The sequence below is a fragment of the Collinsella aerofaciens genome, from assembly GCF_040926265.1.
Classification (GTDB): domain Bacteria; phylum Actinomycetota; class Coriobacteriia; order Coriobacteriales; family Coriobacteriaceae; genus Collinsella; species Collinsella aerofaciens_BB.
Genome location: NZ_JBCOIL010000025.1, coordinates 1 through 41,689 on the forward strand (window position 1 = coordinate 1; position 41,689 = coordinate 41,689).

The following is a 41,689-nucleotide window of genomic DNA, read 5'->3' on the forward strand; positions in this document are numbered from 1 at the left end:
CGATTGGGACAGGCAGGCCTTCGAGGCCGAGCGCAAAATGGATTCTAAAAAACACCTTGCCAAATAGGAGCGTCAGGACGCAAGAAACCCCCGCCGCACGAAGTGCGCAGCGGGGGTTTCTTGCATGTCCGAGGACGTTCTGAAAAATAACTTCAGGGCGGGCCCGGACAATAACAACCGACTACAGGTCGATGTGCGATTCCTTGATCGGGAACGGCTCCGCGAAGTGGCACGCGCAGCAGTGGCCCGGTGCGACTTCCTTAAACTCGGGAAGCTTCTCAGAGCAGATGCCCTGCGCGATCGGGCAGCGCGTGTGGAAACGGCAGCCGGTCGGCGGATCCAGCGGCGACGGCGGGTCGCCAGCGAGGATGATGCGCTTGCGGGTCTTCTGGATATCAGGATCGGGAACCGGCACGGCAGACAGCAGCGACTGCGTGTACGGATGGTGAGGCTCGCTGTAGAGCGTCTTCCAGTCCGAAACCTCGACCATCTTACCCAGATACATAACGGCAACGCGATCGGAGATGTGCTGCACGACGGACAAGTCGTGGGCGATAAACAGATATGCGGTACCGAACTTGTCCTGGAGCTCCTTCAGTAGGTTCAGAACCTGGGCCTGAATGGACACATCCAGAGCGGAAACCGGCTCGTCGCAGATAATCAGCTTGGGCTTCAGCGCAAAAGCGCGGGCAATGCCGACACGCTGACGCTGACCGCCGGAGAACTCATGCGGATAGCGGTTGATGTGCTCGGGATTCAGTCCAACGACGTCGAGAAGCTCGCGGACGCGCTCAATGCGCTCCTCCTTGGTACCCACGCCATGAATGGTCATGGGCTCAGAGACAATCTCGCCGATGGTCATACGAGGGTTGAGCGAAGCATAAGGATCCTGGAAGATAAACTGCATCTCGCGACGCATGTCCTTGATCTCATGCTTGCTCATCTCGGCAACATCTTTGCCCTGGAAGAACACCTTACCGGCGGTCGGCTTGGTCAGACGCATGATGGTGCGGCCCGTCGTGGACTTGCCGCAACCAGACTCGCCAACCAGACCAAAGGTCTCGCCAGGATAAATCTCAAAAGAGATGTCATTTACAGCAGAGACGACACGCTTGGAGAAGCGCTTGGCGAACATGCCGGACTCAGCGGGAAACTCCTTAGAGAGGTGCTCGACCTTCAGCAGCGGAGTGCGCTCGTTGGTATCTGCCATTACGCCTCGCCTCCCTTCTTGGAATCCTTGCGCGTACGGGACGTCTCAGGAGCGTTCTTGAGGAACTCGGGGTCACCGGAGTAGTGGCACGCAGAGTAATGACCAGACTCGGTGACAACGCGCTCGGGGCGCTGCTTGCGGCACTTGTCCGTCGCATAGGGACAACGAGGCGAGAAGACGCAGCCCTCAGGCAGGTTCATGAGCGAAGGCGGGTTGCCGTGAATCGGCGTAAGCGGCTTCTTCTCTTCGATGGCCTGCTCCGGGATGGAGCGGATAAGGCCCCAGGTGTAGGGGTGGCGGCTCTCGTAGAAGATTTCCTCAGCAGTACCGAACTCGACGGGACGGCCTGCGTACATAACCATGATCTTATCGGCCATATCGGCAACGACGCCCAGGTCATGGGTAATCATGATAATGGCGTTGCCGTTCTTCTCCTGCATCTCCTGCATGAGCTCGATAATCTGAGCCTGAATGGTAACGTCCAGAGCCGTCGTGGGCTCGTCGGCAATCAGGATATCGGGATCGCAGGCAAGAGCCATAGCGATCATGACACGCTGACGCATACCGCCCGAGAACTGGTGCGGATACTCATTGACGCGCTTCTCGGGCTCGGGGATACCCACGAGGTCCAAAAGCTCGGTGGCACGCTTGAGCGCCTCCTGCTTGGAGTAGCCACGGTGCAGACGAAGGCCCTCGCCCACCTGCTTGCCGATCTTATAGACCGGGTTCAAGGAGGTCATAGGATCCTGGAAGATCATCGCGATATCGTTACCGCGAATGTGCTGCATCTCTTCCTCAGTCATTTCGAGGATAGAACGACCGCGATAGCGAACGTCGCCGCCCTCGATCTTTCCCGGAGGCATCGAGATAAGACCCATGATGGTCATGGCGGTCACGGACTTACCGGAGCCGGACTCACCGACGACGCCCAAGGTCTCGCCGCGATCGAGCGTGTAGGACACACCGTCGACAGCGCGAACGACGCCGTCCTCGGTATGGAAATACATCTTAAGGTCATCGACCTCGAGCAGATGCTGGCCCTCGGGAACAGGCTGGTCCTTCAGGTCCACATAGTTCTTGTTCTTCTTCATCCTTATGCGTCCTTCATCTTGACGTCGAGGGCGTCGCGCAGACCGTCACCCAGCAGGGTGAAGGCGAGCACCGTCGAGAGAATTGCCAGACCGGGCATGATCATCATCCAGGGAGCAGTCAGAAGATACTGCTGACCGTCCTGAATCATGGAGCCCCACGAAGGCGTAGGCGGAATAACGCCCATGCCGAGGAAGGACAGAGCGGACTCGGTCAGAATGGCGCCACCAATGTTCATGGTCGCGTAGACCACGATGGAAGCGACGGAGTTCGGGAAGATGTGACGTACGACGATACGAGCATCAGATGCACCCATCGCGCGCGCAGCATCAACATAGTCGTTTTCCTTGACGGTCAAGATCGCAGAGCGGAAGACGCGCGCAATCGAAGGCCAGCCGAGAATACCGATGGCGATAAAGACGTTCTGAAGACCACGGCCGATAACGGCGATCATGGCGACAACGAACAGCACGTACGGGAACGCCAGGAAGATGTCCGCACAGCGCATGATGATCGTATCCCAGATGCCGCCGTAGAAACCGGCCAGAGCACCCATGACCAGACCGATCAGCGTGGAGATCGCGGTGGCCATAATTCCGACAGACAGCGAAACGCGCGCACCGTAGATAACGCGGACGAGAATGTCACGACCAAGGGCGTCGGTGCCAAACGGGTGCTCGGCACACGGAGCCAGCAGCGACGTCTCGGCCATGGTGGTCGAGTCGGAAGCCGTCGGAGAACCGAGCCAGGGCTTAGCCCACAGATCTGCGGTCAGGGCAACCACAACGACGATGATGATCCAACAGACACCGATAACGGCGAGTTTGTTCTTACGAAGACGCTTAAAAGCGTCGCCCCACAGCGTGCGGGACTTGGCGGGAGCAGATGCGGCCTTGGTGGCGGTAGCCTGCTCCTGAGACTGAGAATCAGTTTCCTGCATGAGACGTACCTCCCTTAGGCCTTATCCGACGGACCGCCAAGGCGGATGCGCGGGTCGAGGAATGCATAGCTAATGTCGACGAGCAGGTTGATCACCATGACGACGACAACGATGAGCGTAACGCCGCCCATAACGATGGGCCAGTCACGCATGCTAATGGCGCGATAGACCTCATAGCCGATACCGGGCCAGTTAAAGACCGTCTCGGTCAGGATGGCGCCCGAAAGCATGCCGCCAAAGTCGACACCAATATAGGTAACGACGGGGATGAGTGCATTCTTAAGCGCATGCTTGACGATGATCGCGCGATTGGAGAGACCCTTGGCCTTTGCCGTACGGATGTAATCCTGGTTCATGACGTCAAGCAGCTGCGAGCGCATAATGCGGGCGGCGTAAGCGGTCGAAACCGAAGCCAGCGTAATGGTCGGAAGCACATAGTGCATCCAATCCTGATACTGAGAGCTGGAACCGCCGGCACCCGAGATCGGCATGGAGATTGCACCGCCCGTGGCGTCCTTGAGGATGACGCCAAAGAACAGCTGCAGCAACATACCGAGCCAGAAGGCCGGGACCGCAACGAGGATCGACGTGGTAAGCGTTACCAAAATATCCCAGAAGGAATACCGCTTTACCGCCGAAATGATACCCGCACCGATACCCATAATTGCCTCGAGCACGATGGCGCACGCGGCAAGTTTGACCGTATACGGATACTTCTGGGCAAAGATTTCCGTAACCGGCAGCTTGCGCTGATACGAATTGCCCAGATCGCCATGAAGCAGGCCGTTCATGTAATACAAGTAACGGTCCACGAGCGACGTTTGAACGGGATCGCCGTTCTCGTCAAGGATCGCGTTGCCGTCCTCGTCCGACTGGACCAGGTGATAGCGGACGCGAAGCTGAAGCTCCACCTCGGGGGACAGAGCCTTGTCTCCACCGATCAGCTTGATCGGATCTCCCGGCACGATATTCTGGAGGGCGAACAGAATCAGCGTAACGCCCAAAAACACCGGGATGAACTGAAGCACACGTTTAACGATGTACTTACCCATACCACTCCCCTATCTAGGGATTAACCTAAATGGGATGCCGATCGCCAGATCGGCATCCCAAAATTACCATCAGCCAGTTTACCCCAGGTTAGGGAGAACTGTATGTTTCCCATGAGGTCTACGTAAATACTTGAACCTCACGGAAGCTGCAAACTCTTAGGCGAGCTCAGCGGTACCCAGCTCGGCATGCTTCTGCGGATCGACATAGAGGTGCTTGATGCGATCGGAGCCGACGATGGTGTGCGTGTAGAACATAATCGGGATGACCGGGCAGTCGGCAGCGACCATTGCGTCGGCCTCCTGCATCTTAGCGACGCGCTCCTCGTCGTCAACAATAGTACGAGCCTCGTCGACCTTGGCGTCGAACTCGGGGTTGTTGTAACCGGAGCGGTTGTCGCCACCGAGGGAGTCGGAGTGGAACAGCGGATACAGGAAGTTGTCCATGATCGGGTAGTCGGCAATCCAACCCAGACGACCGAACTGATAGTTAAAGTTCTGATACTGCTCGAGCAGGGCAGACCACTCAGGGGTATCGGAGACAGCGGTAACGCCAACCTTGGCGAGGTCGCCGATGATGGACTCCATGATCTCCTTGTGACCGCCGTCCTGGTTGTAGGAAAGGGTCACGCTAATGCCACGATCCCCGTTAGCGCCAGCGGGAGCAACCTTGTCGAGGTACTCGTTAGCCTTGTCGACATCGTAGGCGCAGAACTCCCATGCGCCCTCCTTGTAGCCATCGATGCCCGGAGGAACAATGCCGTCGGCGGGGGTACGGGTACCCTTGTAGATGGTCTTGCAGATGGCCTCACGGTTGATGGCCAGGGAGATGCCCCTACGCAGGTCGGCGTTGTTGAACGGCTCGGCCGTGGTGTTGCAGGTCAGATAGTACGTGGAAGGCTCGGCGCCGAGCAGCATGCGCTCGCCGTCACCCATGGTGTAGCCGTCCTTGGACACGCCGCGGTCCTTCTTGGCGGCATCGATCTGAGCAACGGGAACGTCGCAGACATCGAGGTTACCGGCCTGGAACTCCTTGTAAGCAGTCTCCATGTCCTTGATGACCTGGAAGTGGATGCCATCGATCTTGGCCTTGTCGCCATAGTAATCGTCGAACTTCTTGAGGTTGATCTCCTGACCATCCTCCCACTTGCCGTCCATCATGAACGGGCCGTTACCGACCGGTGCAAGATAGAAGCTCTTGACATCGGACTCGGCGCACTCGGGAACCGGGGCCAGAGCCGGGTGAGAGGCGACGAAGGGGAAGTCGGCGTAAGCGGAAGACAGCTTGACGACGAGGGTCTCATCGTCGGGGCAAGTAACACCGCTGAGCTCGGTAGCGTTACCGGCAAGCAGGTCGTCATAGCCCTCGACCATGGAAAGGTGATAGGAGACCTCGGAAGGGCCGTACTCGGTAGCGATGGCCGACTTGGTGTTGACCAGACGCTCCCAACCGAGCTTGAAGGACTTGGAGGTAACGTCGTCACCGTTGTGGAACTTGGCCTTCTTGATCTTGAAGGTGAACTCGGTGGCGTCGTCGTTGGCCTCGAAGGACTCGCAAGCCAGCGGAACGATCTCGCCCTTCTCGGCGTCATAAGAGGTCAGAGCATCAAAGAGCTGGTACTCGACCTGAGTGCCCTGGTCCTCCTGGACATTGTAGGGGTCGATGCAGACCGGGTTGTTGATGTAGAAGTTCAGCGTCGAACCGGAGTCAGAACCGGAAGCGTCGCCGCCCTTCTTGCCGCATGCGGCAAGAAAAGCCATGGAGCTCGCAGCGAGGGTGCCGCCAACAAAGGCGCGACGACCCATAACGGGCTGGTGGAACATAGAATCAGCCATGCCATCCTCCTTATGAGATAGGACAAAGTAAGTTCGGTCGGGCAACGTCAAGACAGCCCAATCGAACCATTCAAACGCGGTCCGCCGTTTTGGCTGGTTATACAAAGCGGACCAACGTATTGCAATACAGTAGCGCATTTTATGCACGATTTGGGGCTAATTCCGGTTAACGGTCGAGATTTTCTTTAGTTGGGCGAAGTATATGAGGATATTTTGACTCTGTTACAAATATGTAAACAAAAAGGGCCCCGCACTTGCGGAACCCTTTTCAAGTACTTATGCAGATCGTGATTAATAGCCCACGATGCCCTGCGGGAAGAAGAACATACATAGCACGACGCACACGGCAAACACGACAGCCATGATGACGGTCAGGCGGTCGAGGTTCTGCTCCATAACGCCTGTGGCAGAGCTGGAGTTATACAGCGAGCTAGCGATCATATCCGAAACGCCGGTACCCTTACCGGAATGCATCAGGACGAGAATCGTCAGCGCCACGGCAGAAACAGCCCAAACGACAAACAGAAGAATCTGGAACGGACCCATAGATAAGCTCCTTAATAGAACAATTCAAACTCCAGTACTGTACCACAATCCCCCGCTCTCCCCTACCTGCCACTCGGGGACGGTGCGGAAATGGCAGAAATACCAAAAAGGGGGTTGCCCAAATATGGGCAACCCCCTGCAAGAAAACGCTTGGAGTTTTCTCTTAGGCCTCGGTGGCGAGCACGCGACCCGTCATCTCGGCGGAAGGCTCAATACCAGCCATGGTGAGCATGGTCGGAGCGATATCGGAAAGACGGCCGTCCTCGATACCGGTGAGCTGTGCCTTCTCATCAACAATGATGAACGGCACGCGGTTGGTGGTGTGCGCCGTAAACGGATGCTTGGAACCGTCGGAAGCAACGTCAAACATGTGATCGGCGTTGCCGTGGTCGGCGGTAATCAGCGCAAAGCCGCCCTTAGCGAGAATCGCCGGGACAACCTTGGACAGGGCATCGTCAACAGCCTCGACGGCCTTAACGGCGGCGTCGAAGACACCGGTGTGGCCAACCATGTCGCAGTTCGCGAAGTTCACGATGTAGAAATCAGCGCGATCCTCGTTGATAGCGGCGACAAGCTTCTCGGTAACCTCGGGAGCGCTCATCTCGGGCTGCAGATCGTAGGTAGCGACCTTGGGGGAAGCGACGAGCACGCGCTCCTCGCCCTCCTTGGGCTCCTCGATGCCGCCGTTGAGGAAGAACGTCACGTGGGCGTACTTCTCGGTCTCGGCGGTGTGCAGCTGCTTCAGGCCATTGGCGGCGATGACGTCGGCCAGGACGTTCTCGGGGAACGTCTTGGGGAAGGCGACCTCGACGTCAAACGTCGGATCGTACTCGGTCATCGTCACAAAGTGCGAAAGCTTGATCTGCTCGCGCTCAAAGCCGTCGAACTCCTTGTCCGTGAACACGCGGGTCATCTGACGAGCGCGGTCGGGACGGAAGTTGAAGAAGATGGCCGCGTCGCCCTCGTGGATGCCCTCGTTGTGGGCAGCGAAGGGTTCGACGAACTCGTCGCCGCGCGGGTCCTTCTCGTAGTAGGCCTTGATACCGGCAACGGGGTCGGTATCGGCATCGGACGCGTTGACCATGACATCGTAGGCGCGCTGGATGCGCTCCCAACGATTATCGCGGTCCATGGCCCAATAACGGCCCGAGACGGTGGCAACGCGAGCGTCGCAACCGGTCTCCTCGGAGATCTTAGCCAGGAAGGCGCAGAACTCACTCATGTAACCGGCACCGGACTGCGGGTCAACGTCGCGGCCATCCATGAAGGCGTGGACGCGAACGGTCTTGACACCATGCTCGGCAGCCATCTTGACCAGAGCCTCGACGTGGTTCATGTGAGAATGAACACCGCCAGGGCTCATAAGGCCCATGAGGTGGAGAGTCTTGCCGTCAGCCTTGACGTCGTCCATAGCCTTGACGAAGACCTCGTTCTTGGCGATGGAGCCGTCCTTGATGGCGTTGTTGATGCGCGAAAGCTCCTGGAACACGATGCGGCCGGCACCGATGTTGAGGTGACCCACCTCGGAGTTACCCATCTGGCCATCGGGAAGGCCCACGTCCTCGCCCGAAGCGCCGAGCGTGGTGTGGGGGTACTTCTCGTACAGGCTATCAAGGAAGGGCGTCTTGGCAGCGGCGACGGCGTTCTCGCCATCGGCCGGAGCCAGGCCGCAGCCGTCCATGATGATCAGGAGTGCAGGAAGATGACGCTGTGCCATATGTCCTACTCGCCTGCCTTGACGACCATAGAGGCGAAGTCGGCAGCCTTGAGCGAAGCGCCGCCCACGAGGGCGCCGTCAACGTCGGGCTTGGCGACGAGCTCGGCAATGTTGCCGGGCTTGGCGGAACCACCGTACAGGACGCGGATGCCGTCGGCGAGCTCCTCGCCGAACATCTCCTTGAGGGTCTCACGGATAGCGCCGCAGACCTCCTGAGCGTCCTCGGCGGTAGCGGTCTTGCCGGTGCCGATGGCCCAGATGGGCTCGTAGGCGACGACGACCTGCTTGGGGCAGGTGATCTCAAGACCAGCAAGGCCGGCCTTGACCTGGTTCACGACGTGCTCGACATAGGTGCCAGCCTCGCGGACCTCGAGGGACTCGCCGCAGCAGAAGACGGGAACAAGACCGGCGGCAACGAGAGCCTTGGCCTTCTTGTTCTGATCCTCGTCGGTCTCGTGGAAGTAGTCGCGACGCTCGGAGTGACCGATGATGCAGTAGGTGCAGCCAGCGGACTTGAGCATGTCGCAAGAGGACTCACCGGTGAAGGCACCCTTGGCCTCCCAGTACACGTTCTGTGCACCGAGGGCGATGGGGGCAGCCTGAATGCGGTCATGAACCGTGGTGATGTCAATGGTCGGAGGGCAGACGAGCACCTCGACGCCAGCCGGAACCTCGGGCAGAGCCTGAGCCAGCTCGTCGGCGAGCTTAGCGGCCTCGGCGACGTCGTTGTTCATCTTCCAGTTACCAGCGATAAGAAGGGTGCGATTAGGCATCGAGAAGCGCCTCCACTCCGGGCAGGGCCTTACCCTCGACGAGCTCCATGGAAGCGCCACCACCGGTGGAGATCCAGCTCATCTTGTCGGCCAGGTTGAACTTGTTGACGGCTGCGACAGAGTCGCCACCGCCGATGATCGAGGTGCAGTCGGCCTCGGCGACAGCCTCGGCGATAGCCTGGGTGCCGTGAGCGAAGTTGTCGAACTCGAAGACGCCCATGGGGCCATTCCAGAACACGGTCTTGGCGCCCTTGACAGCCTCGGCATAGAGCTCCTCGGTCTTGGGACCGATGTCCATACCCTCACGATCGTCGGGGATAGCGTCGGAAGCGACAACCTCGGGGACAGCGTCCTCGCCAAAGTGATCTGCAACACGGTTGTCGATGGGGAGCAGGATCTTGACACCCTTCTCCTCAGCCTTCTTGAGCATCTCGCCGGCGCGCTCGACCCAGTCCTCTTCCTTGAGGGACTGACCAACGGACAGGCCCTGAGCCAGGAAGAAGGTGTAGGCCATGCCGCCACCGATGATCAGGGTGTCAGCGGAGTCGATGAGGTGATCGAGAACGCCGATCTTGGAGGAAACCTTGGAACCGCCGACGATGGCGACGAAGGGGCGCTCGGGCTCGGCGAAGATGCCGGTCAGCGTGTCGACCTCCTTCTCGAGCAAGAAGCCAGCGACGGCAGGCAGGTAAGCGGCGGGGCCCACGACGGAACCCTGGGCGCGGTGAGCGGTGCCGAAGGCATCGAGAACGAAGACGTCACCATAGGAAGCGAGCTTCTTGGCGATCTCGGGATCGTTCTTCTTCTCACGCTTGTCAAAACGGACGTTCTCGAGAACGAGGACCTTGCCCGGCTCGACGGCGGCGACAGCCTCAGCAGCCTTCTCGCCGTAGGTGTCGGCGACAAAGGCAACGTCGAGACCAGAGAGCTCAGCGAGCTTCTTGGCGACGGGCTCAAGGGAGAGCTCGGGCTGGAAGCCGGTGCCCTCGGGACGGCCGAGGTGGCTCATGAGGATGACGCGAGCGTTGTGCTCAACGAGGTAGTTGATGGTGGGCAGGGCAGCCTTGATACGGGTGGTGTCGCCAACGACGCCATCCTTGATAGGCACGTTAAAGTCAACGCGGACGAGAACGCGCTTTCCGTCGACATCGATGTCGCGGACGGTCTTCTTGGTAAAGGCCATGTTTGCTTCTACCTTTCGTACGTGTCTGCCTCCCATTACGGCAGACGATTTCTTATAAAAAGGGCGCGACCCTAGGGTGTAAGCCCTATAAGGCCGCGCCCTTCTTTAGACGCTCAACGAGCTATTCGCTAAAAGCTAAATTAAGCAACGAACTTCTCGAAGTACTTGATGGTGCGGACCATCTGAGAGGTGTAGGAGTTCTCGTTGTCGTACCAAGAGGTGACCTGAACGAGGGTCTGGCCGTTGCCAAGGTCAGAGCACATGGTCTGAGTGGCGTCGAAGATGGAGCCGTGGGTCTCGCCGATGATGTCGGTGGAGACGATGTCGTCCTCGTTGTAACCGAAGGTCTCGGAGATGGTGGCAGCGTAGGCCTTCATAGCAGCGTTGACCTCGTCGACGGTGACCTTCTTGTCAACGACAGCGTAGAGGTTGGTGATGGAGCCGGTCGGCGTCGGGACGCGCTGGGCGGCACCGATGAGCTTACCGTTGAGCTCGGGGAGAACCAGGCCGATAGCCTTGGCAGCACCGGTGGTGTTGGGGACGATGTTAACGGCGCAGGCGCGGCTACGACGCTTGTTGCCCTTGCGCTGCGGGCCGTCGAGCGGCATCTGGTCGCCAGTCCAAGCGTGAATGGTGGTCATGATGCCGGACACGATGGGAGCGAAGTCGTTCAGACCCTTGGCCATCGGGGCGAGGCAGTTGGTGGTGCAGGAAGCAGCGGAGATGATGTTGTCCTCAGCGGTCAGCGTCTCATGGTTGACGTTGTACACGATGGTGGGCAGATCGCTGCCGGCCGGAGCGGAGATGACGACCTTCTTGGCGCCAGCGTTGATGTGGGCCTGAGCCTTAGCCTTGCTGGTGTAGAAGCCGGTGCACTCGAGAACGACGTCGACGTCGAGGTCGCCCCAAGGCAGGTTGTTGGCGTCGGCCTCCTTGTAGATCTTGATCTCCTTGCCGTCAACGGTGATGGAATCCTCGCCAGCAACGACCTCGTGATCGCGAGCGTAGTTGCCCTGCGTGGAGTCGTACTTCAGCAGGTAAGCGAGCATATCGGGAGAGGTGAGGTCGTTGATAGCGACGATCTCGGAGCCCTCATGACCGAACATCTGACGGAAAGCCAGACGACCGATGCGACCGAAGCCGTTAATAGCAACCTTTACTGCCATTGTGTCTCCTTTCGTAAGGCCCCCGCGAGCTACAGCGCCCGCCGTTGAGGCCCACAAACTAACCACTCGCCTAATATACCTTTTTTTTGACTTGAATTTCACGAGAATGCTCGAAATTGAAAATCAAATTTACGTTAAAACGTTTTAAAGAATAAAATAGCAGCTAAATCCGTATATAAGTCGATACTTCAAACTACCTGTTTGCTTCAATGAGCTTTTCAAGCCGTAAAACACGATGGTAGAGAGCCGACTTCGACAAGGGAGGGTCAGCCATCTCCCCTAAATCACGCAGCGACAGATCGGGATAGCGCTCGCGCAGGTCGCAAAAGACCGCCAAGGCATCCGGAAGCGCATCGCGAAGGCCGCGCTGCTCGAGCTCATCGATAAGCGCAAGCTGATGCTGGGCGGCACCCGCACTTCTGGTCTGATTGGCCAGTTCGGCATTCACGCGACGGTTTACGTCGTTCTTAACCAATTTGACCGCGCGCGCTTCCTCGATCTCGGCAACGCTGCGCTTGGCGCCGACCAGCTTTAGGAGCTGCTCGATCTCCTCGGCGCTCTTAATGTAGACAGCAAAGGATCCGCGCCGCGCGTTAACGCGCGCATGGACCCCAATCTGTTCCAATAGATCGCAAAGCCCCCGGGCATACTGCTCGCCCTGCACCGCGATCTCCAAATGAAAGTCGCCGCGGGGATCGGCCACGAAACCGCCGGCGATGAGCGCTCCGCGGATGTAGGCAAGCCTGCAGCAGGGACGGGCAACGATGTGCCGGGGAACACCAGCGACGAGCCCTCCCCTGCGGTCGAGAATGCCCAGCAGCACCAGAGCCTTGTCCAGGTCGGGTTGATCGGGCAGGGTAATGAGATAGTTACGGACCTTATGCAAGACCGATTTACGAACGGTGAATTCCGTTTTGAGCTTAAGGATGCGATGCGTCAGTGTGATCATCGTACGCGCGACGGCACCCGTCTCGGTCGCGACCGTCAAACGATACCGCCCGGAGCCGGCCAGCGAAAGCGTACCGCTCACACGTGTCAGGGCGGCAAGCGTCGACAAATCGCAGTATTCACATTCGGGTTCGCAGCGCGCGAGCTCGTCACGCACCTCAGCGGTAAACGACATGCAGGCCTATGCTTTCGTGTTGGCGCGCGACAGGTCGCGATGGGAAATGCTCACGTGATATTGGGCGCCTTCCAAATAACGTGCCGTGGCCTCGGCGATGGCAACGCTGCGGTGTTGACCGCCCGTGCAACCGATGGCAATAGAAAGCTGCGGCTTGCCCTCCGCGATATAGCCGGGCATGACCGTATCGAGCAGCTGCGTCCAGGCCTTCCAGAACTCCTGGGTCTTGGGATGATCCAGAACAAAGTCGGAGACCTTCTTATCGAGACCGGTCATGGTGCGCATCTCGGGATCGTAGAACGGATTGGGCAGGAAGCGAACGTCGATCATAATGTCCGCCTCGACGGGCATACCGTGCTTAAAGCCAAACGAGAACACGTGAACGTCCATGAGCTGCTGGTCGGACAACTCGGAGAACGCCATGCGCAATTTGTTGCGTAGGGCAGAGGTGCGCAGGCGGCTCGTATCGATAATCATGTCAGCTCGGTCGCGAACGCCCTGCAGCTGCAGGCGCTCGCGCTGAATCGCATCGGCCGTAGTCTCCCCCGGCTTGGCAATGGGATGGCGGCGGCGGTTTTCGCTATAACGACGGATCAGCACCTCGTCAGAGGCCTCAAGAAACACGATGTCACAGCTCATCTCGCGCTCCTCGAGCGCGGCAACGGCATCGAGCAGCTCATCGAACAAGCCCTGGCTGCGCAGGTCGCAGGTGACGGCAAGATGCCTGCCCACGCCCGTATTGATGCCGACGAGTTCGGCAAGCTGGGCGATCAGACGCGGAGGCAAGTTGTCGATGCAAAAGTAGCCCATGTCCTCGAACACATGCATGGCCTGCGTTCGGCCCGATCCGGACATTCCGGTGATGATGACGATATCGGGGATGCGCTCCGAGCGCTCCGCCGCATCCATGGCATCTCCCTTTTGCATGTGTGCCTCCTAAAACAAGCGCGGGACCCGGCCAGCGGATCCCGCGCGATCAATTGCCTTTATTGAGTATACCGCCCCAAGCGGATACGAGGCCTGTCTTACGCCTCAAGCGCAGCCTTGAACCAACTCGTAATACTCGTGGGGTGCGTAATGGCAGTGCCTACGACAACGGCCCAGGCGCCCGCATCAATCGCGGCGCGGGCCTCCTCGGGCGTGTGCACGCGGCCCTCGCAGATGATGGGAAGACCGGGGAATTCCTCGGTCGCCTGACGCAGGAGCGGCAGATCAGGGCCATCGGCCATGGTGCAGTCGATGGCGGCGACACCGTGAGAAAGCGTAGTGGATACCAGGTCAAAGCCCATATCAACCGCACGGCGAATGTCCTCGATGGTGGCACAATCCGCCATCAGGAGCACGCCCTCCTCGTGCAGCGGACGGAAGGTGTCCTCGACGGTCTTGCCATCGGGACGTGGGCGATCAGTGGCATCAATTGCCACGATGTCGGCACCGGCAGCAACGCAGGCACGAGCGTGACGCAGCGTCGGCGTGATGTAAACGCCCTCGTGTCCATCCTTCCACAGGCCGATGACGGGAACCTCACAGCGACCCTTAATGGCGGCAATGTCGGCAAGACCCTGGCAGCGAATGGCGGCGGCGCCGCCGAGTTCGCAAGCGCGAGACATTTGAGCCATGGTCTCGGGCGTACGAAGCGGCTCGCCCATATACGCCTGAACGCTCACGACGAGCTTACCCTTCAGGGATTGAATCAAAGGATCAACGGTCATGTGCGACTCAACCTTTCTCAAAACGGCCTTCTGAGACACCGCACCTTGACGTTCAAACCGTCGCTCGCGTACCGAAGTACGCTTCGCTCCTCTTTCACGTCAATCTGCGGCACCTCAGAAGGCGCACTTGGTAGTTATGTTTACTTCAACGACGCAAGAAGGTGTTCGGCGGCACCAATAAGCGGCGCGTCGCCCTCCAGAGAACCGATGAGGATCGGCGTGTCCTGAAGCGGGTCGAGCGCCTGGCTGGCATAGCCCTCGTGCACCGAGTCCTTCCACGTCTGCGAGCGCCAATCGGGACCCTGGTGAATCACACCTCCCGAAAGCACGATGACCTCGGGATCCAAGATGTTGGCAAGCGAGCCCAAGCTAGCGCCCAGCGCAAAGCCGGCGTCATGGATGACCTCAGTCGCCTTTGCGTCGCCCGCGCGGCACAGGTCGTTCACATCGCGACCGACCGAAGGACGGGTGGGGTCGACGCGGCCAAAGCGCTCATCGTACATACGACCAATGGAGGTGCCCGAAGCAACCGACTCCAGATGGCCGGAACGCCCGCAGGCGCAGGGAATGCCGGCAGCAGCCGAGCACTCGATGTGGCCCATATGACCGGCAGCACCATGGAATCCCTGCATCACACGGCCGTTCTCGACATATGCGCCGCCGATGCCCGTACCGATGCCCAGGCACAAGACGGAGAACTTGCCCTTGCCGACGCCCCAGTGGGCCTCGCCCAGAGCATGAGCCTGCACGTCGCCCACGACGGCAACGGGAAGACCAAGGTCCTCGCGCAGACGCGGCCCCAACTGAACGCCGGACCAGCCGGGCATGATCTCGTTGGCATACGCGATGGCGCCCGTCTTGGGATCGACGACGCCTGCGGCACCGATGCCGACACCGAGGACCTCGACATCGGGATTCGCCTCGAGAGCGGCCTTGATGGACGCCTCGATACGCTGGAAGACGGCCTCGCCGCCCTCCTGGGCCTCGGTGGGAACCTCAGCTTCAAAGACCGGATGGGGCACGCTGCCATCAGCCGGATACTCCATGATGGCAGTCGCAATCTTGGTGCCGCCGATATCGACGGAGCAAACGTACTTGTTCTCCATGTCGCTCTCCTTAGGAGATAAAAACAACTACAGGAAATGCGCCGTCAGACTAGCCGCCACAGCGCGGTAAAGGTTTTCCAGGTGCCCGAGGTTGGGGTGAAAGTGGTCAGGCGTTGACCTAATGGGTCACGCCCGACCACTTGAGCCCCAAGATCGGGTGCCTGGGGAAGCTTTACAGGAGACCGTTGTCCTGGAGGACCTTCTTAATCGCCTCGACGTTCTCGCCGGTCATGGCCTTCACCGGGCGCGGCATGGTCGGGCTGTCGAAGATGCCCATGAGATTCATAGCGGTCTTGAAGGCACCAACGCCGCCGGCATAGCCCTGAACGCCCGAGGTGACATCCCAGATGTGGGAGATCTCGTTGAGGCGATCCTGCTCGGCCTTGACGGTAGCCCAGTCGCCGGCCTGAGCGGCCTTCCACTGACGCACGTAGCCCTCGGGCTCAACGTTGGCGAGACCCGGGACGGAACCGTCGGCGCCACCGAGGTAGGCGCCGTCGACAACAACCTCGTGACCGGTGAGGATGCTCATCGGGTGGCCGTTCTTCTCGTTCTCCTGAACGAGATAGCGGAACGAGATGTCATCGCCCGAGGAATCCTTGACGCCGGCCAGGACGCCCTCGGCGCCGAGCTTGGCAAGGAGCTTCCAGGGGAGCTTGGTGTGGACGCACACGGGGATGTCGTAGGCAAAGATGGGCAGGTCGAGTTCCTCGTGCAGGATGCGGAAGTGCTCCTCGACCTCGGTCATGCCCTGCAGGGCATAGAACGGGCAGGTGGCGACGAGGGCATCGGCGCCCAGCTCCTGGGCGACCTTGCCGTGCTCGATCATGCGCTCGGTCTCGGTGTCGATGATGCCGACCAGAACAGGCACGCGGTGATCGACGATGCGCACGGCCTCGGCGATGATCTGACGACGACGCTCGTCGGTGGAGAAGACGACCTCGCCCGAGGAGCCCAGGAAGAACAGGCCATCGACGCCGGCATCGATCATGCGGTTGATGCTGCGCTCAAAGGAAGCAACGTCGAGCTGGTGGTCTTCGGTATCGGGAACAACAACGGGAGGGATAACGCCGGTGAATTTCTGAGTTGCCACAAGAATCTCCTTAGTTGTCTGGCGGGCGACCCTATGCCACCCACTCTTGTTGGCAGTGTCCAGGCCGTCTAGGCCAAAGAACACGGGTAGAACGTTTGGTTAAAGAAGTCGACGACTTCGTTTTCGAACGCATTGATGCGCTCGTGAGCGTATTTGGCATAGATGATATGCCTCCGGTCACACTCAAGACCGTTGAACACGGCAAACTGGCCCTTGGGGTCGCTCACGGTATCCATGAGCGAAGTGCCCATGAGCACCGAGCCGCGCACCCGAGACGACAGCGCCTCGAGGCCACCGGGAATTGGATTGGCAACCGCCGTACAGGCAAGGCCCCGCTCGTCCAGAGCAGAAACCGCCAGCGCGACTCCGCCGCCAAGGCCCTCGCCCCATGCAAAGATGCGGTCGGGGTCCATGCCATCAAGATTGCGCGCAACCTTCGCCAACGCGCAGCCCCAACGGACGCGCTCGACAAAAGCGCGCGAAGCAATTCCCCGCTGCAGGTCGTCCGCACCAGCCACATCGTCATCCAGCGCGAGGACGGCATACCCCATGGCGGCAAATCTCGTCATGTGATGCCAGCCGCGCACAGGCCGATCGATGTCGTGGAACATCAGGCACAGCGGCACACGCTCAGATACTCGGGCACGACCAACTGGCTCAATCAAACGAGCGTGGACCGCATCGTCACCGAGCTCAAAGGAAATCTCCGAGTAGCGGGCGCAGGGGTTAACAAAGTCAATCGCCGTAATGGCCAGGCCTTGAATCTCAAGATTCGAAGCGCATGCCTCTAAATCAGAAACATCTGCTTGGACGTCACCGTGCCAGCCCCGATATTCTGCGAGCCTTGACGAAATCGTTCCAGGAATTCCCACGAGCCCGGGGACTATCAGCTCGTCAACATTGCTCTCGCACTTAGACATGAGCCTCCCCTCCCTTGCAGAAAAACGGAATGATCAGATCATCAAAGTCCTGAATCTCCTCGTGGCCAAAGCCCTCAAAGAACTCATGACGCTTGTCGCAGGACAGGTTGTTGTACACCGCAAACTGCGTCACCGGCGGACAGACGATATCGGCTGTGCCCGTGCCAAACAGAACGGGGCATTTGACCATGGGGGCAAAGTTCTTGGAATCGAAGTACGCCAGTTTGGCATAGGCTTCCTCGATACGAGTCGAGTCCTCGTCAAACCAACGCGACCAATAGCGCAGACCCTCGTAGGCAATATCGTCGGCGTCCAGATCCCAAACCAGGCGGAAGTCCGATAAGAAGGGATAGAGGATGGCCGCGCGATTGATAAGCTCGCTGTTAAGCGCGCAGGTCGCAATACCCAAACCGCCACCCTGCGATGCGCCGTTCACATACACGCGGGTAAGATCGATGCCCTCGAGCTCGCGAACGATGCGGCACAGAATGCGGATATCCTGATGTAGGCGGACATAGTAGAGGTTGGCCGGATCGCCGTCGATACCGGCGACGATATGGCCCGCGACCGTCGTGCCCTCAAATCCACCAATGTCCTCGGAGGGGCCTCCTTGGCCGGGACAATCGAGAGCAATGAGCGCCATGCCCATGCCCGAAAACGACGCCTGCTCAAACCAGCTGCGGCTCGCACCCGGATATCCATGGAACTGAAGCACCAGCGGCATGGGCTCCTCCGAGACCGGCTTGAGGTACTTGGCATGCAGGCGTGCACCACACATGCCGGCATACCAGAGGTCGAAAAACCGACAGGTCGCGGAATCCGCAACCGAAGCCGCCTCAATCGCGTAGTCGAGCTCGACGGCGTCGGCCTCGACCATGCGGTCCTTCCAAAAGAGATCGAAATCCGATGGACGGGGCATAGCGCCTCGATATTCACCAAATTGCTGTTGTAGCTCCTGAGCACTTGGCATGGCTCGTGAACCCAACCTTTCGAAATCGCAACGGAGGTGCGCCCGGCAAGGGAACCGGGCGCACGGGAGGGAAAGCGAGGCTACTCGCCGAGCTTGGGATGCAGCAGCGACGGCGCAGCGCCGAGCAGCATCTTGGTGTAGGGGTCCTGAGGGTGCTGGAAGACCTGCTTGGCCTCGCCATGCTCGACGATCTTGCCGCCATTCATAACGATGATGTCGTCAGAGATATAGCGGACCGTCTGGATGTCATGGCTGATGAAGACCATGGCCAGGCCGAGCTCCTTCTTAAGGTCGGTCAGCAGGTTCAGAATCTGCGCGCGGACCGAAACGTCCAGAGCCGAGGTGGGCTCGTCGGCGATGATGGCATCGGGGTTCAGCGACAGGGCACGGGCAATTGCGACGCGCTGGCGCTGGCCGCCCGAAAGCTGGCCGGGAAGAACCTCGGCGGCGGAGCTGGGCAGACCGGTGAGCTCCAAGAGCTCCTTGACGCGTTTCTCCTGCTCGGCCTCGGTACCCAGGTTGTGGACGCGCATGGGGTCGAGCAGTTGCTCGCGAACGACCATGCGGGGGTTGAGCGCCGTGGCCGGGTTCTGGAACACGACCGAGATGACGCGACCCATGTGGCGACGGTCCTCGGCGGTACGTTTGGTAACGTCCTTGCCCTTAAAGTAGACCTTGCCGCTCGTGGGGGCCTGCAGGCCGCACATGACGTTGGCGGTGGTGGACTTTCCGCAACCGGACTCGCCGACGATGCCGATGGTCTGTCCGGGCATGAGCTTAATCGTTACACCCTGGACGGCGTGAACCAGGTTGGGGTGCAGAATCGAGCCGGTACGGGTCCTAAAGGTGACGTGGACGTCATCAAGGAAGATGATCGGCTCGACGCCGTTGACTGCGGTCTCGCTCATCTACATCACCTCCGCGTGAGGGGTCAAACCATTTGCCTTGAGCACCTCGTCGGGGAGCTCGGAATAGAAGTGCTCGGTGCCGGGCACGCGCTTGAAGACCGGACGGGTGTCCAGGCCAATGCGCGGATGGCTCGAGCGGGGTGCGAAGCGATCGCCCTTGGGGAAATCGCGCGGGCTCGGAACGGCGCCGGGCACCTGGTGCAGGCGGCCCGAACCGCTCTCGATGGACAGGACGGAACCCAGAAGACCGCGAGTGTACTCGTGGATCGGGTTGGTGAGCAGCTCCTTGGTGGGCGCCTGCTCGATAACCTGGCCGGCGTACATAACCGTGATGTTATGAGCGACCTCGGCGACCAGTGCCAGGTCGTGCGAAACGAAGATCATGGCAAAGCCGAGCTTGGCCTGAAGGTCGTTAAGCAGCTTGATGACCTGCTTCTGGACGGTAACGTCCAGAGCGGTCGTGGGCTCGTCGCAGATGACCAGCTTGGGGTCGCGGGTAAGGGCCATAGCGATCAGAACGCGCTGACGCTGACCACCGGAAAGCTCATGCGGATAGCTCTCGAGCGTGCGCTTGGGATCGAGGCCGACGAGCTCCAGGAGCTCCTCGGCGCTGCGGGTTCCGCCGCGCTTGGTGAGCTGCTTCATCTGGGCAGAGATGAGCATGGAAGGGTTGAGCGAGGACAGGGCGTCCTGATAGACCATAGCGATATCGGTACCGCGCAGGCCGAACCACTCCTTCTTGCTCATCTTGAGCAGGTCACGGCCCTCCCAGAGGACCTCGCCGGAAAGGTGCTCGTCCTCATCGGTCAGGCCCATGATGGCCAGCGTGGTGATGGACTTACCGCAACCGGACTCGCCCACCAGGCCCATGGTCTGACCAGGACGGACGTCAAAGTTGACATGGTCGACGACGTTGATATCACCGTGATGCTCAAACTGGATGCAGAAGTCACGGACCGAGAGAATCGGTTCGACAGACTCGTCGGGCACATGGCGATCGTCACGCTTGAGCTCAACATCGCGCAGGGCGCCAAGGCGAGCGGAGAGGGACTGGGCCTGCTCCTTGTAGGCGCGAACGGGGTCGGAGACCAGCAGGTCGGCCTCGCGACGCTTGGAGGAATCGGTCGGATCCAGGGCGGCGGAGGGAGCAGCGGCCATGGCGTCGGTAATGCCCTCGGAGAGGATGTTGAGCGCCAGGCAGGTGATCATGATGGCCAGGCCCGGGAACAGCGCCTGCCACCAACGGCCAGCGAGCACGCCGCCGCGGGCGTCGGCGAGGATGTTGCCCCAGGTAGCGGTGGGCTCCTGGATACCAGCGCCGATGAAGGTCAGCGAGGCCTCGAAGATGATGGCGTCGGCGACCAGGGTAACGGTAAAGACCATGATCGGGGCGATGCAGTTACGCAGAACATGCTTGATCAAAATCCACGGAGCCTTGGCGCCGGAAACGATGACCGCGCGGACATAGTCCTCGCCGTACTCGGACACGATGTTGGCGCGCACGATACGGGCAATCTGCGGAGTGTACATAAAGCCGATGGCGAAGATGATCGACGGCACGGAGTTGCCCAGGATGGAGACGAAGACGGCCGCGAGGGCGATGCCCGGGATGGACATGATGATGTCCAAGATACGCATGATCGTCTCGGAGACGGCCTTGCGCGAAACCGCTGCAAGGGCGCCCACGACTGAGCCGCAGACCAGAGCCATGGCAGTGGCGCCAAAGCCGATAATCAGCGAGTAACGACCACCGTAGAGCATACGCGACAGAATGTCGCGACCCTTATCGTCGGTACCGAAGATAAATCCGTTGCCGGGAGCCTGGCGAGCCGTAAAGATCTCGACCGGGCTATAGGGGGCAAGAAGGGGCGCCAGGATCGCAGTCAGGGCGACCAGCACCAGCACGACGGCGGCAATCTTAGAAGACAGCGTCATCTTCTTCCAGCCACCGAGCTTGAGCCCCTTGGAGGCAGCCTTCTCGAGCTGCTCGGTTTGCTTCTCTCGAATCTTTACCATAATCTACACCGTCCTGATGCGCGGGTTGATGAGCAGGTAGAGCATGTCAACCACGATGTTGATGATGATGAAGGCAAGAGCAACGACGATAACGACGCCCTGAACCAGGTTCGCCTCGTTGCCCTGAACGCCCTGCAGAATCGCGGTGCCCATGCCGGGGAGGTTGAAGATAACCTCGATGACGACAGCGCCGCCCATGAGGTAACCGATCTTAAGACCGAGGGTGGTGACCGGGGTGATCAGCGCATTGCGAAGAACGTTGATGCCGACGACGACCTTCTCGGGAACGCCGGCGCCGCGAGCCATACGGACATAATCCTTGTCGAGCTCCTCGACCATGGCGGTACGCACGATACGAGTCATCTGGCCCGTCAGCGGAAATGCCAAGGCGATGGCGGGCATGATCATACGTCCCAGATAGCCAACCGGATTCGTGGTGAAGTGAGGCAGAGCACCCGATGCCGGGAGCACCTTAAGGTAGGAAGAGAACAGCAGGATCAACAGAACGGCAAGCCAGAACGACGGGGTTGCCAAGCCGGCGATGGAAAAGACGCGGATCACTTGGTCCGGCCATTTGTCGCGATACAGTGCCGCGATGACGCCGAGCAAAAACGAAACGACCGCACCGATGGCAAGACCGATGAAGGTCAGCTGCATCGTGACGGGCAGGGCCGTGGAGATGCGCTTGGCAACGGAGTTGCGAGCAGCACCATAGGTGCCCATGTCGCCATGGATCAAATCGCCCATATAGCGCACGTAGCGCACGGGCCAGGGGTCGTCCAGACCATACTTCTCATGGTACTCGGCAACCGCCTCGGGCGAGGCGCCGTCACCCAACGCCGTGTAGGCGGGGTCGGTCTTGGAGAACGACATAAGGAAGAACACCAGGACGGTGACGCCCAATGCCATGATCGGCAGCGCCACAAGACGCCTTCCAATCAAACGTAGCAAGTTGTTCACGTTCTCTCCCCTTTCTTTTGTCGGTAGGACCAACTGGTATATGAGTACGGATACTCATTACAAGACCCGAGCGACATCGTTGCCGCCCGGGTCTTCGTTTCAACTATGAGGATACGGTCCCAACGACCGACATCCTGCATACAGACTCAAGCGAGTCTTACGCCTTGACGGTCGCAACGCCCCTGAAGGACATGCTCGTCGTGCCGATGCCCTTGAAGCCATCGAGGGCCTCGCCGTTGGGCGCAGTGGACGGATCGTCCCAGGAAGCGGAGACGGTCTTGACGTGGACAACGGGGTACAGAACGGCGTTGTCGGCAATGATGTCGAAGCACTCGTTCCACTTCTTCTGCTGCTCGTCGCCCTCGGCGGCAAGAGCCTCGTCCATGAGACCGTGGAGCTTCTGCCACTCAGCGGACTCCTTCCACGGGCAACGGGTCTGCATCCAGACGTTGTCGCCGTACCACCAGTTGAGCAGCAGGTCGGGGTCGGCGCCGAAGCAGGAAGGATCGCCAGGAGCAAGGAGGATATCGTAGGCCTCGCCGCCGTCGATGGCAGCGTAGGTGGCCGGCGAGGTATCGGTCTGGATGGTCACATCGAAGCCGAGAGCGTCGAGATCGTTCTTGACCTGGGCAGCCATGCCCTTAATCTGCTCGTTGTCGGTGGTGCGCAGGGTGATGGCACCCGGGGTGATGCCAGACTCCTCGATGAGCTTCTTAGCCTTCTTGGCGTCGGTCTTGTACACCGTGGAAGCCTCATGATAGTTGGTGAAGCTCTTGGGCAGGTAGCAGCTGGCAGCGGTGGCAAGGCCGGCGAAGGTGTTGCTGACCATCTTCTCGGTGTCGAGCGCATACATGACGGCCTGACGGACCTTGACGTTGTTCCAAGGCTCCTTGGCGACGTTGAACATGATGAAGCGGGTGCCGAAACCCTGAACGTTATCGATCTTGCAGCCGGCGCTCTCGAGCTGGTCGACGGCATCAGCGGTAACGAGCTCCATAACGAGCGTGGAGCCCTCCTGCTGAGCGGTAACGCGAGCGGTGGGGTCGGTCAAGATGCTGTACTGGATCTTCTTATCCTCGGCAGCATACTCACCGTTGTACTCGGGGTTGGGAACCAGGGTGATCTCGGTATCGGAGATAGAGTCGTACATCCAGGGGCCGGAGCCGATCGGCTGCTTGGCGCGATCCTCCTCGGTCTGGGTGGCCGGGGTAACACGGACGATGGCCAGACGATCCTTGAGCAGGGAGAAGTTGGGGACCTTGGTCTTGACCGTCACGGTGCTGGCGTCCTTAGCCTCGATGGACTCGAAGGGCTGGAAGAACGGAGCATAGGTAGCGGAAGCGGCGCAAGCGGTGTAGGAGGCAACGACATCGTCAGCGGTGACCTCGGTGCCATCGGAGAACTTGGCGCCCTTGCGGATGGTGACCTCGAAAGTGGTGTCGTCCACGGACTTAGGATCGTCGGTGGCGAGCTCGTTGAAGGTGCTGTAGTCGTGGTAATCGATGCCGTAGAGGCCCTCGACGACGTGCCAGTTAGCACCCAGGCCCACAGCGGAGCCGGTGCTGGCGGGATCGAAGCTGGACGGAGCGTAAGCGGAACCAGCGGTGATCACGCCGCCGCCACGGTTGGCGGAATCGGTGGAACCGGAAGCGGAACCCTCGTCGCTAGAGCTGCCACCGCAGCCGGTGAGACCAAGCCCTGCGACAGCAGCGACGCTGCCGGTGAGGCCGAGGAACGAACGCCTGGACATACCCTTGTTGATGATGGCCATGTCTTCTCCTATCAATAGAGAATCTTACTCGGGAGCACCTAGACTTGCCCCCGCGCAACTTGCGGACGATATATACCTTACCTACCGACGAACCCAACTGAGGTGCCGCGCTCGGCGACCGATACATACATACGCTTGAACGGTATTTACTACCGTTCACCGAATTCGTTGACAAACGATTCGCCAGACAGTATGTATCGGCGAGGTGAGATATCAGTCTTCGTCAACCCGCAGGATAGCAGGGTTTTCGCTTGGGTTAGTCAAACGTTTTAGCGTTAATAAAACCCGAAACCAGCAGGCAATCATGGCGAAATAAATGGTTGAAAATCGCGCAATCATGTATATCAGTTGTTTGGCTCGTGTTTAGCTATCGGAATGGCCAGCCGCCGCCTCGGCGCGCTCGGCATTCCATGCAACGAGCGCCTCGTGGACCGCCTTGGCAACATCGGCAGGTATGCCGCGAACTTCCGCGATCTCTTGCTCGCTCGCCGCGCGCAAAAGCTTCATCGAGCCAAAATGGCGCATAAGGGCACGTTTTCTGGTGGGTCCCACGCCTGGAACGTCATCGAGTACCGAAACCGTCATGGCTTTATCGCGCAACTCGCGATGGAACGTGATGGCAAAACGGTGCGATTCATCGCGAACCTGTTTAATTAGATAGAGCGAAGCAGACCCGGTCGGCAGCACGACGGGAGTCTCGTCCCAAGGCACGAAAACTTCCTCATCGGCCTTCGCCAAGCCACAAACCGGTATATCGAGCCCAAGAGCCTCAAGTTGCTTGATCGCAGCGGTCAATTGCGGCTTACCGCCATCGACAACGAGCAAATCGGGGCGCGAGCCAAAGCGCTCGTCGACCATGCGCTCGGGAGCATAGCGTCGTCCCAAAACCTCGGACATCGACACGAAGTCGTTTGCCTCGTCCAATTCGGCCTGAATTTTAAAACGACGGTACTGGCTCTTGTCGGCGCGTCCGTTGGTAAACACCACCATCGAGGCGACCGTAAAGGTTCCATGCAGCGTCGAGATATCGAAGCACTCGATACGCATCGGCGGCGCCGGCAGCGCCAGCGCGCTTTCGAGCTCCAGGAGCGCTTGATTGGTGCGGTCGTCAGCGTACCCCGTTCGCATCATGTAGCGCATGAGGGCATGGCGCGCATTTTTGGATGCCATATCGAGCAAACGGTGCTTTTCGCCACGCTGCGGCCTATGGAGATGGCAGGAACGCTCGCGCTTGCCTGCAAGCCACTCCCCCAGCGCCTCCGCATCCTCAAGCTCGACAGAGAGGTTTATCTCAGCTGGAATATCAGCCGTCTCGTCGTAATAGCGCTTAAGAAAGCCCGATTGAAGTTCCTCTTCGTCGACATCCAAACCCTTATCGAGAATAAACTCGCAGGTTCGAACCGTTCGACCCTCACGCACGACAAAGACGCAAGCGGCGGAGATGGTCTCCTCGCGATAGAAACCGATGACATCGATATCGACACTGGAGGGAAAAACGACTTGCTGACGGTCGTCCAGACCCCTGATGACCTCCAAACGACGTTTGACGCGTGCCGCGCGCTCAAAGTCGAGCGCCTCGGCGGCATCCGTCATCTCGGAGGTCAGCTCATCGACGACATCCTTGCGATGGCCCGACAAAAAGCGCTCGACACGCTTGACGTTCTTGGCATAGTCCGTAGGAGAAATCGCGCCGACACACGCACCTGGGCCGCGCCCGACATGGTAGTCGAAGCAGGGACGCCCGTTTTGCGCGCAAATCATATTGACGATGTCTTCCTCGCCCTTGTGGGACTCGATGATACGGCGACAACGACGCCACTCCGCACAGGATGCAGAGCAGATGGGGATAACCTTGCGCAGCGTATCTATCGTCTCACGTGCCGCACGGCTATCGGTATAGGGTCCAAAATAGCGCGTTCCCGGCTTATGACGCTCGCGCGTGTATTTGATAGCGGGATACAGGTCGCCCTTTGTAATGGCGATAAAGGGGTAGCTCTTGTCATCCTTGAGGTCGACGTTAAAGTACGGATGGTACTGGCCGATCAGGTTGCGCTCGAGTACAAGCGCCTCATGCTCGGTTTCGACAACGATGTAGTCAAAGCTCGCAACCAATTGCATCATGAGCGGTATTTTTTGGCGCTCATCCTGCAGCGTCACGTACTGGCGCATACGGGAACGCAGGTTTTTCGCCTTGCCAACGTAGATGACATCGCCCTTGGCATCTTTCCAAAGGTAACATCCGGGCTGCGTGGGAACGCGCGAAACCTGCTCGGCGAGTGTTGGAATGTTGTCGTGACCGGCCACACGCACCTACTTGCGACGAAGCAGCGCCGAGACCTCGGGCATCTTAAGAACGACGGCAAGGCCAAAGGTAACAGCAAGCGAGACGACACCCGCAACGCAAACATAGCCAAGAGTAATCAGAATCGAGCCGCCAAGTACCCCGACAAAGTGTTCAAGCGCCCACATGACGCCGGCGCCTGCGGCAGCCCCTAGGCCGCCGAGCAAAAGGCCAAAGAAACCGCCATGCAGGATAGATTTGACCTGAAGGCCACGCAGGCGACGACGCAGCCACCACAGCGAACAGCCGACCAAGATCACGTAGTCGACAACATACGAAAGCGCGATTGCCGGCATACCGAAGCCCAGCACAACGCCAAACAGCAGAACCGAGCCAGCCTGGCCGATGGCGGAATACAGGCAATAGCGGCTATAGGGCTTCATGTCGAGCAAGGCAGAGAAGCTCTTCTGCATCAACACGACCACGCCGTAGAGCGGCAGCGAGAGCGCCAGGTAGACAAGGTACTCGGACACCAGCGCCACGCCGGATTCATCGAACTTGCCGGCACAGTAAATCATGTTGAGCGGACGTGCGAAGACAATCAGGTACAGTGCGAACGGAATCAGGAAGAACAGCATCTGGGCGACGCCACGCGAAATGCCCGTGCGAACGCTGTCGTAATCCTTCTCCTGTGCGTCATGAGAGAGCTCGGTATAGAGCGCCGTCGAAAGCGAGGCGGCAATCAGCGCGTAGGGCAGCGTGTACCACAGGCGCGCATAGGCGATGACGGAAGGACCCGTCTCGGGCTGGACCACCAGCGCGGCAGCGTTGGTGATAGAAGTCGAGACAAACATGCACACCGTGGCGAGCAGCGTCGGGATACCGAGCGCAATCGTCTGGCGCAGCGCGGGGTCCTTAAAGTCGATATGGATATGGGGATGCACGCCGTGCTTGCCAAGCGCGGGAATCTGACATGCCATCTGAACAAAGACACCGAGGGTCGTACCGGCCGCAATCAAGATGATGCCGGCACGTTCGCCAAACTGTGCGGACACGGGCGCAAAACCCATAAAGCTCGCAATGACGATCACATTGTTGAGGACCGGGGCAAACGTCGACCAGAAGTAGTCGCGGTGTGCGTTGAGAACGCCCGAGAACACCGAGCCCAAACCATAAAAGAGAATCTGGATGGCAAAGAAACGGAACATGAACGCAGCGGTATCCATGCTGCCGCCGTCACCCGAAAGGAACGATTGCGTCCAGATAAAGCCCGGGGCGAACACGGTCCCCAGCAACGAAATGCCACCCAGCACCAAAAGCAGAATGCCAAGCAGGTTGCCCACGTACTCGTTCGAGGCCTCGCGACCCTGCTCACGCCTCACGCCCATGTACACGGGCAAAAACGCCGTCACGAGCATGCCGCCCATCACGAGTTCGTAGAGCATATTGGGCAGGTTGTTGGCGACCTGATAGGAGGACGAGAGTAGCGACATGCCAATAGCGGCCGCCATTGCCCACGTTCGGATAAAACCGGTGACGCGAGACACGATGGTCAGGATGGTCATAAGCCCGGCGGAACGACCAACCGTGGAGTAGTCCGACGAGCCCATGTCGTCAGTGTCATCTCGCGACGAAGGAGCTTCGGACGAGGGTGTCTGAGGCGCAGATTCTCTTGCAAAATGAGCTCCGCGCTTCAATTCTTCCTGCGGCATCGCTCAGTCCTCTCTCGTAATCGCGGCAACCGTCGCCCCGCAAAATGCAATTAAATCATCGGGTGCAAGCTCGAGCTGATAACCACGCTTGCCTCCCGAAATAAAAATGGTATCCCAAAGGACACACGTCTCATCAATGAGCGTCCGGTAGCGTTTTTTCATACCGACCGGGCTGCAGCCGCCGCGAACGTAGCCAGTCGCCGCAAGCAAATCCTTCACATGCATCATGACCAAGGACTTCTCCCCCGCGGCACGCGCGGCGGACTTTAGATCGAGCTCATCGGCAACAGGGATGCAGCACACGACATGGTCGTTGGACGGCGTCACGCAGACCAAGGTCTTAAATCCTTGACCGGGCTCCTCGCCAAGCTGCTCCGAAATCGCGACCCCCAGGCCCACCGACTCATCACCATCGTCTTCGTACGTATGTAGAACATAGGAAATGCCGGCACTTTCCAGCTCGCGCATCGCATTGGTTTTTGGCGTCTTTACAGCCTTTGCCATGACATATCCTTTCCCTCGCATTCGGACGCAAGGATTAAGTATATGTCCAATTCGGCTGCATACGTCACTTCGGCACAGCAAGCGCCATCGAATCACAAGGAGTCGATGGCGCCCAGAAACTGAATCGCCTATTTATTGAGCATCAAGTTGAGCCTGACGCTCCCGGTCACGCCTGAGCAACGGCGCCAAAAACTTGCCCGTATAACTCTGCGGACAGTCCGCAACCTGCTCCGGTGTGCCCGAAACCACGACGGTTCCGCCGCCGTTACCGCCCTCGGGACCCATATCGATCAGGCGGTCGGCAACCTTGATGACATCAAGGTTGTGCTCAATCACCAGCACCGTGTTGCCCGCATCGACCAAGCGCTGCAGTACATCGAGCAGCTGGCGGACATCCTCAAAATGAAGGCCGGTCGTCGGCTCGTCCAAAATATAGAACGTCTTGCCCGTCTGGCGTCGATGAAGCTCCTTGGCGAGCTTCACACGCTGCGCCTCGCCGCCCGAGAGCGTCGTGGCGGGCTGGCCCAGGCTCACGTAGCCTAAGCCTACATCGTACAGCGTCTGGAGCTTGCGCTTAATCTGCGGGATATTCCCAAAGAAGGCCAGCGCCTCGGTGACACTCATGTCGAGCACGTCCGAGATGGTCTTGCCACGGTAGGTGACCTCGAGTGTCTCGCGGTTGTAGCGTTTACCGCCGCAAACTTCGCAGGGAACGTAGATATCGGGAAGGAAGTGCATCTCGATCTTGATCTGCCCGTCGCCCTTGCACGCCTCACAGCGCCCGCCACTCACATTAAAGGAGAAACGACCCGGCGAGTAGCCGCGCGCCTTCGACTCCGGCGTACTCGCAAACAGTGCGCGAAGATCATCCCACAGGCCGATATAGGTAGCAGGGTTGGAACGCGGCGTACGGCCAATCGGCGACTGGTCGATATCGATAACCTTATCGATACACTCGATGCCCTCGATTTTCTTATACGGACCCACAGGGCGCGTCGAACGGTGAATGGCATTCGTAAGGGCAGGCGCAATGGTGTCGGTAACCAGGGAGCTCTTGCCCGATCCCGACACGCCGGTAACAACCGTAAGCGTACCAAACTCGATCTTGGCAGTAACGTTTTTGAGGTTGTTGGCTCGAGCGCCCGTAATTTTAAGGCAGCCGCGACCGGGCTTGCGCCGTTCATCAGGCACCCGGATCATTCGTTTGCCGGTCAGATAAGCGCCCGTCATCGACTCAGGACACGCCATGATATCGGCAGGCGTTCCCGCCGCGACTACGTGTCCGCCGTTGACGCCGGCGCCGGGCCCCATGTCGATCACGTAGTCGGCGGCACGGATTGTATCCTCGTCGTGTTCGACGACGATAACGGTATTGCCGATATCGCGCAGGCGCTCGAGCGTCTTGATCAGGCGCTCGTTGTCACGCTGATGAAGACCGATCGAGGGCTCGTCCAGAATATAGAGCACGCCCATGAGACCCGCGCCGATCTGCGTTGCCAGTCGAATACGCTGTGCCTCGCCACCGGAAAGCGTCGCCGAGGCACGATCGAGTGTCAGATAGTCGAGTCCAACATCGACCAGAAAACGCAAGCGCTCCAGGATTTCCTTGACGATACGGCCGCCGATAAACTGTTGGCGCTCGGTGAGTTCCAGGCCCTCAAAAAACTCGAGCGATTCACGGCACGACAGGCAACAAACCTCGTAAATGGACTTGCCGCCCACGGTGACGGCGAGCATCTCGGGGCGCAAACGAGCGCCGTGGCAGCTCGAGCACGGCTCCTCGCGAATGTACTTCTCCAGGCGCGCCTTGGTGTTCTCATTCGTCGTCTCGGTATAGCGCTCGTACAGGATATTGCGCACGCCCGAAAACTTGGTATCCCACTGGCTGCGACGTCCGTCGAGCTTTTGGTAGTCGACCGAGATCTTCGTATCGCCCAGGCCATCCAAAAATGCACGACGCACGCGAGGAGGCAAGTCCTCCCACGGCGTATCGGTGCTCACCTTAAAGTGTTTGCAGACCGCAGCAAAAATCTGCGGATAGTAGTTCGAATTGCCAAACAGGCTACCAAAGACTCCGTCGGCAATGGACTTCGAGGGATCCTCAATCAGCGCCTCGGCATCAACGGTTTTCTTAAAGCCCAGGCCGTCGCACTCAGGACATGCGCCGTAGGGAGCGTTGAACGAAAAATCACGCGGCTGAAGATCGTCAATGGAGTGTCCATGCTCCGGGCACGCCAAGGCCAACGAATACTCCAGAAGCTCGCCCTCGGTCCCCTCGGGAGCATCACGATCGGGCAGCATGTACACGTTTACATTGCCGTGAGCCAGCGCGGTCGCCTGCTCAACAGACTCGGCGATACGGCCCAGAGAATTCTCACGGATCACGATGCGATCGACCACGACCTCAATGTCGTGCTTGAACTTCTTGTCCAGATCGATCGGATCATCGAGCGAGCGCACTTCGCCGTCGACACGCACGCGGCTAAAGCCCTCGGCGCGAAGGTCCTCAAACAGTTTGGTGTACTCGCCTTTTCGCCCGCGCACCACCGGTGCCAGCACAAACGCGCGGCGGCCCTCCCCCGCCGCCAAGACCTTGTCGGCAACCTGGTCGGTCGTCTGGCGCTCAATGACGCGGCCGCATTCGGGACAGTGCGGGGTACCCACACGAGCGAACAGCAGGCGCAGATAGTCATAAATCTCGGTTACGGTGCCAACCGTCGAGCGAGGGTTTTTAGACGTCGTCTTTTGGTCGATCGACACCGCCGGCGAAAGGCCGTCAATTGAATCCAAGTCGGGTTTGTCCATCTGGCCCAAGAACTGGCGCGCGTAGCTTGAAAGGCTCTCGACGTATCGACGCTGGCCCTCGGCATAGATAGTGTCAAATGCCAGCGAACTCTTGCCCGAGCCAGAAAGGCCGGTAATGACCACGAGTTGGTCACGCGGAATGGAAACATCGATATCACGGAGGTTGTGCTCACGAGCGCCGCGAATAACGATAGAAGAATCAGACATGGAAGCTCCTTGCCTCCTATTGCATCGAATCATACTGCCGATGAGTTTAGCGCACTCGACGCGCACAGATGTTCGTAATACAAGATTCGCAGACCTTTAGCGTTGCGTATCGGGTGCTTTGTTTCTCGAAATGCCGTGGAAAGGTTACAGTAATCTAATACTGAACTTAATTTGCCGTAACAGAGGAACGTCCATGACCGAAGATATCCCCCTTGAAATCACTTCGAGCGACATGGCCAATCTGCCCATATTCATCGCCGTCCTTATCGTGGCCATCGTCGTGGTGCGCGTATATTTTTCAATCAAACACAATGAAAAGCCGCCCATTGCCCGCGTCTTTTGGTGCGCGACGCTCCTCATCCCGCTCGGCATGGTAGCTGCATGGATTACGAATCAATTGCTCGTAAATGAGGACAATTCCCTATGGGTCCTTTCTTATTCGGCGCTCGGTGCTACCGCCGTCATACTTCTTGTCGAGCCCTTGGTTTCGGGACTTATCGACCAAACCGATCTTGCGACGGGAACGGTTGCCTGTATTTGCCGTGACATCCTTGTCATCGCCGCTGTTTCAGCGCTCTCGTTCGTTTCACTCGAAATTGCCTGTAACGAAACGTTCTATCGCATTCCCGCCAACTCATTCGGGTTTTCCGTCGGGCTGCTCGCGACGGTTCTGCTCTCCCTTTATTTGCTGGGACAGCGTCATGGAGGCGTCATGGCCCTCGTGCCCGTCGCCTGTTGCATCCTTGGCATTGCCGAGCACTTCGTCATAACGTTTAAAGGCGAGGCCATCCTGCCAAGCGATATCTTGGCCCTTGGCACCGCAATGGAAGTGAGCGAGGGATACGAGTTTACCTTTACCGCCGGAATCGTAACCTCTCTAGCCCTGCTGGAGATTTCCCTGGGGCTTCTTTCGCTTATCCGACCGAGAAAGCTCCGTACACCCACCCATGTCTTCCCCGCAATCGCCGCTAACCTCTGCGCTTTTCTGCTAGTGACCGTTGTGGGGCTCTCGGGCTTTTCCAGCATCGACTTGGAGCAGGCGCTGAATTTTGGATTTGACCGTTGGCAGCCCATCACCACGTATGCGTCTCAGGGTTTTATCACTTCGTTCACCGAAATGGTCAACGAGTTGCCCATTGAGAAGCCCGAAGACTATACGCCCGATGAGGCGCAGAGCATCGAGCAGGAGCTCGCCGCCACCTACGACAGCACGTATGGCTCGAGCGAGCAGCGCGCGGCGGCCGTTGCCCAGTTCAATGAAATCAAGCCGACGATTGTTGCCGTCATGAACGAGAGTTTTAGCGACCTTTCGTGCTTTGAGCAGCTCCAGGCGGCCGGGTACACCGGCCCCGCATTCTACAACTCACTTCCCGACACACTTGTTCGCGGCACCATGCTCGCTTCGGTCGCCGGTGGCGGAACGGCGAACTCCGAATTCGAATTTTTGACCGGAGCGACAACGGCCTTTGTCGGATTAGGCAAAATCCCCTATCAGCTATATCAGATGAATGGCGTCAACAGCCTGGCAAAGGACCTTAAGGAGCTTGGGTATACCGCTACCGCTATGCACCCGCAAAACCCCGTCAACTACCATCGAGATAAAATCTATCAGCAGCTGGGCTTTGGAGACTTTCTTTCAATCGGCGATTTCGAAGGTGCGCCCTGTTACCATGCCGGCGTATGCGACTACGCCACCTACGACAAGATACTCGACCTGCTTAGAACCGACGAAGCCCCGCAGTTCATCTTTGACGTCACGATGCAAAATCACGGCGGCTACGACTATGGCACCGTTCCCGCCGAGGAGCTGACAAACTATTGGGTCGAGGGAGCCAGCGAGGGCGCCAATAGCGCGCTCAACACCTATCTTACCTGCATCAACGCATCTGACCGGGACCTCGAGTACTTTATCAACGAGCTCCGCAATATCGGCAGACCGGTTGTCCTTGTCTTTTTTGGCGACCATCAGCCGAGCGCCGCAACGACCCTCAACGACGAGCTGTACCCTCAGGAAGATACGGCAAGCCACGCTTTCCGTATCTATCAGTCGACATATTTTGTCTGGGCTAACTATGAAATCGCCGGCAATACCGAGCTCAACGTCTACGACACCGTCGGGGCAAACGAGATTGCAGCCATTACCCTTAATAAGATCGGCGCCCCGCTCACCGACTATCAAAAGGCTCTGCTTGCAACAAGGTCAGATGTGCCCACCATCAATGTCGCCGGCTACCTTGGTGCCGACGGGCTGCGCTACGACTTGGAATCTGAAGATAGCCCATACGCCTCGACGATCGACAAGCTGCAGCGCATGCAATACCTCGAGTTCGCCAGCAAAGTTCAGTAAGCCCGCCCATTCGTTTGGACCCATCGTATTGCAAGCACGCTCGGCCCAAATGCATCGCAAATGACTCCCGCTCGCAAACGAGGGTACAATGACGCTCGTGTCACACCACAGGGCCCCGGCCCCAACATATACAAAGGAGTCATACATGGGTTGCGAGCACGCACAGGCCGCCGGCGGACAAACGTCGCCGTCGCAATTTGAGGAGAACACGCTGTCCGAGGTCAAACGCGTCATCGCCGTGCTTTCCGGCAAGGGCGGTGTCGGCAAGTCGTTTGTCACCGGTGCCATCGCCACCGAGCTTGCCCGTCACGGCCACAAGGTCGGCGTCCTCGATGCCGACATCACCGGTCCCTCCATCCCCAAGATGTTCGGTATGAGCGGACGCCACGTCCATGCCCTCGGCAACCTTATGCTGCCCGAAATCTCCGAGCACGGCGTCAAGGTCATGAGCTCCAACCTGCTGCTCCAAAACGAGACCGACCCCGTCCTTTGGCGCGGTCCGGTCATCGCAGGCGCCATTAGGCAGTTCTGGAGCGAGACCTCGTGGGGCCCCATCGACTACCTGCTGGTCGACATGCCTCCGGGAACAGGCGATGTCGCGCTCACCGTCTTCCAGTCGTTGCCCGTCGACGGCATCGTCATCGTCACGAGCCCGCAGGATCTGGTCTCGATGATCGTCGCCAAGGCGGTCAACATGGCCGAGAAGATGAACGTCCCCATTCTGGGCATTGTCGAGAACATGAGCTATATTGAGTGTCCCGACTGCGGCAAGAAGATCGAGGTCTTTGGCAAGAGCAAGCTCCCCGAGGTCGCAGAACGCTATAACCTCGACATCTTGGGCCAGCTTCCCATCAATCCGGCACTCGCCGAGGCCTGCGATAAGGGCGAGGTCGAGACCGCACTGCCCGATGGCATGTTGCCCAAGGCAGTCTCTGCCGTCGAGGCTATTACCCCGCACGAGACCGACGAGGCCTAAGTGAACACGAGCGCCTTCTATGACGTCCTGGTAATCGGCGGCGGGGCTTCAGGCCTCGCCGCCGCCATTACGGCTGCACGTGCTGGCAAAAGCGTCTGCATCGTTGAGCGCGATGTCGCCTGCGGCCTTAAGCTCCTTGCGACCGGTAACGGCCGCTGCAACCTCTCCAACGAATCGATTGATCCTCAGCGGTATAACCACCCCGCATTCGTCGAATCTGTCATGGGCCCCCAACCCGAACAAGAGCTTATGGGTTTCTTCTCCTCGCTGGGCATCATGACAACCTCCGAGGAAGGCCGGCTATACCCGCGCTCCCTTCGCGCAGAATCGGTGCGCGACGCGCTTCTCAACGTTTGCGACCGCCTAGGTATCACCTTAATCTGCGGAGCCAACGTTGCCTCGGCGCACAAAGCTTCCGAAGGCTGGACACTCCAAATAGACCGTCCAGCGCGGGCACTCAAGGCAAAAAAGCATGACGACCGAAAATCGGAGCTCCGCTCGCTTCGGAAAGCGCTCGCCGATGTCCCTCGCAAGAACGAGGCCCTGGAGGCACATGCCGTAATTATCGCCACGGGTGGCAACCCCACCGGTATCGCCGATACGTTTAGCCTCCCCCTCACTTCGCTGCGCCCCATCCTCTGCCCCGTATCGGCAACGGTCGTCGGCGATCGGGCGGCACTCAAGACGTTGGACGGTCTGCGCGTCCGCGCCCGCTTGACGCTCGCCCGCAATCATAATGAGCTCTGGCACGAAGACGGTGAAGTCCTGTTTCGAACCTTCGGGATCTCGGGCGTCGCTGTCTTCAACCTCTCCCGTCGTATCCAGCGCGGCGATACGATCCTGCTCGACGTTTTCCCCGACCTCTCTAAAGACGAGTTGCTCGATATGCTTAACCGGCGCGTTAAGCTGCTCGGCGGCTTTTCGCCCCGCGATCCCCGTTGGCTCGACGGCATGCTCGCCCCGCAACTCTCCCGCGTCGTCTGCACAGCGTTCGAGCAGTGCCATCCAGGCTCCAACGATGTCATCCACCTGGTCTCGATCCTCAAGCATTTTAAGTTGCTCGTCGAAGGAACCGCCGAGGAGCGCTCGGCGCAGGTCACGCGTGGTGGCGTATCTGTCGAGAGCATCTCAACACCCAGTCTACGCGCGCGCAGCGTTGTCGACACCCCGCTTTACGTCTGCGGCGAAGCGCTCGACATCGACGCCGATTGCGGAGGCTTTAACCTTGCGTGGGCATGGCTCTCGGGCATTCGCGCTGCAAGCAGCCTGTAGCCGCGCAGTCTATAATCAAAAACGCATTCGGGCCGTCTGGGATACCGGACGGCCTCTTTCTTGCCTCTAAGGAGACCTCGATGATTGAAATCACCCAAGTCAACGCGTCGCTCGATGAAGCCGGCGATGAAAATGCCTGCCTCATTGTTGGCAAGCGAGTCGCCAAGCGCGTCCTACGTTGCAAAGACTCCGAGATCAAGTCCATCGAGCTCCACCGCAAGTCAATCGACGCTCGCAAAAAACGAGACGTCCATTTTATCCTGAGCTTTCGTGTTGAGCTGACCAGTCCCCACCTCGAGCGAGAAGCGGTCGACAGCGTTTCCGAGCGTGACCGCTCGCGCGTACGCGCGATAAAAGACGATGGGTCTTCATTCCCCACCCCCGTCTCCGACGCACCTCAAGAACGCCCTGTCGTTGTCGGCGCCGGATGCGCTGGCCTTTTCGCCGCGCTAACGCTCGCCGAAGCAGGTCTTAAGCCCTTGCTCATCGAGCGCGGCGACCCGGCATTTCGCCGCTCGCATGCGATCGACCTCTTTCTAAAGGAGCGCATCCTCGACCCCGAGAGTAATATCCAGTTTGGTCTGGGCGGCGCGGGGACCTTCTCGGACGGCAAGCTCAATACGGGAACAAAAAATCCCGCCCATCGCCTTATCCTCGAAACCTTCGTCGAGGCGGGTGCGCCCCGCGATATTCTGTGGGATGCCAAGCCGCACATTGGCTCCGACATCCTTCCCACGGTTGTCACCGCTATATCCCAGCGCATCGAGCAGCTCGGAGGTATCGTCCGTTATCGAACAAAGCTCGTCGACATTCACATCGACGCGTCTGGCGCCATCACCGGTATTGATGTCCAATCGTCCCAAGACGCCGCTTACGAGCCAATCGAGACAAAGCACCTCATCCTCGCCTGCGGGCATTCTGCTCGCGATATTTTTGAGCTCCTTAAGGACCACAACGTGGCCCTCGCACAAAAGACCTTTGCCATGGGCGTTCGCATCGAGCATCCGCAGCGCGACATCGACCGAGCCCAATATGGAGCCTTGGCGGGACATCCTGCCCTCGGAGCAGCCCCCTACAAGCTCGTCGCCCATCTTCCCAACGGCCGCAGCGTGTTCTCGTTTTGCATGTGCCCCGGCGGGCAGGTTGTCGCCGCCTCTTCCGAGCAGGGCCACCTGTGCGTCAACGGCGCCAGCCTCAATGCCCGCGACGGACGCAACGCAAACGCCGCCCTGCTCGTTAACGTCACGCCTGAGGACCTTCCCAACGATGACCCGCTCGCCGGCATCGAGCTCCAGCGCGCCTGCGAGGCGGCCGCCTATCGCCTAGGCGGTTCCAACTGGAACGCACCGGCACAACTCGTCGGAGATTTCCTCGCAGGACGCGCCAGCAAGGCGCCCGGAAAGGTAAAGCCCACCTATCCGCTCGGTGTGACCTGGACGGCAATTGACGAAGCCCTGCCGCAGCATATCGTCGAGTCGCTCCGCCTGGGACTTCCCCTACTCGGAAAAAAGCTACGAGGCTACGACCGCCCCGATGCCGTTCTTACCGGCGTGGAGACTCGTTCGAGCTCACCTGCCACTGTCACCCGAGACCGAACGTGCCATGCCGTGTCGACCCCGGGCCTCTACCCTTGTGGTGAGGGAGCTGGATATGCTGGCGGCATCATGAGCGCGGCCACCGACGGCATCCGTTGTGCCGAAGCCCTGATTGCAGACCTCTAACGCACGAATTCCAGTGCGCAAAAGACACAGGCCCCGAGCTCCACAGGGAACTCGGGGCCTGTTCGCTATTTCTTAAACCGTGCACCCTGGCGTTTTCTGCCCGATGCGAACGTGGAACCCTTGCGGGCCTGTGAACGTAAGCGCTCGATCGTCTCGTCCTCAGACGCGCCCTCGAGCATCGCCCGAATCTGAACGACGGCATCGCGCAGGCGCGCCGCCTCCTCAAAGTCCATGGCGGCAGAAGCGTTACGCATATCCTCTTCCATGGTTTCGACAATCCGCACAAGCTCGTCATGCGGCAGTTCTTCCAACTGCTCCGCAAGTGTCTGCTCGGGCGCCACCGTTTCCGGCACGCCGCCCTCGCCCGACTCATCGGGCGTATAGAATGCGCCATGACCAAGAGAGTCGCCCTTCGAGCGTCCCTTGGAGCCCACAGTTTTTTCGGCCTCGGCAATAAAACTTGAGATGTCGTTGATGGCCTTGCGCACTGTCTTGGGCACAATGCCATGTTCTTCGTTATATGCCATCTGAATCTCGCGACGGCGCTGCGTCTCCTCGATGGCCTCTTTCATCGAATCGGTCACAACGTCTGCATACATGATGACTTCACCATCGGCGTTACGGGCCGCACGGCCAATCGTCTGAATCAGCGAACGGCGGTTGCGCAAGAAGCCTTCCTTATCGGCATCGAGAATTGCCACCAGTGAGACCTCGGGGAGATCCAAGCCCTCGCGAAGCAGGTTGATGCCAACGAGAACATCGATCTTGCCCTCGCGCAGCGTTCGCAGGATCTCGACACGGTCCATTGTCGCCGTATCAGAGTGCATGTAATTGACCTTAATGCCCGCGTCGAGCAGATGGTCGGTCAGGTCCTCGGCCATGCGCTTGGTCAACGTGGTCACCAGCACGCGCTCCTTGCGGGCAACGCGCTCGCGAATCTCGTCCTCAAGATCGTCAATCTGGCCGCGAACTGGACGCACGTCAATCTTGGGGTCGAGCAGGCCAGTCGGACGAATAATCTGCTCCACATCGTTTTGGCTCACCCGCAGCTCGTAGTCGCCCGGCGTGGCCGAAACATAGATAAACTGGGGTATCCTTGCCTCAAACTCATCGAAACGAAGCGGGCGGTTATCGAGCGCCGAGGGCAGGCGAAAACCGTGTTCCACCAGCGTCACCTTACGCGAGCGGTCACCTTCGTGCATGCCGCGAATCTGCGGCACCGTCACATGGCTCTCATCGATGATGCAGAGCATATCCTTGGGAAAGTAATCGATTAGGGTAAACGGCGGCTCACCCGGCTTGCGACCGTCCAGATGACGCGAGTAGTTCTCGATGCCGTTGCAAAAGCCCATCGTCTCGAGCATCTCAAGATCATAATCGGTGCGCTGCTGCAGACGCTGCGCCTCGAGCAACTTGTCGGTCGCCTTGAGCTCCGCCACGCGCTTCTCGCACTCTTCGCTGATCGATTTCAGAGCAGCCTTGACCTTCGGCTTCTCGGTCACGTAGTGTGATGCCGGCCATACGGGGATGGCCTCGTACTCACGAAGCATCTCACCGGTGACCTCATCGATCTCGGCAATCAGCTCGACCTCGTCGCCAAAGAACTCAAACCGCAACGGATGCTCGGCATAAGGCGGATACACGTCGACAACATCGCCGCGCACGCGGAACGTGCCACGCGCCAGGTCATAGTCATTGCGATCATATTGAATGTCGATAAGCGCATGGATAAAGTCATCGCGCTCGAGCGGCACCTTCTTGTCGACGTTTGGAGCCAGACCCGCATAGTCCTCAGGAGAGCCAATGCCATAGATACACGAGACCGATGCGACAACGATCACATCACGTCGAGAGAGCAGTGACGCGGTCGCCTGATGGCGCAGCATCTCGACCTCTTCGTTAATCGAGGAGTCTTTCTCGATATATGTATCGCTTTGCGGCACATACGCCTCGGGCTGATAGTAGTCGTAGTACGAGACGAAGTAGACCACAGCGTTATTGGGAAAGAACTCTTTGAGCTCGCTCGCAAGCTGAGCGGCGAGCGTTTTATTCGGAGCCATGACAAGGGTCGGCTTACCCAAGGCCTCAATGGTTTTGGCCATCGTAAAAGTCTTACCCGAACCAGTCACACCCAGCAAAACCTGATAGCGGTCTCCGTCCCTCACGCCCCGCACAAGTGACTCAATGGCCTTGGGCTGGGAACCGGCAGGCTCATAGGGGGAAACGACTTCAAACGGCACCTCAGCGCCCTCAACGCCAAAGCGCTTAAGTTCACCACCAACGCGTTCTACTTCAAATTCCGCCATGGATACTCCTAACTCATACATCTGCAGTATACGCAGGCGGTGGGCTTAGTCCTATACGAACCGATCGGGATAGAGAGTCTTATATCGAACCCAGGCATTATTGACGCGAATCAGATAAGCCTGAGTTTCAGGGAAGGTAATCGCATTATGGAGTGACGTGTTCTGCTGCGCCCATCCGTCGACATTGCCCATACCGGCGTTATAGGCGGCGATGGCACTATCCGTCGACCCGTTGAAATAGGCGAGAAGATACGAGAGGTATGCGCAGCCAAACTCGATATTCATAGCTGGATCGTTAAGGTTATCGGCCGAATACTCCCCACCATCGACAAGGCCCTTGGCAATCATATCCTGGGCAGTCTCGGGCATCAGCTGCATCAATCCCTGAGCACCCTGATTCGACTCGGCCTCGGGATCCCAGTTCGATTCCGACTTAATGACAGCGCACACCAGATACGGATCCAGATTATGCGAAATACTGGATTGCTTTACATACGCCTCGTAGTCAATCGGATACAGCGGCTTAAAGAAAGCGGCAGGGGCACACGAGTAGACGAGCGAAATAAGGCCGAAGACGAACACAACGGCAAGTGGCGCCACGCGATACCACGTAAAGAAACGTGCCTTAGGCATCGGCCTCCTCCTTATCCGGAGTATCTATAAACCCGTGGCATGCAAGCCATGAGTCAAGCTGCTCAAAGAGCGAATTATCGCCTGCGGCATTATCAATCACCGTTGTAGCGAGATTGCACAGCGCAGACTCATCGGGCTGGCAAGCAGAACGAGCATCGAAATCGGATGGCTCCATGCCACGTTGAATAGCGCGCTCGCGACGAACTGACAAAGGGGCGCTGATGACCAGAATTTCATCAGCCAAGCCAAATGCATCCTCAAAACCAGTCGGAGCAGAAACCTCGACCACCGCAAAGGGATAACGGGGAGATGAAACCGTACAACAAACCGGATCGAGAATCCTAAGCGAAAGCTGTTCAATCAGAACAGGATGCACGATGCCATTGAGCCGTGCGACCGAATCAGGAGAAGCGAAAGCTCGAGAAGCGAGGATGCTGCGGCGAATGCCGCCTTCCTCATCCAAAATGTCCCAACCGAATTCATCCGCGAGAGTATTGACGATATCAGAGCCCGGCACATACAGAGATTTTGCAAGCTCATCCAGATCGATAAGCATAGCGCCACGAGATTCGAAATAGCGGCAGGCCGTCGACTTACCCGAAGCAATATTGCCCAAGACAAATACGGTAAACATCAAGCCCTCCCTAACGCCAATGCGAGTAATTATCGCTCAAATACACTAGAAGGACTCAAAATACAGCCAAAGAGTAAGAGCGCATACGGGGGAGGTAGGTCCCAAAGGACAACGTGTATACAACGCAAAAAAGGGGGAGGCCGCGAGGCCTCCCCCTTCTCAGTTCAAGCGTACGGCTCGGTGCCGTCCACCGGTCAGCGGCG

Annotated in this window: 32 protein-coding genes; 4 read left to right on the top strand and 28 right to left on the bottom strand. The window is 58.9% G+C overall.

The features are described from left to right. Positions 1 to 181: 181 nt before the first annotated feature. The 25 genes from AB5767_RS07850 to uvrA form a co-directional block, all read right to left on the bottom strand. A complete protein-coding gene (locus AB5767_RS07850; protein WP_022094888.1) occupies positions 182 to 1,210 on the bottom strand; it encodes an ABC transporter ATP-binding protein in 1,029 nt (342 codons plus the stop codon). After that, a complete protein-coding gene (locus tag AB5767_RS07855) occupies positions 1,210 to 2,301 on the bottom strand; it encodes an ABC transporter ATP-binding protein (RefSeq protein ID WP_022094887.1) in 1,092 nt (363 codons plus the stop codon). Before AB5767_RS07855 ends, AB5767_RS07850 begins: the two co-directional genes overlap by 1 nt. A gap of 2 nt (positions 2,302 to 2,303) precedes the next feature. Next, complete coding sequence (locus AB5767_RS07860) at positions 2,304 to 3,239, bottom strand: ABC transporter permease (RefSeq protein ID WP_035138881.1); 936 nt, start codon at positions 3,237 to 3,239, stop codon at positions 2,304 to 2,306. A gap of 14 nt (positions 3,240 to 3,253) precedes the next feature. Beyond that, the gene (locus AB5767_RS07865) at positions 3,254 to 4,291 is read right to left on the bottom strand and encodes an ABC transporter permease (protein WP_022094885.1); all 1,038 of its coding nucleotides are present in this window, start codon (positions 4,289 to 4,291) and stop codon (positions 3,254 to 3,256) included. Positions 4,292 to 4,447: 156 nt separating this feature from the next. Further along, on the bottom strand, positions 4,448 to 6,124 hold the full coding sequence (locus tag AB5767_RS07870) for a peptide ABC transporter substrate-binding protein (protein WP_368132889.1): 1,677 nt from the start codon (positions 6,122 to 6,124) through the stop codon (positions 4,448 to 4,450). 291 nt (positions 6,125 to 6,415) lie between these two features. Beyond that, positions 6,416 to 6,670: a preprotein translocase subunit SecG gene (gene secG, locus AB5767_RS07875; protein ID WP_006236144.1), complete on the bottom strand. Its 255-nt coding sequence runs from the start codon at positions 6,668 to 6,670 to the stop codon at positions 6,416 to 6,418. Positions 6,671 to 6,833: 163 nt separating this feature from the next. Continuing rightward, positions 6,834 to 8,387, bottom strand: a complete 1,554-nt coding sequence (gene gpmI / locus AB5767_RS07880) for a 2,3-bisphosphoglycerate-independent phosphoglycerate mutase (RefSeq protein ID WP_006236146.1) — start codon at positions 8,385 to 8,387, stop codon at positions 6,834 to 6,836. A gap of 5 nt (positions 8,388 to 8,392) precedes the next feature. Beyond that, positions 8,393 to 9,160 (bottom strand): triose-phosphate isomerase, encoded by a 768-nt coding sequence (gene tpiA, locus AB5767_RS07885; protein ID WP_089572945.1) that lies wholly within the window; start codon positions 9,158 to 9,160, stop codon positions 8,393 to 8,395. Further along, on the bottom strand, positions 9,153 to 10,343 hold the full coding sequence (locus AB5767_RS07890; protein WP_006236149.1) for a phosphoglycerate kinase: 1,191 nt from the start codon (positions 10,341 to 10,343) through the stop codon (positions 9,153 to 9,155). The genes tpiA and AB5767_RS07890 overlap by 8 nt, the downstream gene beginning before the upstream one ends. Positions 10,344 to 10,483: 140 nt before the next feature. Beyond that, positions 10,484 to 11,509 carry a type I glyceraldehyde-3-phosphate dehydrogenase gene (gene gap, locus AB5767_RS07895; protein WP_022094880.1) on the bottom strand — a complete coding sequence of 342 codons (1,026 nt, stop codon included), beginning with the start codon at positions 11,507 to 11,509 and terminating at the stop codon, positions 10,484 to 10,486. Between the two features lie 193 nt (positions 11,510 to 11,702). Further along, entirely contained in the window at positions 11,703 to 12,632 is a 930-nt protein-coding gene (gene whiA, locus AB5767_RS07900) for a DNA-binding protein WhiA (protein WP_368132161.1), read from the bottom strand. A 6-nt stretch (positions 12,633 to 12,638) separates the two neighbouring features. Continuing rightward, a complete protein-coding gene (gene rapZ, locus AB5767_RS07905; RefSeq protein WP_022094878.1) occupies positions 12,639 to 13,559 on the bottom strand; it encodes an RNase adapter RapZ in 921 nt (306 codons plus the stop codon). Positions 13,560 to 13,657: 98 nt separating this feature from the next. After that, the gene (locus AB5767_RS07910) at positions 13,658 to 14,344 is read right to left on the bottom strand and encodes an N-acetylmannosamine-6-phosphate 2-epimerase (protein WP_022094877.1); all 687 of its coding nucleotides are present in this window, start codon (positions 14,342 to 14,344) and stop codon (positions 13,658 to 13,660) included. 140 nt (positions 14,345 to 14,484) lie between these two features. Continuing rightward, complete coding sequence (locus AB5767_RS07915) at positions 14,485 to 15,450, bottom strand: ROK family protein (RefSeq protein ID WP_368132160.1); 966 nt, start codon at positions 15,448 to 15,450, stop codon at positions 14,485 to 14,487. Positions 15,451 to 15,622: 172 nt separating this feature from the next. After that, positions 15,623 to 16,543, bottom strand: coding sequence for a dihydrodipicolinate synthase family protein (locus AB5767_RS07920; protein ID WP_035138887.1), 921 nt, complete (start codon positions 16,541 to 16,543; stop codon positions 15,623 to 15,625). Positions 16,544 to 16,611: 68 nt separating this feature from the next. Continuing rightward, complete coding sequence (locus AB5767_RS07925) at positions 16,612 to 17,463, bottom strand: acetylxylan esterase (protein ID WP_368132159.1); 852 nt, start codon at positions 17,461 to 17,463, stop codon at positions 16,612 to 16,614. Next, entirely contained in the window at positions 17,456 to 18,433 is a 978-nt protein-coding gene (locus AB5767_RS07930) for an acetylxylan esterase (protein WP_368132158.1), read from the bottom strand. Before AB5767_RS07930 ends, AB5767_RS07925 begins: the two co-directional genes overlap by 8 nt. A gap of 80 nt (positions 18,434 to 18,513) precedes the next feature. After that, on the bottom strand, positions 18,514 to 19,341 hold the full coding sequence (locus AB5767_RS07935; RefSeq protein WP_035138891.1) for an ABC transporter ATP-binding protein: 828 nt from the start codon (positions 19,339 to 19,341) through the stop codon (positions 18,514 to 18,516). Then, positions 19,342 to 21,357, bottom strand: coding sequence for a dipeptide/oligopeptide/nickel ABC transporter permease/ATP-binding protein (locus AB5767_RS07940; protein WP_099431432.1), 2,016 nt, complete (start codon positions 21,355 to 21,357; stop codon positions 19,342 to 19,344). A gap of 3 nt (positions 21,358 to 21,360) precedes the next feature. Further along, a complete protein-coding gene (locus tag AB5767_RS07945) occupies positions 21,361 to 22,317 on the bottom strand; it encodes an ABC transporter permease (RefSeq protein WP_035138896.1) in 957 nt (318 codons plus the stop codon). A 157-nt stretch (positions 22,318 to 22,474) separates the two neighbouring features. Further along, complete coding sequence (locus AB5767_RS07950) at positions 22,475 to 24,088, bottom strand: ABC transporter substrate-binding protein (RefSeq protein ID WP_035138897.1); 1,614 nt, start codon at positions 24,086 to 24,088, stop codon at positions 22,475 to 22,477. Positions 24,089 to 24,451: 363 nt separating this feature from the next. Then, a complete protein-coding gene (gene uvrC, locus AB5767_RS07955; protein ID WP_368132157.1) occupies positions 24,452 to 26,392 on the bottom strand; it encodes an excinuclease ABC subunit UvrC in 1,941 nt (646 codons plus the stop codon). Between the two features lie 6 nt (positions 26,393 to 26,398). Next, positions 26,399 to 27,979, bottom strand: a complete 1,581-nt coding sequence (gene murJ, locus AB5767_RS07960; RefSeq protein WP_260699811.1) for a murein biosynthesis integral membrane protein MurJ — start codon at positions 27,977 to 27,979, stop codon at positions 26,399 to 26,401. Positions 27,980 to 28,084: 105 nt separating this feature from the next. Then, positions 28,085 to 28,585: a Cys-tRNA(Pro) deacylase gene (ybaK, locus tag AB5767_RS07965; RefSeq protein WP_117848725.1), complete on the bottom strand. Its 501-nt coding sequence runs from the start codon at positions 28,583 to 28,585 to the stop codon at positions 28,085 to 28,087. A gap of 132 nt (positions 28,586 to 28,717) precedes the next feature. Continuing rightward, complete coding sequence (gene uvrA / locus AB5767_RS07970; RefSeq protein ID WP_161116048.1) at positions 28,718 to 31,597, bottom strand: excinuclease ABC subunit UvrA; 2,880 nt, start codon at positions 31,595 to 31,597, stop codon at positions 28,718 to 28,720. 193 nt (positions 31,598 to 31,790) lie between these two features. Between uvrA and AB5767_RS07975 the strand changes: the two genes are divergently transcribed. The 4 genes from AB5767_RS07975 to AB5767_RS07990 all read left to right on the top strand — a co-directional run bounded on the left by AB5767_RS07975 (position 31,791) and on the right by AB5767_RS07990 (position 37,913). Beyond that, positions 31,791 to 33,944, top strand: a complete 2,154-nt coding sequence (locus AB5767_RS07975) for an LTA synthase family protein (protein WP_368132156.1) — start codon at positions 31,791 to 31,793, stop codon at positions 33,942 to 33,944. A 145-nt stretch (positions 33,945 to 34,089) separates the two neighbouring features. Continuing rightward, a complete protein-coding gene (locus AB5767_RS07980; RefSeq protein ID WP_022094864.1) occupies positions 34,090 to 34,920 on the top strand; it encodes an Mrp/NBP35 family ATP-binding protein in 831 nt (276 codons plus the stop codon). Beyond that, the gene (locus AB5767_RS07985) at positions 34,921 to 36,192 is read left to right on the top strand and encodes an NAD(P)/FAD-dependent oxidoreductase (RefSeq protein ID WP_138112008.1); all 1,272 of its coding nucleotides are present in this window, start codon (positions 34,921 to 34,923) and stop codon (positions 36,190 to 36,192) included. 80 nt (positions 36,193 to 36,272) lie between these two features. Beyond that, on the top strand, positions 36,273 to 37,913 hold the full coding sequence (locus AB5767_RS07990) for an NAD(P)/FAD-dependent oxidoreductase (protein WP_138112005.1): 1,641 nt from the start codon (positions 36,273 to 36,275) through the stop codon (positions 37,911 to 37,913). Positions 37,914 to 37,978: 65 nt separating this feature from the next. Here AB5767_RS07990 and uvrB read toward each other — a convergent pair whose 3' ends face one another. From uvrB to coaE, 3 genes are read right to left on the bottom strand one after another with little or no spacing between them, the layout of a single operon-like run. Further along, on the bottom strand, positions 37,979 to 40,219 hold the full coding sequence (gene uvrB, locus AB5767_RS07995; RefSeq protein ID WP_138112002.1) for an excinuclease ABC subunit UvrB: 2,241 nt from the start codon (positions 40,217 to 40,219) through the stop codon (positions 37,979 to 37,981). Between the two features lie 51 nt (positions 40,220 to 40,270). Then, positions 40,271 to 40,852: a lytic transglycosylase domain-containing protein gene (locus tag AB5767_RS08000; protein ID WP_368132155.1), complete on the bottom strand. Its 582-nt coding sequence runs from the start codon at positions 40,850 to 40,852 to the stop codon at positions 40,271 to 40,273. Continuing rightward, complete coding sequence (gene coaE / locus AB5767_RS08005) at positions 40,845 to 41,486, bottom strand: dephospho-CoA kinase (RefSeq protein ID WP_055286973.1); 642 nt, start codon at positions 41,484 to 41,486, stop codon at positions 40,845 to 40,847. Before coaE ends, AB5767_RS08000 begins: the two co-directional genes overlap by 8 nt. Positions 41,487 to 41,689 lie beyond the last annotated feature (203 nt).

Bases quoted from the DNA above. Each gene is read 5' to 3' on its own strand.
- AB5767_RS07975 (WP_368132156.1), top strand. From the start codon at position 31,791: ATGACCGAAGATATCCCCCTTGAAATCACTTCGAGCGACATGGCCAAT.
- AB5767_RS07940 (WP_099431432.1), bottom strand. From the start codon at position 21,357: ATGGTAAAGATTCGAGAGAAGCAAACCGAGCAGCTCGAGAAGGCTGCC.
- secG (WP_006236144.1), bottom strand. From the start codon at position 6,670: ATGGGTCCGTTCCAGATTCTTCTGTTTGTCGTTTGGGCTGTTTCTGCC.
- ybaK (WP_117848725.1), bottom strand. From the start codon at position 28,585: ATGGCAAAGGCTGTAAAGACGCCAAAAACCAATGCGATGCGCGAGCTG.
- gpmI (WP_006236146.1), bottom strand. From the start codon at position 8,387: ATGGCACAGCGTCATCTTCCTGCACTCCTGATCATCATGGACGGCTGC.
- AB5767_RS07860 (WP_035138881.1), bottom strand. From the start codon at position 3,239: ATGCAGGAAACTGATTCTCAGTCTCAGGAGCAGGCTACCGCCACCAAG.
- coaE (WP_055286973.1), bottom strand. From the start codon at position 41,486: ATGTTTACCGTATTTGTCTTGGGCAATATTGCTTCGGGTAAGTCGACG.
- AB5767_RS08000 (WP_368132155.1), bottom strand. From the start codon at position 40,852: ATGCCTAAGGCACGTTTCTTTACGTGGTATCGCGTGGCGCCACTTGCC.
- AB5767_RS07850 (WP_022094888.1), bottom strand. From the start codon at position 1,210: ATGGCAGATACCAACGAGCGCACTCCGCTGCTGAAGGTCGAGCACCTC.
- AB5767_RS07855 (WP_022094887.1), bottom strand. From the start codon at position 2,301: ATGAAGAAGAACAAGAACTATGTGGACCTGAAGGACCAGCCTGTTCCC.
- murJ (WP_260699811.1), bottom strand. From the start codon at position 27,979: ATGGGCTCGTCGGACTACTCCACGGTTGGTCGTTCCGCCGGGCTTATG.
- AB5767_RS07915 (WP_368132160.1), bottom strand. From the start codon at position 15,450: ATGGAGAACAAGTACGTTTGCTCCGTCGATATCGGCGGCACCAAGATT.
- whiA (WP_368132161.1), bottom strand. From the start codon at position 12,632: ATGTCGTTTACCGCTGAGGTGCGTGACGAGCTCGCGCGCTGCGAACCC.
- AB5767_RS07950 (WP_035138897.1), bottom strand. From the start codon at position 24,088: ATGGCCATCATCAACAAGGGTATGTCCAGGCGTTCGTTCCTCGGCCTC.
- AB5767_RS07890 (WP_006236149.1), bottom strand. From the start codon at position 10,343: ATGGCCTTTACCAAGAAGACCGTCCGCGACATCGATGTCGACGGAAAG.
- AB5767_RS07935 (WP_035138891.1), bottom strand. From the start codon at position 19,341: ATGAGCGAGACCGCAGTCAACGGCGTCGAGCCGATCATCTTCCTTGAT.
- uvrA (WP_161116048.1), bottom strand. From the start codon at position 31,597: ATGTCTGATTCTTCTATCGTTATTCGCGGCGCTCGTGAGCACAACCTC.
- uvrB (WP_138112002.1), bottom strand. From the start codon at position 40,219: ATGGCGGAATTTGAAGTAGAACGCGTTGGTGGTGAACTTAAGCGCTTT.
- tpiA (WP_089572945.1), bottom strand. From the start codon at position 9,160: ATGCCTAATCGCACCCTTCTTATCGCTGGTAACTGGAAGATGAACAAC.
- AB5767_RS07865 (WP_022094885.1), bottom strand. From the start codon at position 4,291: ATGGGTAAGTACATCGTTAAACGTGTGCTTCAGTTCATCCCGGTGTTT.
- gap (WP_022094880.1), bottom strand. From the start codon at position 11,509: ATGGCAGTAAAGGTTGCTATTAACGGCTTCGGTCGCATCGGTCGTCTG.
- AB5767_RS07930 (WP_368132158.1), bottom strand. From the start codon at position 18,433: ATGCCAAGTGCTCAGGAGCTACAACAGCAATTTGGTGAATATCGAGGC.
- AB5767_RS07980 (WP_022094864.1), top strand. From the start codon at position 34,090: ATGGGTTGCGAGCACGCACAGGCCGCCGGCGGACAAACGTCGCCGTCG.
- AB5767_RS07870 (WP_368132889.1), bottom strand. From the start codon at position 6,124: ATGGCTGATTCTATGTTCCACCAGCCCGTTATGGGTCGTCGCGCCTTT.
- AB5767_RS07990 (WP_138112005.1), top strand. From the start codon at position 36,273: ATGATTGAAATCACCCAAGTCAACGCGTCGCTCGATGAAGCCGGCGAT.
- rapZ (WP_022094878.1), bottom strand. From the start codon at position 13,559: ATGCAAAAGGGAGATGCCATGGATGCGGCGGAGCGCTCGGAGCGCATC.
- AB5767_RS07910 (WP_022094877.1), bottom strand. From the start codon at position 14,344: ATGACCGTTGATCCTTTGATTCAATCCCTGAAGGGTAAGCTCGTCGTG.
- AB5767_RS07925 (WP_368132159.1), bottom strand. From the start codon at position 17,463: ATGTCTAAGTGCGAGAGCAATGTTGACGAGCTGATAGTCCCCGGGCTC.